Genomic DNA, 57,671 nt, shown 5'->3' on the forward strand with positions numbered 1-57,671 from the left:
CCCAGCGAAAATATGCCATTTTGAGATGTTTTTGGCACTGTTTCCAAGCGGCACCCCATAGACAACGCGCGTAAAAAACACGGGTAAACCAAATCGAAGGAATGGCTCTTTTTGTTCCGCGGTTACTATTTCTGGACAACGGTTGACAATAATGGCATGAGCACGATTGAGCCCATCAAGTGATTCACGCAAGCTACCCAAAGGCATAAGTGAATCCGCAAAAAATGGCTTTGAAAAAGTGGTACATACTAGATTCAAATCAGCCGTTAAGGCCCGGTGTTGAAATGCATCATCTAAAATAATAGCATCCAAATCGTTCATTTGTTCGATGCCTTTCAGGCGATTCTCACACACTGCAACAGGTAAATCTGCAAATTGTCGCTTATAGGCTAAGGGTTCATCACCAACCTCTGAAGCGGTTGAATCAGCATTAACCCAATGAAAACCCGTCGTTTTACGGCCATATCCCCTACTCAGAATCCCGAACGTACCCGAAAACTTCCAATGAGAAATTAAGTAATTAACCAAAGGACTTTTACCCGTACCGCCTACGGCCAGATTCCCTACGACCAGCGTAAATGGCTTTGTAAAATGGATAGATGAAAGAATACCTTGATCATACCATGTATTTCGGAAGCGCGTAATTGCGCCAAAAATTCCTGCCAATAATCGATATACCCACTTTTTCATAATCGGCCTAAAGCTAATAAATAATCTAGGGAGGGGCAAAAATGCCACAAAAATAATAAATTGCAACATGATTCAATTGCTCAGCCATCCCTTACAATTCCATTTCGAAGCAGGTACATCGCGTGGGGTACTGACACAAAAAACGAGCTATTTCATACAAATTGAACAAGATGGGAAATTTGGCCTAGGTGAAGCCGGACCCTTGCGTGGATTAAGTCCCGAATTTGAAGAGGATTGCTTACCTGCTTTTCAAAAAGCCATCGCGACAATCAAACACCTGCCAGAAAATCCTGAAGATATAGACGGCCTGGTGCAAACCATACCATTTGAACAGCCCTCCTTTCGGGCGGCACTCGAGATGGCCTTACTAGATTATTTTCATTCAAAAGATGGTGTATACTTTGATAATTCATTTTCACGAGGTGTATCGAGTCTACCGATCAATGGGTTGATTTGGATGGGTAGTCCCGAGTTTATGCGCCAACAAATCGCTGAGAAACTTGCAGAGGGTTATTCGTGTCTTAAATTAAAAATCGGCGCGATTGATTTTGAACAAGAAATGGAGATTATTTCAGAGATCAGAACTCATTTCTCAGCTAAAGAATTAACGATTCGCGTAGATGCCAACGGCGCCTTTTCGCCACAGGATGCCCCATCAAAACTGGAAAGACTCGCCCATTTGGACATTCATTCCATCGAACAACCGATTCAAGCAGGGCAATGGAAAGCGATGCGCGAATTATGCGCATTAAACATTTTACCGATTGCCCTAGATGAAGAATTAATTCAGGCTAAAGATCCTCAGGCCCTATTAGAATCTATACAAGCACCCTATATAATTTTAAAACCAAGTTTAGTAGGTGGTTTTGGAGCCAGTAATACCTGGATTCAGGCGGCCGAGACAGTAGGTACCCACTGGTGGATTACCTCCGCATTGGAATCTAATATTGGGCTGCAGGCAGTCGCGCAATTCACAGGCGAATACCGAAATCCACTCCCGCAAGGTTTAGGAACAGGGAAACTTTATACGAATAATTTTGATTGTGGGCTATCGATTCAAAATGGGCATATTTATTCCAATCCACATACCAAAAGAACAAATCCTTTTGCCTAAATTTACGGCATCATTTTAAACATTAAATTGAATGAATACGATTGACGAGGCGATGATTGCCATTTTAGAACAACGCTTGAAATTAAGCAAATTGAGTTATTCTGACGAAACCTATGATGACGTCGAAGAATTACTACACGATTTGGAAGATGATTTTAATGAAAAATATGGAGACGAACTCGAGGAAATCCTAGAGAAAGTACATATCAAACATTGCCCAGAATCTGATGTATTATTACCTACGGCGTACTTAGCAAAGAAATTTGTAGAAACTGCCGATGGTGAAATTGAAATAGGCAAAAAAGAAGGCGTTGAAGTTGAATGGATCGAAGATCCGGTAGCCGCAACCCGTTTAGTGTTATTACCCGCTCCTACCCGAATCCTTTTAATGACTCCAAAAAGTCTTGAGGTTGTGTGGGAAGCAGCCCAATAAAACAAAAAAGGTGAGCACGAAATGCTCACCTTTTTTTACACCCAATCAATTCCCTTTTTAAGCAAATCTAAGGTTTGCTGACCCTCCGGATACCCACTCACATCATGCATATATTCCCACGATGCCAATGGCGGCAAACTCATTAATATCGATTCCGTCCGGCCATTCGTCTCCAAACCGAATTTGGTACCCCGATCATGCACTAAGTTAAACTCCACATAACGTCCTCGGCGTAACAATTGAAAATCACGTTCTTGTTGGCTCACAGATTTACTCGCATTTACTTTCATTAAATGACTGTAAATGGGAACAAACGTTTCACCCACCGACTTCACAAAGTCAAACGTTTTTGCTTTATCTTCTTTTAAGTAATCAAAGAAAATTCCGCCGATTCCACGGGTTTCATTTCGGTGCGTATTATAAAAATAATCATCCGCCCACGTTTTGTAACGCGCATAAACATCTTCTCCAAACCCATCACATGCCGCTTTGACTTGTTGGTGAAACCACTTCGCCTGTTCCGGAATAATAATATGGGGGGTTAAATCGATTCCTCCGCCGAACCAATTTTGACCATTGCTAAGTTCAAAATAACGCACATTCATGTGAATAATGGGAACCCAAGCATTGAATGGGTGCATCACAATGGAAACACCCGTAGCGAAGAATTCAACTTCTTCCGTCACGTTTAAGCTGGTAACCATTTTAGGATGCAACGGGCCTGAAACCGCGGAAAAATTAACGCCCGCCTTTTCTAAAATTGAACCTCCTTCAATAAGCCGCGTTCTACCTCCGCCGCCTTCCGGTCGCAGCCAACTATCCTCTTTGAAAATTCCCGTACCATCCGCCTGAGCGATTCCATTGCAAATACGATCTTGCAAATCGCGAAAATACGCTTCTATTTGTTCTTTATGCATACTAATTAGGACTCTGACTACTTGAATCGGTTGGTTCTGTCGGATTTTCCATTAAGGCATTTAATGAATCTAACTCCGCATCTGACACTTGAAGTGAATCTGGCAACGTACTTACACCATTGCCGCAATCAAAATCTTTCTTGACAACACGCTTATCCAATCGATCAAATGGCGTAGGTTTATACATCGCTAAAGCAGGATCTTTGACCACCTTCAACATAAACCGTTTATAGATAGGCATGGCAGTTTTTGATCCCTCACCCAGTGCACCGGAACGGAAGTGTATCGATCGATCATCTCCGCCGACCCAGACACCTGAAATTAAATTTTGAGTCATACCGATAAACCAACCATCCGAATGATTCGAGGTGGTACCCGTTTTACCTGCAAAATTGTGTGCGTAGCGATTATTTCCTTCGGGCAATAAAGCTGCTCCATCGCCCCAAAGCAACGAACTGGCCGTTCCTCCTTCATGGATTACTCCTTCTAGCATGGAACGAACTAATTGAGCAGATTCTTTACGAATTACCCGAGTAGCCGTTGATTCAAATGTTGAAATAACCTTTCCATTTTGATCTTTAATCTCCGTGACGAGCATCGGCTCCACGTGAATTCCCTCATTCACAAAAGCAGAATATGCCCCAATCATTTCAAATAAAGACACATCAAATGATCCTAAACCAATCGACGCGACAGGCTTCAATGGACTCTTTATACCCATTTTTTGGGCATAATAGACCACCGTATCCGGACCCACAATGTCATTGGTGAGTCGGGCAGTGACGGTATTCACCGACTTCGCCAAGGCGCGCTTCAATGGCATCAAACTATAGGAAAACGTGCCATCTGCATTGTGTGGACTCCAAATTTTCTTCTCGCCCTTTTCCTCGATTTCCAACGAATAAGGCGCGTCTTCCACAGCAAAACAAGGTGATAAATCACGAGGTCCGTCTATCGCAGCCGTGTACACAAAAGGCTTAAAAGTTGACCCTGCTTGACGCTTACTTTGCTTTACGTGATCATATTTAAAATATTTAAAATCAAGTCCACCTACCCAAGCTTTAATATGGCCCGTATATGGATCGAGGGTCATCATACCCGCTTGCAAAAAGCGTTTATAGTATTGAATGGAATCGTAAGCACTCATCGTTTGCTGCTCCTCACCCAAGGTATTACGCGAATAAACCCACATTTTACGCTTCACGTTTTTCATTTGGTACAGCACTGAATCTGAATTATTCGGATATCGCTTGACTAATGCCTTATAATATTCTGTCCGTTTCGCCACCGAATCAATAAACCCTGGAATCTCCTTCCCTGACTCATCCACCCATGGATTTTGCCCAATCCAATGATTATCAAACGATTTTTGCGTTGAACGCATGCCCTCTTCGACCGCCTCTTCCGCATGAATTTGCAAACGGGAGTCAATCGTCGTCGTGATTTTCAAACCATCCCGATACAAATCAATCTCCATTTCATTGGCCTTCGCCCATTCTTGAATGTATTTTGCAACGGCAACCTTGAAATAATTACCCGTTCCATCATAGGGAGATTCCTCATTTTCATGGAGAACAATAGGTAATATAGCTAATGAATCATATGCCGCTTTTTTCAAATAACCCGATTTAACCATCTGTGCCAAAACGACATTTCTGCGCTTCCAAGCCTTATTTTCTGCTAATGGCTTGCCATCGTAACGCTTTGGATTATAGGTCGTTGTTGCCTTTTGAAGGCCAATCAAAATAGCGGCTTCTTGAATATTCAAACTATCCGCCGAGGTATTAAAATAGGTATTAGCTGCTACCTTAATCCCGTACGCATTATTCCCATAATCTACCGTATTTAAATACCAAAGAATGATTTCATCTTTCGTATAAAAACGCTCTAATTTGATAGCGGTAACCCATTCTTTGGTCTTATAGATCAATTTATTTAAACCAGGGATATAGCCCAACAAACCTGTTTTTGTGAAACTCTTTTTAGTTCGCGTTTTGAATAAATTCTTAGCTAGTTGTTGAGAAATCGTACTCCCACCCCCACGATCGCCACCTTTAGCTATTCCAATGGCAACACCCGCCCATGCTTGAAAATCAATACCCGTATGCTCATAGAAACGCGCATCTTCCGTAGCCACTAAAGCTTGTACCAAATAAGGAGAAATCAAATTATAATCCCGAATCGGTGTTCTGTTTTCTGCAAAAAACTTGCCTAAAAGCACGCCATCCGCTGAATAAATCTCGGAAGCTTGCGACAATTTTGGATTTTGAAGATCATCTACACTTGGCATTTGCCCTGTCAACCAAAAGATATTGGTCTCAATGATAAACAAATAAACCATCCCATATAAAAATGTCTTCCCTGTAATACGCCACATACGAACGATGGGCTTATAATAAGGTGAGTTTTTATCTACACGAGCATCGTAATAAGCTTGAATTGAATTTCGCTTTTCCTGGTAGAAGTCAGACGCCTGTTGACCCACCCCCTCAGCCTTCCCATACAATTTGGCACCGATTACCTTTTTAATTCCCGCCAACAATACATGTACAAGCTTCATGCAAGCTTGGACAATCAATGCGTTAACACGTGAAAAAAATTGCTTTATCTGCTCAAGCATAGATTATTCCGTTTCTAATTTTTCTAAGATAGTCATTAAATCCGTGAAATCACGGAAGCCTGGACGATCCTCCTCACCAGCTACTAAACCAATTCCCTGAATCGAACTTTGTTCTACCCATTCATCTAAATCATCTTCAGGAATGTCTAAACCTAATATAATCGGATATTGCGCAGCCCAAATTTCAATAGATGCTTCCATGCCAGTCAACGAACCAAGCGAATCACCTACTAGTAAAAAATGGCTTACATAAGGAGCAGATGCCGCAAAAATAGCTGGTAAATTATCTGTGTCAATATTAACACGAAGTATCTTGGGTATGTCAATCGACTGAATGGCCACCAACGACACGCTCGAATCAATCTCAATCACATCCGGTTGATAGGTTGCGACAATTTCACGAATCTGTTCAGCGGTCACCTTTGTAAATTCCCCTACGATTTGAACGCCTGCTAACCAATTGCGAATTTCAGTGAATCGCTCTAACGTTATCTCCTGCAAAGGAAACCCTAACCACTCAACGCCCATTCCTGCACAATACCGTGCGTCAGACAAATTAGCAATCGATGAAACTTTAACCTGGGTTTTTAACATGTTTGTCAAGGAAATAAACGAGCACAAAAGTACGTTTTCAATGGGTAAATACCAAGATAATTGGCCATTTGGCGAAATAAATCCTAACTTGCGGGAAATTTACAGCAGGCTTTGAACCTGTAAGGAAATATGGAATCAAAAGGACGCGTTTTAGTCGCCATGAGCGGCGGCATCGACAGCTCAGTCGCAGCTGTTTTATTACACGAACAAGGATATGAGGTCATAGGAATGACCATGAAAACCTGGGATTATGCCAGTTCAGGTGGAGATAAAAAGGAAACAGGCTGCTGTTCCCTAGATTCCATTAATGACGCGCGCCATATAGCAGTCTCGCTCGGTTTCCCACATTATATATTGGATATACGTGAAGAATTTGGTGATTCGGTCATCGATTACTTCACGCAAGAATACGTGGACGGACGTACCCCGAATCCATGTGTCATGTGTAATACGCACATAAAATGGGACGCACTACTTCGGCGTGCGGATCAATTAGGTTGTGAATTTATCGCGACCGGACACTATGCACAGATACGTGAGGAAAATGGCCGACACATCATTTCAAAAGGTGTAGATGCTTTAAAAGACCAGAGTTACGTGCTTTGGGGCGTTTCGCAATCCAGTCTCGCGCGCACCATTTTACCTTTGGGCGGATTGACTAAAGCGCACATCCGTGAGATGGCTACCGAGCGTGGCTTTGTGGATTTGGTTAATAAATCTGAAAGCTACGAGATCTGCTTTGTGCCCGATAATGATTACCGCGGGTTTTTGAAGCGTCGTCTTCCTGAATTAGAAGCCGAAGTAGCCGGCGGAAATTTTGTGGATACTTCAGGCAAGGTCATTGGCACACATGAGGGCTATCCTTTTTATACGGTGGGCCAACGGAAAGGTTTAGGAAAAGCATTTGGATTCCCAGCTTATGTGATTGAAATTCGCAAAGAGACCAATGAAGTTGTGATTGGTGAGATTGCTGATTTAAATCGGACCGGCATGTGGGTAGGCCAGCTTAATCTTCAGAAATACCCTGAAATTCCAGCTGAAGGCATAGAAACAGTTACAAAAGTTCGATACAAAGACGCAGGAACGGAAGCGGTCATTTACCAACACGGTGCTAAAATCAAAGTTGACTTTCATGCGGAAGTCAGTGGCATTGCACCAGGCCAAGCGGCCGTTTTTTACGAAGGAAATGATGTAATCGGTGGCGGTTGGATCTTAAAATCATTCCAAAAAGGAAGCGTATTTGAGCATGTGCAATCCTTTGAGGTGGCCAACTAAGGAATCAACTTTGCCTCTTCGGGTGTCAATTTTACTTTAATGCGTGGCATTTGGATGACCTCCATGTCATAAATCCTAGCTCCGTCTATCTTAAATCGCAACGCCGTTTGCTCCGGATGAAAACCATGTTGGCCCGCTGCCCCCGGATTCAAAAACAGCATGTTATTGCGTTTGGCATCCCGCTTAATTTGCAAGATATGCGAATGTCCACATACAAAAATCATGGGTAATCCTTTCGAAAATGCCTCTAGTGCATCTGGTTTATAATTGGAGGGGGCTCCTGCGATATGCGTCATGGCGACCGTCACATCTTCACAACGAAAGCGCCGAATTTTGGGATACATATTTCGAATGGTTCGGTCATCTATATTTCCATAAACGCCCGCAATAGGCTTTCCATAGGTAGCTAATTTATCAGCCAACTCCACCGAACCCCAATCTCCTGCGTGCCAAATTTGATCACATGCCTTCAGATGTTCATCCAAGCGCGGATCCAAATAACTATGCGTATCTGAGAGTAATAAAACCTTAACCATTTTACTTCGCTTTTACTGAAATAAGCGCACCACTTGAAATGAGTGCATTCTTCTTCCAAACAACACGCTCCTCTGCTAAGCGAGCATTCACCGCCGCATCTTGGTTTACCCAGGCAGGAGAACCCGCATCTTTCCAAGCCGAAAACCAAAAGGATGCGACACGTGAAGAAGCCAATAACATACGTTTTTGAACCGATACCCCTAATTTGGCTCCAAAGGCCTGAATAAAAGCTTTGGTATAGTAACGCTGCTTCCGACCGTATTTCTCCACCATTTCAAAGGACCCATCTTCACCTAATGCTGAGCGAACTTCTTTTTCAGCGCTAAACATCGTAGGCAACATGGCATGTGACTCTAACAAAATCTGGAAAATAAAATCCTGCGGCTTGGCAATATATTGAGCTCCCTCTACTTGACTCAAATTGTACGTCTGCAATTGATCTTCTGGAACCAAACTTTCCCATAACACATGCATCCCTTTTTGACCGGTCAACTGGCCATCGTGATTTTTTGTGGTGTGCAAAGGAACGTGTGCATCCGCAACATAATGACCTAAATCAGCCGCATAAAATAAGACTGAATCCCGCATTTCATGCTTGAATGCATGCACTAAGCGGCCATAAACACGGGTAACCTCCCAAGGCACCAATCCTTCTTTACGTAAACTATCTAGCGTATACTTTTTTACCGCTGCATTGAAATCATGTGGAATATCAGTTTTATAATTAGCACCGAACAACTCCGCATCCATATCCAAATAATGCTTGGGATCTTCTGATTTATCGTCTTTCCGACGCACATCCGGACGAATGGATTGTTGGACAATGTATTCCTGATTCGCATAAAAATAAGACGCTAGCCCATCAGGTAATTGATAAATAGAAACTTGCTGCAAGGTCTTGTGCGCTAAAAATCCCCAAGAGGAACAAAGCACGAGAATGAAAAGACTAATTTTCTTCATGAGTTGGTTTGATGAATGATTTTGGCGATTTGCCATATTGTTTTTTAAATGCTCTGGCGAAATAAGCCGGGTCATTAAAGCCCACTTGATACGCAATTTCGGCAATGTTAAACGTTGAATTTTCGACTAAAACTTTTGCTTGTTGCAATCGAATAGTCCGAATAAATTCATTTGCAGCTAGTGATGTCAACATCTTTAATTTCCGATATAACTGCATTTTACTCATATCTAGCCCTTTTTCAAGGTCCTCTACGTCAAAGTCGGCATTACTCAAATTCGCAATAATCAACTGCGTTGCCTTCACTAAGAAAGCATCCTCAAAGGTAGGCAATTTCCCTTCACTCAATTCCTGTTGGATCATCTGCTTTTGCCAATTTTTACGATTTCGCTCTTTGGACTCCAACAATTTATTCACACGTATTTCTAAGATGTCCGCATTAAAAGGTTTACTCACGAAGTCATCAGCTCCGGACTGCATACCTTCAATCTGACTTTCTTGGGAACTTTTGGAGGTCAATAAAACGAGTGGAATATGATTTGTTTTCGGATTTTGACGCAGTGCCCGACATAAATTTACACCACTCATACCCGGCATCATCCAGTCTGTAATCACCACATCTGGCAAATAAGTTAAAGCCATCTCCAAGGCATCTTCACCCCTTGAGGCTTCCATGACCTGAAATTTAGATTGAAAAATTTCGGCCACAAATTGACGCAATTCCATATGATCATCTACAATCAACAAAATTTGTTTTTCCTTTTCAATGACATCCGTTACAGGAGCCACTGGCTCAAGGGATTTGATGGTCATTAACTTTTCTTGAATCCAAGCAGGGTCAAAATCTATTTTGCGTACTGGAATTCGAAAGCTAAAGACACTTCCCTCTCCCAAGGTACTTTTAACTTCGATCTCCCCTAAATGTAACGTCACTAATTCCTTGCATAGAGAAAGACCGACGCCTGTTCCGACCACCGATACTGACTCAGGGATTTGATAAAAACGATCAAAGATATGCGGAAGATGCTCTGCTGAAATTCCTTTCCCTGTATCTAAAATGCGAATAAACACCTGATGCACTTCTGCCTCGCCGTCTACAAACACACAGTCAAGATCCAAGGAAACGCCAATTTTCCCATCTTCCGGAGTATGCTTGAAGGCATTGGACAACAAATTACTAACACATTTTTCTAAGATATCTGCATCATAATACACGTATAAAGAAGCCACAGGGGCTTTCCAAGTTAATTTGATTTGTTTCTGCAGTGCATAATTTTCAAAACCCTGAATAATTCCATTCATCTGTACGACCAAATCATGTTTAGCGATGATGGGATGCTGTTTACCCGATTCAATTTTTGACAAATCAAGTAGTTGATTAATTAAACGAAGTAATTTCTGCGCATTTTGATAAACGGAGGACATCCGCTTTTCTTGCATGCCGGAAAGTGCTGAATTTTGTAAAAAATACTTTTCAATCGGACTAATAATTAGCGTCAATGGTGTTCGTAACTCATGGGAAATATTCGTAAAAAAGTGAGTCTTAACCTGCTCCAATTCGCGAATTCGCTCTTTCTCGATTTCCTTCATCCGAATATCAGTCTTAAATGCCTCCCGAATTTTGACCTCGCGAATAAACAAATAGATTGCGGCGATCAAAATCAGCATATAGCCTGCATACGCCCACCAGGTACGATACCAAGGTGGTAAAACGGTAATCAACAACTCCATTGGAATTTCAGACCAAATCCCATCCGAGTTAGAAGCCTTTACTTTAAACGTATAATCTCCCGGTGAAAGATTCGTATACGTTGCGGATCGACTTGTTCCCACATAATTCCAATCTTTTTCAAATCCGGCTAAATAGTACGCATATCGATTGTTCTTGGGACGCTGATATTCCAAGGCAACAAAATCCAAGCTAAAAACCGATTGGCCTGGTTGGAGCGTAATTTGCTTCGTCCGACTAATATCAAATTGCAATGGACTCCCTTCTTGATTCGGTTCAACGACCTGATTAAATAATTTAAAACTAGTCACGTAGACATTGGGGACATCCAAGCGCATCCGCAAACTATCAGACTTAAGGTAATTTAGGCCATTAACACCACCAAAAAACAACCAATTTTGCTTATTTGAGGCAAAAGCTTTGGCCATAAATTCCTTCCCCTGCAAACCATCCGCTTCTTGAAAATTGATAAATCGAAGCGTTTGCCCATCCATTTTTGAAATGCCATTAGTCGTTGCAAACCACAAATCCCCTTTGCCATCCTCCACAACACCACGAACCGTGTTACTCGCTAATCCATCCTTGTCTGTAAAGACGCGAAAATTTTGTTTTTCAGCCTGATATAAATTAACTCCACCGCCATTGGTAAGTACCCAAACACGCTTTTGTTTGTCTTGATATGTTTTTGTTACGTGATTATAACTCAAACTTTTAGCGTCAGCTGTTTTTACCAAATGATTCAATTTTTTACTATTCAAATCATATACATAGAGGCCAGATCCTACAGTCGCAATCCAAAGCTGATTTCCATTAATCAGATTCAAATCAATGATTGCCCGATTTTGAAATGTTTTACTACCTAAGATCGAAAATGGAATTCCATAACGTTGCGTTTGTGGATTGAAAGAAACGACTCCTTGACCAACAGTACCCATCAACATTTGATTTTCAAATGGCATTATGCAATTGAAATTTGCTTCCCGACGCCCAGGCAAATAAGGATGATTGGTTAATTTCCGATCAGCAGATAAATGATTCAGGCCTTTTCCCCAAAAACCAATCCAAACATCACCAGAAGGCATAGCCTCCAAAAAATTCACATCTAAATCACCTGTGGCACTAAGTTTATTTGCCGACTCATTGTAAATAATATGATCTAATTTTCGCTTTTTGTAATCGAAATAAGATAGGCCAAAATTACTTCCAACCCACACACCTGAGGTATTTGAAGCCGCCAGAGCGGTCACTTTATTGCTTAATAAACCTTGAATTGTATTGGGTTTATAACGGAGAACTGAAAATCTGGGCTTTTGAAAGAAACTAATGTTTAATCCTGCTTCCCACGTACCTATCCACGTATTCAAATTCGAATCTGTAAATAAGCTCATGACGGAAAAAGAACTTATTCCCAATTCTGGATCCGGATTGGAAGGAATGTGCTTAAAACGCTTGAAATCGTCGCCATTAAGAACATAAACACCATCATCAGTGCCGATCCAAAGATTTTGTAAGGCATCACGTGTTAAACTTGTGACGATATTTTGCCGTGCTGACGGATTTGAAGCTTGATAAAATACTGATCGGAATTTTTGATTAGTCGGATTGAATTGAAATAATCCAGCACCGTTAGTGCCAACTAAAATATCACCGTTTTTGGCTTCATAAATTACCCGAATCCTAGATTTTACTTGATTTTGTCCAATAGAAAATGGCATAAAACTATGCTTACCGAGAACAGAGATCAATTGTCCTGTTCTAGTTCCAAACCATAACGAACCATTGCTATGTTTGAATAATCGAACCACATCTTTGACCAAAGGATTGTTGATTTCAGATTCTGCAGTAAGCAATTTCTTAGTTTGCGTATTAAAAACTAAAAAACCTACTCCAAGTGCGGCCACTCCAATCCGATGATTACCTAATTTAACAAATGATGGAATGTTTAAATTGCTAATATCTTGCCCATTGGGCCCACGCGTAAATCGAATGATTTTACCTGTATTTAAATCCAAATGATTCAATCCAGAAGACCGCGTTCCCACCCACAAATTCCCCTCATCATCTTCCAATATGGAAAAAATATCACTTCCACTTAAGGTCGTAGGATCACTCGGGTCATTACGAAATATTTTATAGTTATGCCCATCATATCGATTTAACCCGTCGGCTGTAGCAAACCAAAGAAACCCTTTCTTATCCTGAATGATCTTATATATCGTACTTTGAGACAAACCCGAGGAGGTTGTCAAACGCTCAAAACGATTGCCAACTTGCCCGAGAAGGGAAGTTGAAATCAGTAGCCATATCAAACACATAAAAGTCCGCAACATCTTAGAAAATTGAATGTGTAAATTAGAAAAATAAAGGCAAAAGTTACGCCGACCTACAGGTATATATTCAGGGAAAACTTTGAGTTAAAGTGTATACAAAGCTTGCAAATACGGCATATTGCAAGAATCGTCCACTAATTTGAAAGATTTGTCCAATCCAAATAAGAACACGTAGATTACATTTGTTTATGTAATTCATAAAAGAATAGCATACACAAACATGGTCAAGACATTCGTATCCTTTTCTGCCAAAAACTCGGATAACAAGCTTCCGAAATACCAGCAATTAATCAATTCGCTGTTGCAAGATATTGAGATGGGAGATTTAAAACCGGGTGAAAGATTACCGTCCATCAACGAAGCCTCCGAAGAATGCTATTTATCCCGCGATACGGTTGAACGTGCTTACACCGAATTACATAAAATGGGTGTCATCACGTCGATCTTTCGGAAAGGATACTTCATTTCTAACTCGTCTATTAAGACCAAAACCAAAGTACTTTTTTTGGTGGGAAAAATCACCAACACTAATAAAGAGATTTTTGATTCATTTTGCGAGTCATTAGGCAAAAACGTCATGGTGGATATTTATACTTACCAATACAAGACACGCCAATTTCAGGAAATCATGGCACAGCAGTTGGGCAACTACCACTACTACGTCATCATGCCGCATTTAATTGAAGAAGAAGAAGAGAACATCAAATGCTTGAGAAAGATTTCAGGAGACCGTTTGATTCTTTTAGACCAAAACTTCAATAGCATGTCCAATGCGCATGCAAGCATTACCTCACAGCCTAAAACGGCTATAAACTTTCACTTTTCAAACCAAATAAACCTGTTTAATAAATACCATTCGTTCAATTTAGTCGTTTCAGAGGAGGATTATTTCGATGCTGGATTGATTAATGGTTGCAGTGAATTCTGCGAAACGAATGGCTTGGAGTTCCAAGTATTGGATGGCCTAGATCCGGAGGATGTCCGTTCTGGTGAAATTTATTTCACTTTAGATGACAAAGACCTGGTGAAGGCTATCAAATACGGGGAGGCAAACGGTTTGTGTGTTGGTGAAAATCTAGGCTTAATCGCGTTTAACGATTGTCATTTCAAAGAAATAGTTGCTGGAGGCATTACGGTGTTATCTAACCAACCAAGCTTACTAGGTGAAATGGCTGCTCAATTAATTCAAGATAATGACAAAAGCAGCCATGAATTAGCATTACAATTTATTATTAGAAAATCACTTTAGGGTTTAATTTGCCGAAATGGGTCATGATTTTCGTGACCCATTTTTTTTGCATAAGCTATATTACGACGCAGTCCTTTCAATTTAGTTCGACTAATCGCTGAGAACTGAAATAGTTCCTTAAATAGATCTTCAGATAAATCCTCCCAATCTTGCTTCGTTAAATCTAAAAACTTTTCGTTAGGCTGAAACGCTATTTCAGTATGTGGTTTTGAATGACGATTCCATGGACAAACATCTTGACATATATCACATCCAAAAATCCAATCATGGAAGTTGGCCCGCAACTCAGCTGGCATTTGATCCTTCAGCTCAATCGTAAAATAACTGATGCATTTAGAGCCATCGACTACATAAGGTGTAATCGCATCGGTTGGGCACGCCTCGATACAGCGTGTACATGTCCCACAAAAATCCTTGATGGGGCCATCGGGCTCCGCTTTTAAATCCACCAACAGCTCCGCTAAGAAAAAGAAACTCCCCTGCTTCGGAATGATTAAGTTGGCATTCTTTCCAATCCACCCCAAACCTGACTTTTTAGCCCACGCTTTTTCTAATACAGGAGCTGAGTCCACAAACATCCGACCAGAAAAATCACCTAGTTCTCGTTGAAGATCATCCCACAAAAGCTTCATTTTATCTTTAATCACAAGATGATAATCTTTGCCAAATGCATATTTGGAGACATTAAAAGAGTCGGCTAGAACCTGAATGGAAGGATCTGGGAAGTAATTAAAAGCAAGCGAAATGACCGTTTGACAATCGTCCACTAGTTTGCGCGGATCCAGGCGTTTATCAAAATGATTCGCCATGTAGCTCATCTCGCCGTGCATTTGTTGATTTAACCAACGTTCCAAATGGGGAGCTTCTTCGGATAGAAATTCGGCTTTAGAAATCCCACAAAATTGAAAACCATGCTGGTGTGCTAGGCGTTTAATGGTTTGGGAAACGTGAGATGGTGACGAATTCATGTGCCATAAATTTACGAAGCTCACTGAATTTATGCCAAACTGTCAGAAAATAGTTTTTGGCCTATGATTTGACTAAAGGAAAAGCCTATTAATTTTGCCTTATGAAAAAGAAAGAGACTGAAAAGCCAATCGACGAAGAAATCGTACAAGAGACTGCTGAACAAGCACCGACCGAGGAAACACAAGCGCCAGATGAATTGGCAGAAATGAAAGAGAAATACTTACGCTTATATTCAGATTTTGAGAATTTCAGAAAAAGGACATCGAAAGAGAAAATAGATTTAATTCAAACAGCTTCTGCTGGCCTAATCGTAGATTTACTTCCTGTTATAGATGATTATGAGCGAGCAATCGCCAATGCGCCTGAAGGGGAAATCTCGGAGGGAATTCAACTAATTTTTACAAAAATTTCAGCGATACTTCAAGCTAAAGGACTGAAAGAATTACCTGCCAAAGGCGAAGTTTTTGATGCGGAATTGCATGATTGCATTACACAATTTCCTGCGCCAACTGACGAAGACAAAGGGAAGGTCATGGAGGTAGTTGAAAAAGGATATACATTAAACGAAAAAGTCATTCGCTTCGCAAAAGTGGTGGTTGGTAACTAATTTAAAATGGCGCAGAAAAGAGATTATTACGAGGTATTAGGCGTATCCAAATCATCATCAGAGGATGAAATCAAAAAGGCTTATCGTAAGCTAGCTGTAAAATATCACCCGGATAAAAATCCGGATGACAAAGCTTCGGAAGAAAAATTCAAGGAAGCGGCAGAAGCCTACGAAGTATTAAGTAATTCCCAAAAGAAAGCGCAATATGACCGATTTGGTCATGCAGGAATGGGTGGAGCGGCAGGTGGTGCTGGATTCGGAGGCCAAGGCATGAACATGGAAGATATATTCTCTCAATTTGGGGATATTTTCGGTGGCGGTGGCGACGATAGCCCATTTGGTAGCTTTTTCAATGGCGGTCGTGGAGGTGGTAGACGCCAACGGAAAGGAACAGACCTGCGCATTAAATTGAAATTAAACCTGGAGGAGATAGCTAACGGCGTTGAAAAGAAAATCAAGGTAAAACGCCATGTAGCTTGTAAATCTTGCTCAGGTAATGGATCTAAGAACGGCACCGACTTAAAAAGCTGTGGCACCTGCCAAGGTTCCGGTCAAGTAAAACGCGTTCAAAATACAATGTTGGGCCAAATGGTCACTTCATCTACCTGCCCCACGTGTAGTGGCGAAGGCAAAAGCATAGGTGCTAAATGTAATGCTTGTTTCGGTGAAGGCCGTGTATTAGAAGAAGAAATCATCCCAATCAAAATCCCGGCAGGTGTTTCGAATGACATGCAATTATCAATGTCGGGCAAAGGAAATGTTCCTCCGCGTGGTGGTGTAGCAGGAGATTTATTAATCGTAATTGAAGAAGAATCCCACGAATTGCTCCATCGCGATGGAAACAACGTAATTTTTGACCTTTATGTAAGCTTTGTTGATGCAGCCCTAGGAACCTCAGTCGAAGTACCTACGATCGGCGGAAAAGCTAAAATCACATTAGAAGCTGGAACACAAAGTGGAAAAATCTTGCGCTTAAAAGGGAAAGGGATCAAAGAACTAAATGGCTATTCCGTAGGAGACCAATTAGTCCATGTGAATATTTGGACGCCTAAAGAAGTTAATAAAGAAGAGCGCGAACTACTAGAAAAACTGCGTGACTCGGCCAACTTCGCCCCACAACCTGGGAAGTCGGAGAAAGGATTTTTTCACAAGGTGAGAGATATGTTTTCTTAGACGATAGACTCTGGACGCTGGACGTTAGACACTGGACCTTAGACGGTCATTACACTAAAAAAGCCCGAGCAAATTAGCTTGGGCTTTTTAAATTCTAGCGTCTGACGTCTATAGTCTAGCGTCTAATTATTATTGCACTCTCGCCAGCTGCTTCGTGAATTTGGATTCCAAGGATTTGTATTGAGCAGGAGCTACTTTAGATTCCTTGAACGACGAAACAATCACATTCATTTCATATAGAGCAATTTGAATGTCTCGCTCATGCGCACGAAGCCCACCAGCTAAATAATAATCTAATGCTTGATCATTGCGGTCAACCATAATTTTAGCCATTTTCAATGCCTTGGCTTGCTCACCCATAGAAAGGTATAAGCCAACCATACTCGCCGAAAATTGATCGTATGGAATAACTTTATTTGGCATAACACGCTCTAAATGATCCAAAACCTTTTTAGCTAAAGGGATATTGCCTTCCCGCACTAATTGATCCGCTAGTCGGTACGTACCTAAACGCAACGTCACACTTGGTATTCCCATGTAAAAATCACCATGATAATAAACCTTTTCATCATTCAATCCGCGCCAATACATCTTATTTAACATGTTATCCGCCATGATTTTCGAATTCACAAAACCATCTTGTGCACCTTGAATTTTAAATGGCATCAAACGATATGCATAACCCTCTAATTGCATGCTTTCCTTTAAACCTACATACTGGTCATTCGGTAACGTGGCAGCAAAATAGATTGGTCTAGTCCAGCCAGCTAACGCATTATTTGAAATAATTTCCAACTGAATTAATTCGCCTTTAAAGATATTTTTCGAAGGCAATTTCCAACTCAAACGATCCGATAAGAATGGCAAAAATTCCTTGGGAAACCAATTTGATTGGGCTATTTTCATCGCATTCACTGGTATCACAAGTGAATCAGATGGGAATGTATTGATTAATTCTCCACTCTGTGTTTGCGCCTGAATACGTGGATCATCCTTGTGCACTAAATCTAAATAATCCGGCAAAGACATCTCCTTAATATTCGGATTTTCGGAATACATGATTTGATCGTTAACTCCCTCCAAAAACTGATCCTTCTTCAATAAAATAGGCAAAGGACTTGATTGATATGTTTGACGCTTCATCTGATCGATATACCAGTCCGTCCCCAATAAAGACAAATTACAAACCCGAACATCCGTACGGAAACCTTCCACCTCCTGCACATACCACAATGGGAATGTATCATTATCACCCCCTGTAAATAAAATAGCATTGGGAGCACAAGAATTCAAAAGGTTTTTAGCGAAATCAATTTGATGGTAACGGCCACTACGATCATGATCGTCCCAGTTTTGCTGCGCTAAAATAATAGGTGCTGAGAAACTTAAAACGGTTAATAAAGCCCAACGAACCTGTGGTTTCTTTACAATTAACGCTAACCACTCTCCCAATTGCATCACACCTAAACCTGCCCAAATCGCTAAAAAATAAAACGACCCCACATAAATATAATCACGCTCACGAGGCTCAACAGGCGGAGAATTCAAATAAACAACCAAACCCACACCCGTTAAAACAAACATCATAATCGTAACCAAGAAATCCTTCTCATTTTTCCGATACAATAAATAAAACCCAAGCAAGACTAAAATTAAAGGCAAGTAATAATAGTTATTTCGTGCCTTGTTATTTTTCATCACATCAGGCAATTTAGACGTATCTTCAAAAGCATTAATCGCCCAAGCATCTTGCTGATCACTCTCACGGCCAACAAAATTCCACAACAAATAACGCATGTACATATGCCCCATTTGATGGCTAAACATAAATCGTAAGTTATCCCCAAAACCTGGTTTTTGACCTGCCGGAATTCCCAGCATATCTTGATACAAGGCAACATGTTGGCCGGAATTACTCCAAACACGCGGTAATAACATTTGTTGGTCCTTCTGATACACATACTCCGGCTTGTGCGTGTAGACCACGTACTTACCATCTTTCATCTTGTAAACTTCCTCCCCTTCCTTAAACTCCTCTATCTGAGCCGTATAAACAGGACCGTACAACAAAGAACGTGATCCATATTGTTCACGTTTCAAATACTTCAAGAAGTTCAAAATATTACTTGGATCATTCTCATTGATCGGCGGGTTGTAGCCCGACCGTACTAATGCTACCGTATACGTTGAATACCCAATCAAAAGAAATACCAATGAGAATAAGGCCACATTTAATACCTCTTTCCCTGCTTTGTATGAATAACGAATACCAAAAACGATAGCTGCTAGGAGCACCAATAAAAAGAAAATGGCACCCATGCCGTAACTCATTCCTAAGGTATTGACAAACTGCAATTCGAACCAAAAAGCAATCGAAGGTAAGCCCGGAATAATGGCCGAATTAATCACACCAAGTATAAATAATCCCACTAAAACCGCGACAAAACCACCTTTATACGTTGGCTTAGCCTCTTTCTTAAAGTACCACAACAATGCCAAGGCTGGCAAAGTAACTAAGTTCAGTAGGTGGACACCTATGGAAAGGCCAACTAAATACGCGATAAATAAAATCCAGCGATTGGCTTCTGCTTCGTTTTCAACCAACTCCCAACGAAAGGCTGCCCAAACCACAATCGCCGTAAAAAATGAAGACATCGCATAAACTTCCGCCTCAACAGCGGAGAACCAAAACGAATCTGAAAATGCGTATACTAATGAGCCAACAATCCCTGAAAGCAATAGAATAATACCCTCAGATTGCGTTAAATCGGCAAATGATTTGCGTACTACTTTACGTCCAATCATGACAATCGTCCAATGCATAAACAAGATCGTAAGTGCACTCGAAACCACTGACATCATATTTATCCAAAAGGCCACACGGGTGACATCCCCTAATGCGAGGAATGAAAACATTCGACCGAGCAATAAGAATAAGGGCGCTCCAGGAGGATGTGGAACTTGTAACTTGTACGCACAAGCTATGAATTCACCACAATCCCAAAAAGAGGCTGTTGGCTCCACAGTCAACGTATACGTTATCAGGGAAATGGCAAAAACAATCCAACCTGCGAGGTTATTATTGCGTTTAAATTGCTGCATAAGAATTAAAATAATGTCAAAAGTAAGTCAAACTCCGCACTCACGGACCTTAAAATTTGTTAATTGAATTGACGTAAAAAACGGACATCATTTTCCGTGAATAGACGTAAATCTTTGATTTGGTATTTTAACATAGTAATACGTTCAATACCCATACCAAAAGCAAAACCGGAATATTCCTTGGAATCAATACCCACATTTTCCAATACATTGGGATCAACCATACCCGCACCCGCAATTTCAACCCATCCCGCTTGCTTACAAACATTGCAACCATCTCCCTTGCATAAAAGACATGTAATATCCATCTCCGCACTTGGCTCAGTAAACGGAAAATAAGATGGGCGAAAACGAACTTTCGTATCCTTGCCAAACATCTCTTTCGCAAAATGATAGAGCGTATCTTTTAAATCTTTAAAACTTACATCCTTGTCGACATACAAGCCTTCTACTTGATGAAATAAACAATGGGCTCGCGCTGAAATTGCCTCATTACGAAAAACACGTCCAGGCATAATCGAACGAAAAGGTGGCTTTGCGTATTGCATTAGTCGAATTTGAATATTCGACGTATGCGTACGCAATAAGACATCATCTTGAATTTCGCCTTGTCCCTTTTCGATGAAGAACGTATCCTGCATTTCACGAGCTGGGTGATTCTCAGGGAAATTTAAAGCGGTAAAATTATAAAAATCGGTTTCAATTTCGGGTCCATCTGAAACAGAAAAGCCCATCCGATAAAAAATCTCCAAAATACGAGAACGAACTAATGTTAACGGGTGTAAAGAACCTTGAATCAAAGGGTCTGAAAGCGTTAAATCATCAGGCACTTGAACCGATTGGTCGACTCCTGCAAATTCTTCTTGAGCAACTGTAAACTTGGATTCAGCTAAATTTTTTAAACTGTTTAAAGCTTGGCCTACCTCACGCCGACTCTCCGCAGCGACATCTTTTAAACCATCAAACAAATCAGCTAAACGGCCTTTGCGACCCACAAACTGAATGCGAAATTGCTCTAATGCTGCGGCATCTGAAATAATAAATGCCTCAATTTCAGACTGTATAGCCTGTATTTTATCCTTCATATTAAAATAACTTAAAACCGACTGTCACATGTACCGACTGCGGTTTTTGAGAGAAATAAACACCTTCCGGTTTTAATAAATTAGCGGCTAAATCTGTTTGACCTAACTCATAGCGAAGATCTAAACTTAATCGGGAATAGGTAAAGCCTACACCCGCTTGGTACGAATACATAAACCGTGGAATTCCCAATTTACCATATCCATTAAAGTAATAATGCGTGAGCTCTTCCAAATTGTCATAGCGCGCATGACCGAGAGATCCTACTGGACCACCTACTACATACATATGCTTAAATGAATATCCCAGTAAAAAAGGCACATCTATTGTCATGTAATCCGAATCAACTTCCGAATATACGCCTGAAGTGGAGTTCAATGCAGTCATCTTGCCACCGCGCGTGGACAAGGTCATTTCAGGCTGAACAAAAAACTTTTTACCTACGCGTGCATACCCTCCAAAGGTGTAGCCTTGCTTGAATGCTGCGCTATTTCGAATTAAAACTGATTCACCTTTAAATCTAAAATCGGTCGAATAATTTTGAATATTTGCACCCCCCTTTAGGCCAATAGATAGCCAAGAAGGGATTTTTTGGGCAGATACCGAAAAAACCAATAGACTTACCAGAAACAATAGGCATGCTCTCATCTTATAATATTTTAATTCCCAAGGTAGCTTGAAATGAACTCGCTTTTTGAGAAAAATTAACACCTGAAGGCAACGGAATGGTTTTAGACAAATCTGTCAAATTACTCTCATATCGAACATCGAATGTGAACCCTAATAAATCAATGCCCGCTCCTGCCGTGTAGGAAAAGAAGGCATTGGTCACCGCATTTGAAATTGAATTGTTTGATGTCAAAAATTGATCAAATGTACTGTTGGGCGTCATATTGTACGAGGCAACAGGACCAGCCATTACATGTAAGGGCCCTAAACGATACCCCACCATCAAGGGAATATCTATACTACCGTAACCTATTTCGAATTTTTTATCTAATCCTAGCGCTGCGTTGAGCACGTTTATTTTGGCATATTTAATACCGGCCAACAACTCAGGCTGAACAAACACGCGCCGACCAAAACGGGCATAAACTCCAGCCACGTAGCCATTTTTAGCCGTCATGCTTTGAGCTACATAGTCTGAAACGCCATCCACCGTTAACCCCTCTAAGGTTAAATTGGTTAAACTCACTCCTCCTTTAATACCAAATCGAAAAAAATTACCCGTTGCTTTGCGCACGGGCATCAATAATTGTGCTCGCAAGGGAGCAACAAAAATGAATGAAATTAAAAGAAGGCCAACAACCCTACCCGATATCCTCATGAACAAAAACAGTTTTAGTCAATTAAGCTGTAAAATTATCCTTTTTCATGCAAAAAAAAAGGAAAAACCAACGAAAAGCGTAATTTTGAAACTAAATAAAATCATGCGTGGCAAAAGCTAAAACTTCCTTTTTCTGTCAATCTTGCGGACACAATGCACCCAAATGGTTAGGCAAATGTCCCTCATGCGGAGAATGGAATACGTTCGTGGAAGAATTAGTGGAAGTTAGCTCACACCCAGCCGAAGTTTGGAAAACAAAAAGCTCCGCTCGTACAAAGCCACAACCCAAATTACTCCAAGAAGTAGACTTCGAAAATATACCCAAAATACCTTGCTCAGATACAGAATTTAGTCGGGTATTAGGAGGCGGAATCGTACCAGGTAGCCTTGTATTAATCGGCGGTGAACCCGGTATAGGTAAATCAACACTCCTACTACAAGTCGCACTTTCCTTAAGTGGTACGAAAGTTTTATATGTGACAGGTGAAGAATCCGAGCAACAAATTAAACTTCGTGCAGGCCGCCTTGAAAAAAAATCAGATAGCTTATATATTCTTACGGAAACTAATACCCAAGCCATATTTAAACATTTGGTGGATCTTGAACCGGAATTAATCATCGTTGATTCCATTCAAACCCTATTTTCAGACCAAATAGAATCAGGACCTGGTTCCGTTTCTCAAATACGCGAATGTGCATTGGAATTGATGCGCTTCGCTAAAGAGTCCAATACCCCGATATTTTTAGTTGGCCATATCACCAAAGAAGGATCCATCGCAGGACCTAAAGTCCTTGAACACTTAGTGGACACGGTACTTCAGTTCGAGGGTGACCGACACATGATCTACCGAATTCTTCGTACCACGAAGAACCGCTTTGGCAGTACATCTGAATTGGGCATTTACGAAATGTTGGGCTCTGGCTTGCGTGCCGTCACAAATCCATCGGAGATATTATTGTCCCAACGGGACGAACCAGCTTCCGGTGTAGCGATCGGAACATTAATGGAAGGAAATAGGCCTCTATTGGTTGAAATACAATCTTTAGTCTCCACCACTTCCTATGGAACAGCGCAACGGACAGCCAATGGATATGATGGAAAACGTTTGAATATGCTTTTGGCAGTTATCGAGAAGCGCGGTGGATATAAATTAGGTACGCAGGACGTATTCTTGAATGTGACCGGAGGAATTCGCGTGGACGATCCAGCATTGGATTTGGCAACTTGCCTTTCCGTAGTTTCTTCTTATGAAGACAAGATCATCGACTCATCGAAATGTTTTGCGGCAGAGGTGGGATTAGGCGGCGAATTGCGTTCGGTAACGCGTATAGACCAACGAATCGCTGAAGCAGAAAAACTAGGTTTCAAAGAAATATGGATTTCGAAATACAATTTGAAAGGCTTGAACTACAAACCGAAAAGCATTCAGATTAAATCGGCAGCCAGCTTGATGGATGTTATTATGAGCATCTGGCGCCAAAACTAGCCTCCGGATAAGTTACTTTGACTAAGTGCAGCCCGTGTGCAGGCACTGCCCGACCGGCTTCTTGTCGGCTTTTCGATTCCAAAATTCGCTTGAAATCAGCTGACGTCCACTTCCCCATCCCAATTTCCAATAAAGTTCCCACAATCGACCGTACCATACCACGCAAAAAGCGATTGCCTTCAATCGTAAAAATTAAACAATCCGTTTGGGGCACCCAAGAAGCGCGCACGATTGTACAATCAAACGTGGTTACCTCCGTCTTTACTTTAGAAAAACACTGAAAATCGGTGTGAGACAAGAGTAATTTCGCTGCCTCATTCATCGCCTCCACATCCAAATCTGCTTCGTACCAATAGGCAAAATCACGCAAAAATGGATCTTTATGACGGGTAATGCGGTATTCATAGATTCGTGAAGTCGCATCGAAACGCGCATGAAAATCATCCGCTACCGTGAAAATTGCTTGAGCAGTTAATGCAGGTGAAAGCATGCGATTCATACGGTAAACTAGGTTGTCATCGATACCCAGAGACGTATCGAAATGAGCGATTTGATGCGCTGCATGAACACCGGTATCTGTCCGACCGCTTCCAGTGATCGCAACTGTTTCTCCCAATAAAAGACTTAATTTTTCCTCTAATTCTGCTTGAACGCTATGCGCGTTCGGCTGGATCTGATATCCATGAAATGAGCCGCCATCGTAAGCGAATTGCAGTGCATAGCGGCTCATCTTGTATTATTTTGTTAAGGCTGTTTCCAATGCCGTGAAGTAAGAACCAGAAGCTTTCGCTAATGAACTTACCACCTGGCCATCGACCACCATATCCGTACCTTTTACGGTACCCAATTGCGAAGACTTAACACCCAATCCTGTTAAATGAGCTTCAAAAGCAGCTTTCTTCGCTGGAGCAACCGATACAATCACACGCGATTGTGCTTCACCAAACCACATTGCATCTTGACGAATACCAGCATCTGATTTCACATCAAATCCTAATCCACGTGGAAAAGCAGATTCGGCTAGGGTTACTAAAACTCCACCATCAGACACATCATGCGCCGACTGGATTAATTTGGCTTCAATTAATTCTGAGATACCTTTTTGAACCAATTGCTCGGTGGGCATATCAAAATAAGGCGCAGGCGAAGCCTTCACCTTGCGGTAAGAATATAAAAACTCAGAAGAAGCGATGTCATTCACAGACTCCCCTACTAAGTATACTAAATCTCCTTCAGCCTTGAAATCCAAGGTCATCTTGTTTTCTGCTTTCTCTAAAATACCCAACATACCAATCGTTGGCGTTGGAAACACCGGACCTTCATCCGATGATTGATTATAGAAACTCACGTTACCACCCGTTACCGGAGTTTCAAACGCCTCACACGCTTTCTTCATTCCTTTAATCGCACCTACGAATTGCCAGTAAACTTCTGGAACATATGGATTACCAAAATTCAGGCAGTTGGTGATTGCCACCGGCAAACCTCCTGAACAAACAATGTTACGCGCTGCCTCCGCAACCGCCATCGCACAACCCTCTTCCGGATCCGCGTTTACATAGCGTGAGTTACAATCAACGGTAATGACAATTGACTTATTTGAACCATGAACTTTCACCACACCTGCATCTGAAGGTGCATTGGTATTGCGATTCGCCCGACCTATAGATGAATCGTATTGCTCCGCTACCCACTTCTTTGAAGCGATGTTAGGGTGATTCATTAGGAAATCGAATGCCTTTGGCAATTCTGAGGCTGGAATATCTTGTACGGATTGAATATCAAATTTCTTGAACTCTTGGAAGTAAGCAGGTTCCTTATATTCACGGTGATATACTGGTGCGCCTCCGCCCAATACCAAATCATCCGCAGGTACGTCCGCTACTAACACACCATCTTGGTAGAATTCCAAACGTTTGGTATCTGTAACCGTACCAATTTGCTCGCAATTCAAATCCCACTTATCAAAAATCTTCTTCGCCTCTCCTTCGCGTCCTTTTTCTACAACGATCAACATACGTTCTTGCGACTCGGATAAAAGAATTTCAAACGGCTTCATATTTGCCTGGCGTGTTGGAACTTTGGAAAGATCGATGATCATACCGTGCTCCCCTTTGGCAGACATTTCAGAAGTTGAACAGATAATTCCTGCCGCACCCATATCTTGAATACCAATCACACAACCCGCTTCAATGATTTCCAATGAAGCCTCTAATAATAATTTCTCTTGAAAAGGATCCCCTACTTGAACCGCAGGTAATTTTTCAGAAGATTTGGACGTAATATCCTCCGAAGCAAAACTTGCTCCACCAATTCCATCTTTACCTGTAGCAGATCCTACGATAAATACGCCATTACCTACCCCATATGAAATGGCTGAAGCTTGGGTACCCACCTTTAAAATACCTGCCGAAAAGGCATTTACGAGTGGATTAACATTATAACAATCATCAAATTGCACTTCGCCACCGACCGTTGGGATACCAAACGCATTCCCGTAATCACCAATTCCCTTCACCACACCTTTCACCAACCATTTCGTTTTTGCTAAATCAATGTTACCAAAACGCAAGGAATTTAACTGAGCGATCGGACGTGCACCCATCGTGAAAATATCCCGGTTGATACCACCTACCCCTGTCGCTGCACCTTGATAAGGTTCTAATGCCGAAGGGTGATTGTGCGATTCGATTTTGAAGGCACAGCCTAAACCGTCGCCTAGGTCAACAAGACCAGCGTTTTCTTCGCCGGCTTTCGCTAACATACGAGGAGAATCTTTCGGAAGTGTCTTTAACCAAACAATAGAGTTTTTATAGCTACAGTGTTCAGACCACATGACAGAGAAGATTGACAACTCAGTAAAGTTTGGCTTGCGACCTAAAATTTCCTGAATACGGTCGTATTCTTCTGGCAATAAACCTAATTTTTTGGCTGTTTCTAGGGTTGGTAGGCTTTCGGTAGATTCCACGCTTATATGTTAATTAAGAAATGTTGTTGCATCGACGCAAGAAGGCGCAAAGGTAATAAATTTCGAGGAGAGACCCGAAAAAATATTAGGTAAAAATAGTAAGATGTATGGCCGCGACACCTCGCGTCTAATGTCCTACGTCTAAAGTCTAACGTCTAATTTTCATATCCCCCAATACCTCCGATCCTCTGGAACATCCACATCCCGGAATTTATCTGAAAAATGAACGATTTCACAAAGCATAGGATTTTCTCGCCAAAATTTACCTAATCCTTGATCACCACTCCAGTGATTAAATAAAGGTCGTAAAGCTTGCGGAATTAATACAGGGGGAGAATTAACTCCTTGAAATGAGGCCACAATGGCTCGATCTGGATTTGCCAACGACGTTAAGTTCTTGAGATGAGAAGTTGTCAGAAAAGGCAAGTCACATAATAAAACCAATACATCGCGCGAAATATCCACTGCTTTGAGTCCGACTGAAAGCGACTCCCCCATTCCTTTTTCCCAATGTTCCACCTTAACAAAAGTCAAGTTAGGAAACTCCTTTTGTAAATTTTCTATAATTATAATAGATTGTTCAACTTCAGCCCCAAGGCAAACAGAAACCTCTTGGCATACCGAAAACGCGAGACGGATCGACCGCTCTAACAGGCTTTGGCCTTGATAAACTAACAATTGTTTCGCTTCCCCTAATCGAGAGGAGGCCCCTGCGGCCAGAATTAATCCTTCCATTTAAATTAAAATTAAAGATAAAGGTTCATTCACACCACACAAGCCCATGCCGCAACCGAACTTCGTTCCCATGTATCCTATTTCGTCACGAATGACCCATAATATTGGGGTATCTGATTCCACATCGACGCGATGCTTCTTGGAATTAATCGTTAGTTGGTAAGTAGGCATAGTCCATTTTTAAATACCCTTAAATTTACAATAAAATTTAAATTATCCATTTAGGCTCCTAATTTTGCCAAATGCTCCAACCGAACGAAATTGAGTTTATCGCGAATAACGGCCATAGGTCCCCGTCGGCCATCGCGTTAGATGCACGTAAATTCCCTGAGCTTGAAATCAAAAAATTAGCTCATCAAATTCAGGCGCGCCAGAAATTGGCAACTAAATTACCGAGCTGGGTGGCTGAAAAAAAGGTCTTTTTCCATGCGTCTATTTCACTCGAACAATCATCCTCAGAAAGCACGGCCAAATACAAGGCTTCTTTGGTTTCTGGTCGGCTAATTGATATCACAGGAGGTATGGGTGTAGATACTTGGGCATTTGCGCAAACATGCGCGCAGGTGACTTATGTAGAAATGCAGGAAGAGTTAGCAGCTATCACAAAATATAATCATGAGGTACTCGGTGTTAAAAACATAGCTCATTTAGCCAAAAATGGGTTAGAAGCATTAAATGAAGTTGAAATCGATTGGATTTATGTGGATCCTGCACGGAGAAATGCGCAGGGAGAAAAAGTTATATTGTTTAGAGATTGCCAACCGAACGTTTTGGATGTCATTGCGCAGCATCCTACCAAAAAGATACTCATTAAGACGAGTCCGGTTTTGGATATTAGTCGGGCCGTTCACGAATTAGGCGGAGTCAGCCAAGTTTATGTGGTCAGTACAAAGCAAGAAGTTAAGGAGCTCTTGTTTGTAAAAGCGGGAAATGAATCGCTGGACCCGAAGATTAGCATCATCGAAGAAGGTCAAACCATTTTTGAGGGCACGCAGATGGTAGAGCGAAACGCTGAGAATCTTATTGGAAGCCTAAAACGCTATGTTTACGAGGCACACCCCGGCGTGATGAAGGCAGGATTTTTTAAGTCGGTGCAGCGTAATGGCCTAGTTCAATTAGGCCAACATACCCATCTGTATTGTTCGGAAAGCTTACTGAAAGATTTTCCAGGCAAAATATATGAGGTAATTGAATCGGGGCCTGTTCAAGCAAACTGGCTATCGGTCAATCAAGCGAATATTAGTACCCGAAATTTTCCGATAAGCCCGGAGGCGTTGCGCAAAAAGTTAAAATTAAAAGACGGAGGTGCCTACACGCTCTTTGGGATACAAAATTCAAGTCAAAAAAATGAGTTGATTCTCACCAAAAAAATTACCTTTGCTGATTGAAATTAACACATCAACACATTACATCATGATGAAAAGCATATTATTCGGTCTATTATGCACCTTGGCAACAAGCACTATGTATGCGCAAGTTTTTTCGGGATTAGAGGAAATTGATAAAGCGAAAAAAGAAGGATTCTACACCTATATTAATTCGGAGGAGAAATATGTGATAGAAGCTTGGAAAAAATACTTAAAACAAGTGGGATCAGTAGAAAATGGCCGCAATGGCGGTACGCTGAACGTTTATTCAGCTAAAATTAAGGAAATATCAGATAAGCCAGTAAGCTTATTGTCGAAGGTATCTGAGGAGAAAAATAAGACCAAATTGTTTGTTTCAATCAGTACGGGCCCAGATGCCTATATTCAAACAGGGCATGAATCATTTAGAGAGGCGAGTAATTGGGTAGAAGAGTTTGTTCGACTCATCAATTTAGAGGAGGATGTGCGTTTGGAGGAGAAAAAATTAAATGAATTAATCACCAATAAATCAAAACAGCAGAAACTTGCGGATCGTTTTGTTCGCGAATTAGACTCAAATAAGCGTCAAAATGAACTCTTGACAAAGAAATTAGAGGAAGCGAAAGTAGAGAAGGAAAAGATTTTAGCTAACCAAGAACAAAACAGATTGGATTTGAAATCCAATGAAGATGCGATCTTATTGCAAGCACAAAAGCTGGAAACGGCTAAACAAAAAATCAAATGAGAGTAGTAAAAATTTGGCTTTTGGCCGGAATCTTTTGCCTATTCAACTGCAATTTTGGAATGGTTGAATATAGCGCCTTACATCCCCAAGTAGAGAAAACAGTGCAGGTAGACAGTACCCAAAAGCCGCTTGTTTATGCGCCAAACAAAGAAGTTTCAGTCGTAAGTGAAACGAATAAACCGACAGAGAAATCGGATATTTCTATTTCACTTGTCATTTGGTCAGGCATCAAATACTTGACAGCTATGTTGCTCAAAATAATTACTTCAGTTATATAATGCCTTCATTTCGAGTTCGAACACGGGTTAATGCCCCAATGCAAGACGTTTGGACTAAGTTCGATGCGGATTTATTAAAAAAGCTATCGCCTCCATTTCCGCAGGTTCGGATTGTACGCTTTGATGGGTGCCAGACAGGAGATGTCGTCACGCTGGAATTAAACCTAGTTTTAGCTAAGCCCTTGTGGACGTCAAAGATCACCGATTCAGTTCAAAATGAACTAGCAAGTTATTTTGTCGACGAAGGAGTCGAAATGCCTTTGGGACTTACAGCGTGGCGCCATGAGCATCGCATCGAAAAAAGAGATGAAAAATCCGCAGATATTGTAGACAAAATTTCCTTCAAAACGAAGAATTTGCTTTTAGACTATCTTTTACTTCCTTTGTTTTGGGGAATGATTGTGTACCGAATTCCTTTTTACAAGTTGTATTTAAATCAACCAACTAACCTATGAAATTATCTCTTACCCAAAAAATCATCTTAGGATTCGTCTTAGGTCTTGCACTAGGTGAATATTTTTATTTAAGTCTTAGCCCAGAAGTGGCTCATCAGTGGGCGGGATATGTTCAGGTCGTTTCCAAGATCTTTTTGCGGTTAATTAAGATGATTGTGGGGCCCTTAGTTTTTTGCACATTGGTTGTGGGCATTGCCAAACTTGGCGATTTCAAGGCTGTTGGCCGTATTGGAATTAAAACAATCGGATACTTTTATTTTGCAACAATTTTATCTTTGGTGACTGGATTGGTCGTCGTGAATATAACCAAACCAGGAAGTTTACAGAGTTGGCCCAAACCCGCAGCTGGTACTGAAACGGGTATTGATGCAAGTAAAACTAAATCCCTTGAAGACTTTATTTTACACATTTTCCCAGATAGTTTTTTCAAAGCATTGGCTGAAAATGAGATTCTTCAAATCGTTATTTTCTCCTTATTTTTTGGTGTGGCGTTAGGCTCTATTGGAGAAACTGGGAAAAAATTGATACATGTAATTGAGAACTTAGCTGAGGTTGTCTTTAAAATGGTGAATTACGTCATGGAGGTTGCTCCTTATGCCGTTTTTGCTGCGATGACGACGGTGGTTGCGAATAAAGGTTTGAGTATTTTGATTAGCTATGGTTACTTGATGATTTGTTTTATGGGCGGTTTGTTGTTTTTCACCGTAGTCATTTTGTGGATTATTGCGGCAGTTAATGGCATCAATTATTGGAAACTATTAAAAGAATTGAAAGAGGCGTTATTAATCTCATTTTCTACGGCCAGTTCGGAGGCTTCGTTTCCGCAAACGATTGCTGCCTTGGAGAGGTTTGGTTGTAGCCGAAGAATTGTAGGTTTTGTTTTACCGCTGGGATATAGCTTCAATTTAGATGGATCGATGTTGTATATGACATTTGCCACGGGATTTATTGCGCAGGCTTATGGGGTCCATTTAAGTTTGGAACAACAAATCACTATGTTATTGACCCTGATGATTACATCCAAAGGCATTGCGGGAGTTCCGCGTGCGTCCTTGGTTATCATCGCGGGAACTTTGACCATGTTTAATTTACCGGCGGAGGGAATTGCATTATTGCTTGGTGTAGATCCATTCTTGGATATGGGCCGCACGGTGACATCTGTGGCTGGAAATGGTGTAGCAACTTGTGTCGTATCGAAGTGGGAAGGGGAATTCAACCCAACTACTTAATTGACTTAAAAGTTAATTGGACAGCTTTGCGTGCAGGAAATAAGGCGGCTAATCCCGTAATTAGAATCACGACCAAAGCTGTCCAGAAAAAATCCCAGAATTCCATTTTAATTGGATAAGCGTCGATTAATGCATTTGGAATGCCTAACGAAATGATGCCGAATTGTTGTTGGATCGTCGCCATCACATATCCTAAAAGCATTCCAAACGCCGCTCCCGAAAAACTAATTAACGCGCCCACCCACAAAAACGCCCGAAAAACTTGTTGGCGAGAAACCCCCATTGCCATAAGCGTAAATAAATCTTTCCGCTTTTCAATGACCAAAAGTGAAAGCGCATAGAAAAGCGTAAATGAGGCGATTCCCATAACGAAAGCCATAATTAAAAAGACAAATAGCTTCTCAATCTTGATGGCTTTCAGGAGAATGGCATGTTGTTCATCGCGTGTTTGAATCGTAAATTTAGGCCCAAGAATTGCTTGAATCTGATTTTTAATAACCTGGTCGTCTGTAGTGGGGGCAAGCATAATTTCATAGGCAGAGCGGTTGCCAGGTTGGCCCACTAATTCTTCCATCCAATCTAGGGGCACGATAACGGTTTGGTTATCGAAATTTTGCTCTACTTCGAGTACGCCAGAGGGAAAAAAGAAATTCCGACGAATGGCATTTTCACTTAATGCCGCGCGTTTTAATTGCGTATGATTCGGATACCACGCTTCGATGGGGTCGAATACATTCTCAAAACTCATCCCCATAGCCAAGAAAACTCCGATGCCCACGAGGGCAAATGGGTGTTCGCCCGATTCAACAAAATAATCACCCTCTACCACCTGTTTCTTCAGTCGGCCTGCTGCCAGATACGAGGCATCCACCCCTTTCATCCGAACGACTAATTGCTTTTGGTCGTAACGAATTAGACCTTGATCTTCTAAAATGGGATTGACAAATTTAATGCCGGATATTTTTTTTAACGCGGCCACTTGACTAGCAGAAAGCTGAAACCGATCGCCTTGTTTATGGACAATTTTAAGATCTGAATCAAAAGAATTAAATAATCCCTTTTGGAAATCTTCGAGGCCATTAAACACAGAAAGAATTAAAACGAGCGCCATGACTTCCACGCTTACGCTAATCATGGCAATACGTGAAATTAAGGAAATAAAGCTCGCCTTACTTTTTGAAAAAAAATACCTTTTTGCAATGAATAAGGAAAAATTCACGGGTCAACACATTAAAGTTCTTCGGAAGGAATTCCGTCAGAAGGAGGAATAACAAGACCTTCAAATAAGGCTTCAATTTTTGCTGCATAGGCAGCGGTGTCATCTAAATAAAAAGCTAAATGAGGGATAATTCGTGCCTGTTTCCGAATTCGGATCGCTAATGCGTTTCGAATCGCTTTGTTACGCACATCCAATTCATCCATGATTTGGTCCACATCATCAGCCAATAGAAAACTTAAATAACAACGGGCGGCAGAAAGATCTGGACTCATTTTGACATCTGTGATGGTAACCATCGCTTTGCCAAAAATTTCTTTGAATTCCTTTTGAAAAATATCACTTAAATCCTTCTGGATTTGTCTTCCAAACTTTTGCTGACGCTTACTTTCCATAATTGCTCCGATTCGTTTTCTACTCAAAAATCCAACAAATTTCAGAATAATAATTGGAATCACCGTAATTTAGCAAATTCAAAATGCGATAATGTTCCAATTTCTCAAATCAAACGCTTCGATTACCCTGTTCCTACTGGTGGGCTTTTGGGCTGTTGCTACCTTTGCGTTTGTACAAGCCGGTATTTCACCCCTTGTTTGGGAATTAAAATATTACCTGTTAGGCCAGAAATTAAATGAAGGCTTTCGGATGTACCAAGACATTCGTGATAATTCTGGGCCATTCACAGCTGGATTTTTTCAATTGATTGAATTTTTAAAGTTCCCAATTTCTTGGAATGCGTATTGGGCAACAGGCATCATACTATTTCAAGCGATTGTATTCCAGCGTACGATTAATCGCTATGAATTAATGGCCCCACTCGGGAATATGCCATTTTTCATGTACATGTTATTTTTACATATTTCGCTCGATTTTTGGGTACCTAGTGCTGCACTGCTCGGATTAACATTTTTAATTCTTGCTTGGCGTGAGATCATCCGTCAACAAAGCACACTACATGTAGAGGATCGCGTATTTTTAATTGGTTTATTTATTGGGGCTGCCGGGTTATGCTATCCAACTTACTATTTGTTTATATTCTGGGGCTTCCTTAGTTTGTTATTTTATTCGGGAATTAACCCTCGCCAAATGCTCTTGGTGCTAGTCGGTTTTCTTATTGTCAATGGCATCACAGCACTTTTGTATACGTATAACGGCAACTTAAGTTACCTGGTAGATGTATTCCAAAAATCGGCTTTGGTGTTTCATACACCAGCGTGGGCGGACATAAAACACATTGCTTCTACCTATGTACCAGCATTGATTTTGGGATTTTATGGTTTATGGACGGTGATCCAACGGCCAAAAATAAAGTCGAATGGGCAAAAGGCCCAGCAAACCAATTTCATTTGGATTCTCATTAGTTTTTTCGCGGTATTTACCTTGCCTGCGAATAACAGCCATAATTTCTTATTTATCTTGCCGCCATTGGCCTATTTTACGCTTAATTTATTCTTTCTACTCAAACGTTATTGGATTCAAGAACTGATTTTAATTGGCTTTGTGGCAAGTGTATGGTTCAGCTGGCAATCTGAATGGAAAAATAGTTCCTATAACCGGATACAAGCAGGTAAGCTTCCGATCAAAAATGAACGCTTGATGGTCTTGGGAGGGCAAATTGATGAATATCAAACGAATCAAATGTCAGGTCCATTTGTTAATTGGGAACTTTCAAAAGATTTATTTCTGGAGATGAATACCTACCAAACAGTCGTTAAATTGCAGCGTTATTTGGAGATGGATTCGCCGACGTATATTTACGATCCAGCAGGGAATTTTCCACGCATGCGCTTTTACCTACCCTATTTAAAGGATAAATACGTTGAAGTACAAAAGCATTTGTATAAACGAAAGAATTAAATGCAGCCGATTTTATTGACACGACCTGCGTGACGCCCTCCTTCAAATTCGGTATCGATAAATGTTTGAAGACAAGCTTTCGCCTCATCTAAACTGATAAATCGAACAGGTAAACAGATCACATTGGCGTCATTGTGCTGACGAACCAATTTCGCCACTTCCGTATTCCATGCTAATCCCGCACGAATCCCCTGATGTTTATTGGCCGTTATCGCCACCCCATTTGCACTTCCGCACAACAATAATCCCCAAGAAACTTCGCCTGACTCAACGGCATTTGCTACAGGATGCGCAAAATCAGGGTAATCCACAGAATCCGCAGAATAAGTACCGCAATCTTTAATCGCAAAACCCTGGTCTTTTAAAAAATCAATTAATTGATCTTTATAGTCAAAACCAGCATGATCACCGCCTACAGCAAAGGATTTAGATAAAGTCATAAAATGAATGGGTATAAATTTTTACAAAGGTCGGGGATATCAATTACATTTGCACTTAACAAACCGATTAAATTATGACTGACAATTGGCAAGAGGAAGAAGATCAAATAAAAAAGGTGTTTGGAGACAAGACCTGGTCTGAAATTAAATCAGAAGAGTCCTGGCGAATCTTTAAAATCATGAGTGAATTTGTGCAAGGAATTGATCATTTATCAAAAATCGGTCCTTGCGTTTCCATATTCGGTTCCGCGAGAACCTCCCCCGAAGACAAATATTACCAATTGGCCGAGCAAATTGCCGCCAAACTTGTCCGTCACGGCTATGGTGTCATTACAGGTGGTGGCCCAGGAATCATGGAAGCGGGGAACAAAGGTGCAACCAGCGAAAATGGTCGATCAGTAGGCTTAAACATTGAATTACCATTTGAGCAGACGCCTAATCCTTATATTGATGCGGATAAAAATATGAATTTCGATTTCTTCTTTGTCCGCAAAGTGATGTTTGTCAAATACTCCCAAGGTTTCATTATCATGCCAGGGGGATTTGGTACACTCGATGAAATGTTCGAATCACTAACTCTAATTCAAACGCACAAAATAGGCCGTTTCCCTGTAGTGCTCGTGGGCTCTGACTATTGGACCGGGCTATTGGACTGGATGAAAAAAACGATGGTTGGCTACGGTAACATCCATGCCGAAGACCTCGAACTTTTTGCGGTGGTAGACACCCCTGCTGAAGCCGTCAAAATCATTGATGATTTCTATGCCAAATACCTATTAAAACCAAACTTCTAGGCCTTTGAGAAGAATTTCATAATGTCGGCAAGTGGTAACGCATTCAGAGTTAGGCTTTTTAACAATCCCCCTTTGCGCCCTACGCGAACACCATATTCCATATCTTTCAGTCCATCAATTTTATGCGCATCTGGATTAATGGAAACAAAGACTCCTTTGTCCATCGCGGCATAGATATAACGCCAGTCTAAATCCAATCGATAGGGGCTTGCATTCAATTCAATGCTTACACCATTAGCTTTGCAGGCATCCAGAATTTTCATGGTATCGATGGGATAACCGGCACGGGTTAGTAATAACCTGCCGGTCGGATGACCCAAAATCGAGGTGTAAGGATTTTCAATCGCTTTCAATAAACGATCCATCGAACGATCTTGATCCATAACCAATTGCGCATGTACCGAGGCAACCACATAATCGAAACTCGCCAAAATACGCGGGTTATAATCCAAACTACCATCTGGTAAAATATCTGCCTCAATCCCTTTTAAAATTTTAAAATCGGCCCATTGCGAATTCAACGCATCTATTTCGGCATGTTGGCGCTGTACATCCTCCTCCTTCAACCCACCCGCATATGCCGCATATTGCGAATGATCCGCGATACCGAAGTAATGTAATCCCATAGCCCGACAAGCTTCAGCCATCTCTAAAAGGCTATTTTTTCCGTCCGAGTACGTAGAATGATTATGCACACATCCCTTCAAATCACTCATTTCAATAAGATCATTCGGGGAAAACTTTTCGCTCCAAGCAAATTCTTGCAAGCCCTCCCGCATGGAAGGAAGAATGAATGGTAAGTTTTGGCTGCTGTATACTTCTTCAGCTGATGCCACATTTTTCAATTTGAAAAAATTAACTTGACCGAGGTGTTCGGGGTGTGCCGACCACTGATAGACCATCATGTCAAATTGCGATGCATCCGTAAAATGAATTTCGATGGGGATTAAATGGCCGGCAAAATGGCCACGCCAGGTAAACGGAGAGGACTGTTGGTGATCCGTCTGAAATCCTTCGATCGATTCAATCAAAAACTGACTTCCAAAAATATCGTCTGTTTGGGCAACAAAAACTAATGCGTTGACAACTTCACAGTCACGAGCTAATTCACCAGAAATAGCAATCTTACTAAATTTAGGTGCAAGTAAACCCATTAAATCTTCGCTGAGCTTTTCCGCTTTATTGATCCGCAATTTCTTGCGATTCTCCTGTAGAAAAAGAATGTAGGTGCGGATATTTTCGGTCACCGACTTCCCAAAACCTTTTACTTGCTCGAGTTGGCCTGATTCACAGGCGGCTAATAAATCGTCTAATTCGGTGATTCCGAGTTCTTTCCAAACGAGGCCAACTTTCTTTGGCCCCATACCTTTGACTTTCAGGAGATCTAAAATTCCGGGAGGGCTTTGTTCGATCATTGCCTCTAAATCAGGGCATGTCCCCGTTTGTGCTATATCACTAACTAGTTGACTGACCACCTTCCCAACGCCCGGAATCGCAACTAATTCGTCTTCTGAGAGATTGGCTATTCGACCTGGAAATTTATCTAGCCCACGTGCTGCAAAACTCAAGTTTTTACGCTTGAATTCATTTAGTCCATGGACATCCCATAATTTGACGAGAAGTTCTAGTGCGTCAATAATCTGTTCATTCTCCATCAGCAAACAAAGTCATTTGTTGGTTTACCCCCTCAAAACCCTCATGAGTTAACAACCATTCTTTTCGCCACAACTCCCCGGCATAACCCACCATGGAACCATCGGAACCGATGACCCGGTGACACGGAATACGCAACAAGAGTGGATTTTGGCTATTTGCTCTTCCAACTGCCTGAGCGGCGTTCGGTTGGCCTATTAACTGTGCAATTTCTTGATAGCTTCGCGCCTCTCCTGCCGGAATCATGCGCAAGGCTAACCATACTTTTTCTTGAAACTCTGTCCCTAAATACCTAGCAATCGGGCTTTCCCACCGGTGCTCCGGATTTTGAAAATAGGATTGTAAGTCGGCCTGAATCATTTCTTCCATCCCTGCATCATCCGTATGATTATCCCCTTTCGTACTCACAAAGCGTACACTATGCAGACCAGATTCAGCATATTCAACACGTATGATGCCAATCGGACTCTCGAAATAAAGGAAATTCAATAAAACCATGTGGCAAAAATACAATCAAAATCTGTCGAAAATGGTAAATTTCTACTATTAAAAAGTATATTTTAGGAAAAGTTTTAAAAAATCAGAAATTCGATTCCGATAATCAAAAATTAAGTTTTAAATTATTTCATTATCAAGCATTTGCACGATTTTTAGCCTATGAATTTTTCATTTAACAACTACGATGCGGAAGGATTTTTTGATGAAATGTTCACTCCTGAAGGTCAAGTCCGCGAAGGATATACCCATTTCAAAGATCGCGTAGAGCAATTAACCCAAGAGGAATTTACAAGACGACAGCAATCTGCTGAACGAGCGCTCATGGCGATGGGGATCACGTTCAATGTTTACTCAGAAAACGAGGGAACGGAGCGAATTATGCCGGTAGATATTATACCGCGGATCGTGGAAGCTAAGGAATGGGAAAAGATTGAAAAGGGGCTTATTCAACGTATTACGGCATTAAATTTGTTCTTAAATGATATTTATTCGGATCAAAAAATCATCAAGGATGGAATAATTCCTGCGGAGGTGATCGAGTCATCTAAAGACTTTTTAAGACCTTGTATAGGTATTAAACCGGCTAAAAATATTTACATACATATTACAGGAACCGATTTAATCCGTGGTGCAGATGGGGAATACATGATTTTGGAAGATAATTTGCGTTGTCCATCAGGTGTATCTTACATGATGGAAAATCGCGAATTACTCAAGCAAACTTTCCCCGAGGTCGTTGCCAAAACACAGATTAGACCGATATCGGATTATCCGCATAAATTACTTGAGATGCTGCGGTTTATCAGCGATCGACCAGAACCAACGGTGGTGGTTTTGACGCCTGGAATTTACAATTCGGCTTATTTTGAGCATTCGTATTTGGCCCAACAAATGGGTGTTGAGTTAGTGGATGCGCGCGATTTAGTTGTTCATGAGGGCTATGTCAAAATGCGGACAACGAAAGGATTTAAGATTGTGGACGTGATATACCGTCGGATCGATGATACATTTTTAGATCCTTTGGCATTTAATCCAGATTCAATGATCGGAATTCCAGGAATTTTTGAGGTCTATAAAAATGGGAAAGTAGCGATTGCCAATGCCCCAGGAACGGGTGTAGCTGATGATAAGGTGATTTACGCCTACGTACCGCGGATCATCAAATACTATTTAAACGAGGAGCCCATCATTAAAAATGTCAAAACCTACATTTGCTCAGAAGAGGATGACCGTAACTATGTGTTGGCCAATATTGAAAAACTGGTTGTCAAAGAAGCCAATGAAGCAGGTGGCTATGGTATGTTGATTGGACCTAAATCTACGAGAGAAGAACAAGAAAAATTCAAAGCCTTGATTTTGAGCAACCCACGAAATTACATTGCCCAACCGACCATCTCCTTATCCCGCGTACCTTGTTTGATCGATGATCATGCCGAAGGGCGGCACGTAGACTTGCGGCCTTACATCCTTTATGGTGATGGGGTAAAGGTAATGCCGGGTGGATTGACGCGTGTGGCCTTACGAAAGGATTCGCTGGTGGTTAACTCTTCACAGGGTGGTGGGTCGAAAGATACGTGGGTGCTTTATTAGACGCTGGACGTTAGACGTTAGACCCTTTGGCAAACCTTTAGGGATTGCCAAAGTTTGAGGCGTTTTTCACGCCGATTGTTATTTAAAGACGGTGGAAGTTAGACGTTAGACCCTTTGGCAAACCTTCGGGGATTGCCAAAGTTTGAGGAGTTTTTCACGCCGATTGTTATTTAAAGACGGTGGAAGTTAGACGTTAGTCACTTGGATAAAAAGTCTAAAGTCTGACGTCTAGGGTCTAGCGTCTGACTTCTATTTTACATTTCTTGACTACGCAACAAATCCGCTAAGGTCTCACGCTTGCGTACAAGACGAGCAACTCCGCCATCCACTAAGACCTCTGCAGGCAGAAAACGTGCATTGTAATGCGAAGCCATCGTAAAACCATATGCACCGGCATTAGCCATGGCGATGATATCCCCCTCTTTCACCTCATTCAATAAGCGCTCATCTTGCTTACCCTTGATATCAAATGAAAAGGTATCCGTTTCACAAATATAACCTGTTACCCTATATGATTCTTGTTTCGACGTATCTTGGTTTGATGCATTAAAAATATAGTGATACGAACCGTACATCATCGGACGAATCAAGTGATTCAAACCGGAGTTTATTCCAATAAACGTTTTCACTGGGTCGCGTTTCACCACATTCGTTTCCGTCAAAAAAGTTCCTGACTCACTCACTAAAAACTTCCCTGGCTCTACCCAAAGGCGTAATTGCCGACCGTATTTTTGGCAAAAAGTGCGAAAGGCATTGCTCATGATGAGACCAACTTCCTTCATGTTCACTCCTGGATCTTCCGGTGAATACGGAACTTTGAATCCACCACCCAAATCAATTATTTGCAAATCCTTGAAGTCATACGCAAAATCAAAAAGCGCTGATGCAGCCTGCTCGAACGTTTTTCCATCCTTAATATCCGATCCGGTATGTTGGTGCAACCCAATCACCTCCATCTTATACTTCGCAACAATCGCTAAAATCTCAGCCTTTTGATGAATTGAAATTCCAAATTTTGATTCCGGATGCGCCGTCATAATCTTTTCATTTCCTCCACCAAAAACGTGTGGCTTAATGCGAATTAAACAAGGTTGAGACGAACCATACATCGCACCAAACTTTTCTAAAACCGACAAATTATCCAAATTGACAATAGCTCCCTTTGAAACCGCATATTCAATCTCTGAAAAATGAACCCCAGATGGCGTAAATGTAATCGAAGAACCCGCATAACCCGCAATCAATCCCATCTCCAATTCTTGTGGTGAAACCACATCCATATCAACACCATTTTCACGCATCAAGCGTAAAATAGACAAATTCGTGTTCGCCTTAACAGCGTATTTTATCGTCAAGTCAATTCCCTCAAAAGCGGCTCTTAAAACCGAGATTTTTTCCCTAATTTTGTCGGCATCGTAGACGTACAATGGCGTACCAAATTCTTTGGCCAAATCTGTTAACGGTATGTTCTGAATTGAATAATAAGCCATAGGGAAAATTTAAGCCACAAAGATACTAATCTAACAAATATGAAAAGCATATTTATTGCCTTATTACTGTTTGCGCCTTTATTCCTTTCCGCTCAGAGAAAAAGTGGCCCTATGCACGGGGGCGCTAACTTGAAAGAGGTGCTTATTTGGTTGCAAACCAAACAAGCTGCGACCGTACATATTCAATACCATGAAATAGGCGATCAAATAATCCATAAAACGGATCCCATTCGTTCCTAAAAAGCAATAAAATTCACTGAATAAAATAACATGGAAGTACTATTAAACCGATTAGATCAAGATTTTCACTTTGAGGCCACAGGCTCCTCGCCCATTTCGGTACACATCGATGCAGCGGAGGGAATTGGCGGGCATAACGCAGGTGCGCGTCCCATGGAACTTATATTGATGGGACTAGGTGGTTGCACCGCTATCGATGTCATTCTGATCTTAAAAAAGCAACGTCAGGTGGTCGATGATTTCCAAATTCGCGTACAAGGTGATCGTGAGAAAATCGAAGGAACAGAGATGATGCCATTTAGAAAAATCAATATCCAATTTGAATTGCAGGGTGACATAGATGGTAATAAAGCTGAAAGAGCAATTCAAATGTCCATGGATAAATACTGCTCCGCAACAGCGCAGTTGGCACCAAGCGCTACCATCACCCATTCATTACTTTTAAACGGACTTAAATTCGAAGCCTAATGCAAATATATTTAGATTTATTAACCCATATCAAACAAAACGGAACCTTCAAATCCGACCGAACAGGAACGGGGACAACCAGTGTTTTTGGTTACCAAATGCGCTTTAATTTGGCTGAAGGCTTCCCACTCGTCACCACAAAAAAAACACATTTAAAATCTATCATTCACGAATTACTTTGGTTCTTAAAAGGAGAAACAAATATTGCTTACCTAAAAGAACACAGCGTTCGTATTTGGGATGAATGGGCAGACGAGAATGGTGATTTAGGCCCAGTCTACGGAAAGCAATGGCGCTCTTGGGAAGGCGCTGATGGCCAAGTAATTGACCAAATAAAAGAAGTGATTCACACGCTAAAAACGAATCCGGATTCACGCCGCATTATCGTAAGTGCGTGGAATGTGGCCGAATTACCTAAAATGGCGCTGATGCCGTGCCATGCTTTTTTTCAGTTTTATGTGGCTGATGGCAAACTTTCGTGTCAGTTATACCAGCGATCAGCAGATGTATTCTTAGGTGTTCCCTTCAACATTGCCTCATATGCATTATTGACGATGATGGTTGCTCAGGTATGTGAGTTGGGGCTAGGCGATTTCGTTTGGACCGGTGGCGACACACATCTATACAGCAATCACATGGAACAAGTGGAAATACAATTGAGCCGAAGCCCTCGCCCTTTGCCGACTATGCACCTTAACCCAGCCAAAAAAGATATTTTTGATTTCGTATTTGAAGACTTCTCACTGGAGGGTTACGATCCACATCCGGGGATTAAAGCGCCAGTAGCTGTTTAAATGAGGTGAGAGGTAAGAGGTAAGTGATTTACATTTATTACCTCTCACTTCTAACCTCTTACCTCTCTATAACGCTCCCCTCCAGCACCTTACAATCCTTGTACTCGTCATCGATGAAAATAAAGACATCATCTTTGGCTTTAACAAACCACTTTTCAATGACATCATTCTTCTTTTGCGTTAACGCAATGCCAGAAATTTTTTGATAATCATCCGTTAAGTTGGCAAAATGCGGCGGATATTTCGCCTTGAAATACAAAATACGCATAGCACTTCGGCCATCTTCTGTTCGATAAGGAATTGGCTTAGAAATAGTGCCCACCGACATTGAATCAATTGAGAAATACAAACCCGGTTCCATCGTTCCATCAAAAGGCATGCGCGTCGAACGAGAAGCCATGTCAATTAAAAGTCCGCCAGCGTCTTGTGTCAACTTATCTTCGGATACACTACGAGCCGCTTTATCAAACGAAATAGAATCACGCTGAATCAGAATGCGCAAACTATCTAGAAAACGAGTTGGCTCCGTCACATCTAATTTTTGATAATCAGGACGCAATAAAATATGACGCGCTTGATATTCCTGTCCACGAATAGCTAATAATTGAATCAAGTGAAAACCAAATTCACTTTCTACTACATCCGACATTTGATTTGGTTTCAACTTCAAGGCTGCCGCCTCAAAAGGAGCTACCATCTGACCACGTTTTGAAAACCCTAAATCACCCCCTCGCTTACCACTTCCTAAGTCTTCCGAATATAATTTGGCCAATTCCTCGAAGGCCTCCCCTTTCTCCACGCGCTTTTTGTAATCCAATAATTTACCCACCAACTCATCCTTTTGAAATTTATTTGGCTGCGCTAATCGAACAATATGACCAATCTCTACCTCTGAAGGCAAATAAGGCAACGAATCCGAAGGAATACGCTTAAAAAACTTCTCTACCTCTTTCGGCGTAATCCGAACATCATCCGTGATCTTTTCTTGCATTTTACGACCTGTCAATTGCTCCTTTAAGGAGATGCGTAAATCTTCCTTCAAGGTTACAATTGGCTTACCAAAAGCCTCAACAATATTTTTTGCCGAACCATATTGTTGCTCCATTTGCTCCATTCGCGTGTTCATCTCTATCTCAATTCGCTTATCATCCACGATCACAGAGTCAATTTCAGCTTTGGCCAACATTAATTTATTGACAACCAAACCTTCTAAAATTTGACAACGATTGGGGGTATTCGCCTGGCCACTCGTTTGATATTGCACATACTGCTGTTCTACCTCCGAACGCAAAATGTAGTAGTTGTCTACTTTGCCAATGATTTTATCCAAAACCGGGCCCCGTTCCGTAACCTCCTGCGCAAAAGAAATTTGCGTTAAAGCCAATAAACCCAAACAACATACTAAATTTCTCAATTTCATATCTTTTATTTTTACTTAATTCATCAAACGATTCAACTCCTCCAAATCTAGCTGAACAGGGAATTTTTGCTTCAAAGCCGCCAACCAATCACGCTCTAACTGCGCTTGTAGCCCACGAATCACCGAACTCCGCGACTCGTCAAAACGCTTCAAACGTTCCGGTTCTATCCGACTAATTTCAATATAAACCTGACGTCCTTCTACCTCCAACGTTTTTTTACTCACCTCCCACGGCATCGAATCCAATAATGGCTGTTGGCCCCTCACATACATCCCCTCCTCGGCCACCAATGTCATAGGTTTTACAGCATTAAACCGCTTCACGACATCTTCCATTGATTGCGAAAAAAACCGAAACGAAACGCGCGCATTTTTAACCCTATCCGTTTTTGATAAAGGCTTTAAACTACCCTCCATTTTCTCAATAATCCGAGTCGAAGCAATACCCTTTTTCATCAAGTATTTAACCAAAACATTTACGCGCGCATCCGATAACGAATCTGACTCACTCGCATCCTGATGCCCCGAAATCTCGACAATATAATCCCTATTCTTCGCCAACAATAAAAACAACTCCTGCTGAATCTTATTCATGCCATCCGAAATCTCTACTTTTCCGAGCCCAAAAGTAACATCTGGCAATCGTTTATTCATCAAATAAGGCGCCTGTTTAACTAAATCTAAAGCATCCGCTAAAGTCTTTGGAGTATCTGCACTAACTATTTTAGCCTGCGCGCGTACAGGCAAGGTATATTCTGGAGCATGCACCATAAAGTATTTTTGCTGATTCAACGAATCTAAAGATGGCTCGTAAATCTCGCGCTCCACAATTTTACTAAACATAGAACCCTCATAAAATTCCTTCATTTGCTCCTGAAATGCTGGATATTTTGTCTCCAAATGTTGCTCCTCAACCGTCATGGTGTGATTATCCACAAATTCTTCTAAATACACAAGCTCAGGTACAGATGGCAAATAACCCAAAGCCTTCAACTTTCTTTTTTGTTGAGCTATGATAAATGTGTAAAAATCTTGAACGGTCCAACTGTTTTGCCCAATCTGCACCAAAGGCATTTTTAAATAATATTCATCCCCTACCCGGTCCTGTGCAAAACGCTCCAAAGCTATCTTTTTCGCTGCCTCTACAATGACCACCTGGTTTTCCGTCCGCAGACGCGCCATAAAGGACCGACGAATCATCGCAATACGCTCCGGATCTGTCATGACTTTCTGACGAATATATTCCGCCATTTCCTCATAACTCAATAAAGGCTTTTTGTCTAATAATTTGAAAATTTGCCAACCTAAATTTGTTCGAATTGGAATCGTAACATCACCTAGACGCTGGATCGAAAACAATTGATTTTGCAATTCCTCACTCAAGTCCGACGAATAATACCACCGGCGCAACTCGCCACCTCGACCCTTGGAATATGGATCCTCCGAATAATTCTTACAAATTAACTCGAACGAATCATCCCCCTTTTCTAAATATTTCTGAACCTGCTCAATCCGATTCTTTGCTTCAACTTGCAAATTTGTAGCCGCATTGACAGGAATAGAAACTAAGATATGTGCCAACCGGATTTTTCCCTGATTCGGGCGAATCGCAATTACTTTGACAAGATGATATCCCGTTTCCGTACGAACAATAGGCGATACACCGTCTACCTCCAACCCATAAACCGCATTTTCTAAGGCATACTGTAATTGTAAACTCGTCACAAAACCAAGTGATCCACCCTTGACAGCCGACAAATCATCTTCCGAAAATTTCTTTGCTAACGCATCAAAAGCTTCGCCAGCCAATAGCTTCGTACGAATATTGTTAATTTTCTGATAAGCCAATAACGTGTCTGCAGCAGATGGATTAGAAGGAACTTTGACCAGAATATGCGCAATCTGTTTTTCGAATTTCAAACGATTATAGGCCTCGCGAACTAACGTTTCCGTCTTCTCATTATCGATCAAATATGGACTCGCTAATTCTTTTCGAAAACTTTGATACTCATCTTGAAAACCAGGTGTATTGGCAATTTTTGCTTCCTCGGCGGCCACCAACTTAAGTTGATAATCAATGTAGTCCGACAAAAACTTCTGTTTATTATCCGCTTTGATGCTATCACTTTCAAGCAACTTTCGGTAATCATTCACAAACGATTTCGATGAAATCTTCTTCGAACCCAAGGTAATGGGGAATTCGACCTGACCAACCGCAGTTAAGGAAACCAATAAAAAAAAGATAATACCTCGAATCATATTTATTATTACACGTCTTGACAAACTAATTTTCAAGGCAACAAAATTACGCATATTTAACCAATAAATAGAGCTAACGGAGCGAATCATTCACACGAATCTCATACGCAAATCCATATTGATACGCCCCAAAACCACGCTTACCGCCTTTCCAAGTGCCACGTTTGAAACGTACCGAGTTCCCTTTTATCATAGTTGAATAATCCCATTGCACCTCCGAAACACCTAACAAATCCTTTACATCTCGTTTTGCCCACCAATCTAATCCCACGGATCCAAGACGGGCACCCCAAATAAACCAACTCAAGGGATTGGAAAAACTACTCCATTCCAGTAAGGTAATTGGAATTTGAACCAAACCACTAACTTGATTTAATTGGTGAACAAACGCCTGATCTTTTGAATAATCATCTAATTCCCAGAGGGAAACTTGAACACCCACGCGCTCACCCGGACGAATTACGACTGATTTTAATTGGACAGTATCCAAAGATATTTGTTGGCCCTGAGCCACAGAACCCACGTAAACCAATTTTGAACTTTCAGGAAATACCGTTTCTCCCACAATTCTGACTATTGCTATTTGCACCATTAACTCATCACGCAAGGTGATATTTTCTTGTAAATCATGCGCCGTAATTGATTTTAAGTTAAGTTTAACTTCCTTTGCGAGAGGCTGAATTGGTACATCAACTGCTTGGTTTACAGGTAATTGACTTACGCTTTTGGCGCAAGACCAAAGAAATAGGACCGAAAAAAATACACGAATTAAACGCATGCGTTCGCTTGAGGTTCTTGCTGAGTTAAGCAATGAAAACTACCCTGCCCCCAAATAATATGTTTAGCCGAAAGACCAATAACGGTACGATCTGGAAATAATTGTGTCAATGTCTCCAAGGCAAAAGTATCTTGCCGACAATCAAACGTAGGTACAATCACCCCCGCATTACAAATGTAGAAATTGGCATATGAACCTGGCGCCCGAAAATCATCAATCACCACCGGATCTGGCATCGGTATTTCAACAATATTTAAAGGCTTGCCATTTAATAACCGCATTTCCTTTAATTCAGCTAGGTTTTGAGCCAAAACAGCATGGTTTTCGTCGTCCACCCGTGGTTCCACCATCGCAATCACCGTGTTCGCATTCACAAATCGAACTGTATCATCAATGTGCCCATCTGTATCATCCCCTACAATTCCATCCGAAACCCATAAGACTTGTTGGACCCCATAAAAATCACAAAGATATTTTTCAATTTCCGCTTGACTTACATGCGGATTTCGGTTTGGATTCAGTAAACATGAACGAGAAGTCAATACGGTTCCGGCCCCATTAAAATCAACAGAACCACCCTCCATCACAATACCAGGACTTACGGAACGTAATCCTGTAGTTTGCGCAATGGCTTTGGGCGAGGCATTATCATCCCCGTAAGGAGGATATTTTCCACCCCACGCATTGTATTCCCAATCAATAATCATGCGAGCATCGCTTGAATGATGAACCAAAAATGCTGGTCCATGATCTCGGCACCACGCATCATTCGTCGGACGAATATGTAATCGAATCTGTTGAGGATCAATCCCATAAACAGGCAATTGACTTTGAATAAATGAAGCTAAAGTCGAATCATTCACCTGAATATTCACCAACTCACCCGTTGAAATCACGCGGATTAAATCAAAATACTCAGGATACATTTGGCCTAATTTATCCCCTTGCCAAGAATGATCATTGTGTGGAAATGTGATCCAAGTAGCTACATGTGGATGCCATTCAGCTGGAAAATAAAATCCCTCTTCGCGTGGTGTAGACATATTATTGCTGAGCGACAATGCGCAAACCTTCTAAGGTGATCAATTTATTTACTTCGTCGAAATAATTCTCCAACGGAGTTAAAATAGAAGATAAACCACCCGTAGCAATGACCTTTAACCCCGAACCTCGCTCAGCTTTTACGCGTGAAATCATTTCCTTAACCATACCTACATACCCCCATAAAATACCTGATTGAATCGCAGAAACGGTATCATGACCTAAGGCTGAATTGGGCATTTCTAAAGGTACTTCAGGCAATTGCGCTGTCTCAGAAAACAAGGATTTAACGGCTGTTTTCAATCCAGGGGCAATGGAAACCCCTTGCATTTTTCCTAGTGCATCCACTAAGGTAAACGTCAAGGCCGTTCCAAAATCAACAATTAAAACATCGGAAGAATAATTTGCGTGCGCATAGACTGAATTCGCTACTAAATCAGCGCCTATCTCATCTGGGCTAATCACTTCAATAGGCAATGTGGCATATAATTTAGGCCCCATCACCTTCACGGGATAGTTTACCCAATGCTCTAGGCCTTTTTGGATTTGCGTCAACACCGACGGCACCACCGAACTAATCAAAATCGATGCTACCTTGACCTCCGGAAAACCTTTGTCAGTGAGCTCCTTCTGAATCCAATGCTCCATCCGAATCGCACTCCAAGGCTGATGCGTAGAGGTACGTAAAATCACTTTCCACTCCGTTTCAGTGTAAAATCCACAGACGATGTCTGTATTTCCTATGTCAACTACTAAATGCATGCAGGTAAATCTTTTTCAAGTCCAGCCGATAAAATCGGGAAACGCAACCATGATTTTGGATCAAGGCTGTAATCATCCACATGGAAACCTGGGGCGTAACGCTCCCTTTTCCATTGATTTCGTGCCCATAAACGAAAGAATCGATGGGCAAATTCATCTAATTTGGTCGCATCAAACTGAGCACCGTATACTTGATTTAATTTTGAAACACATTCAGCAGGCGACAAACGCTCATAAAACGACCAGCGTTCTAAAGCATTTAGGATCGGATATGGCATCAAATCTTCTTCATCTACTTGCTTCGAATCCAATGGCCGCAATTCCGCACTCGGCTCTAAGGCATTCACACCAGATAAACCTGGAATCTTCCAAGTGCCTGCCAAACCAATTTCTTGCATCCATTTCAACCAAATTCGAATGAATGATTTATCAATTCCGGCAATTGGCGAGATGGAACCCGACGTATCGCCGTCCATGGTGGCATAACCCACACTTGCTTCAGAACGATTTGATGTGGCTAAAAGGAGGGCATTATTTATATTGGCCAACATCCACGCGCTCGGGGCTCGAACACGTGATTGCACATTTTGTAAGGTAATGTCATCCGTTTCCCAGCTCAATTCACGCCCAATCGCCCCTTCGATCAGTTGGCGATACTCCGCCACCAAACCATCTATCTGAATTTCGGAATGATCCGAACCAATGCAATTAGCCAACGTTTGAGCTGAGGCACGCGTTTCACTGGAAGAATTGACCGTCCCTTGATATAAGGTACGAATGAAACGTTTGACAAATGCTTTTGAATTTGGCATTGAATCCATCCATGGGATATATGCCAAACGCTTTTTCATCCCTTCCCAACCAAGCTGCTGCTCAGCTAAATGAGATGCTAAATAACATAATGAAGCAATTGCAGATGAATCCGCACCTCCTGAAAGTGAAATCACAAAACCAAACGAATTTGATTTACGTACATAATCCCACAAACCCAACGAAACTGTCCGCGCAAATTCTTCTTCCTTTATGTACTCCGAAGACTCCCAGTTGGCCGCTATAAAACGCTGCGAAACAACCTGAGTCTCTCCTATAGCAGGCAATGAAATAATATCGTCACCAGCATCATTGACCGATTTTAATTCCACAGAGGCGTAAATCAGTTGATGATCGTTCAGGGAAAAACGTTTGGTTTGACAGATGATTTCGCCTTGCTTTGCCACATAGGCATCGCCATCAAAAATCACACGACCTGATTCATTTCCCAATAAATTGGCAAAAACATAGACCCCATCAATAATTCGGGATCCTTCACGAGTTAGGGCTTGACGAACTTTCGATTTTCCAAATGAAAAATGTGAAGCCGTCGGATTAACTACCAATGAAACACCGCGTTTAGCTAGCGCATGTGCGGGTCGTTTATCACCTTCCCATGCATCCTGACATATTTCGACACCCATCGTCCACGTGCCCAACCGAACGCGGTAATCTCCAAAAGGGATACCATGCCACTGGGAGCGTTTTCCTGCGGGCCAGGGGGTAAACCAACGTGGCTCATAATGAACACCATCGTCGGCCAAATGCTGTTTGGGAATCAAAGCGACTACTTTTCCAGCGGTTATCCCCGCGGCCACATTGAATAAATGACCTTCGTGACGCATCGGTAAACCGACCCAAATGAACATGGAGGTAGTTTCAGAGGCTAATTTATGGAGGTATTCAATCGCTTTGGTTTCTGTAAAGGGGGCTAAAAATTGATCCTCGCAGCCATATCCCGTTAAACACATTTCAGGAAAACAAAGTACCTGCACGCCGGCCGATTCCGCTTCCGATAAAGCTGATTTAATTCGAAGGTAATTTCCTTCCCAGTCTAAAGGAGTCTGATTTAAAACGGCAGCCCCTACATTGACGTGCGACATATTAACGTTGCTTAGCAGCTACTGGAGCTGGCTTTTTTCGTGCTAAAATTTTATACCAAGGTTTTCTGGTCACAATCTCTTTCTGGCCATTAGCACCCACCCTGACGTGCTTGTAACGCGGCGTCCACATCCACGACATAGCCTCGCGTGGACGGTAATACCCTTCTCCATGCCGGTGTTCAACGCGCACCCGACAAGTTTGGCGGGGACAGCGGGCGGACCAACAAGCACTCAGCATCATAGCCGTAAAGACTACGAAAAGAACATTCCAATAAGGACGTGTACGAGATGCTTTTGACATGAAAAAGGTTAAAAAGAATTCTAAGCTAACGCTTGAACGAATCCTGATTAGTTAAATTACAAATCAACCCGTATTTTTACTGGGAATTTAAGGTCAATATGCAATCCAAAGTCAAAGATATAAAAACAGGCGCAAAATTAGATGTTTTTGAATACCCTGTCATGGAATCTTTTTATACGATTCAAGGCGAAGGAAAATATCAAGGGCATACCGCCTATTTTATTCGTTTGGGTGGCTGTGATGTCGGTTGTCACTGGTGCGATGTCAAAGAATCTTGGCCAGTAGACACACATCCCCGCAAATCAGTTGGCGAATTAGTCAATGAAGCATTGGCATTTCCAGGCCGACTCGTCGTAATTACGGGCGGAGAGCCATTGATGCACGATTTAGGACCCTTAACTGAAGCACTTAAAGAAGCAGGCTTTCAGACCAATATCGAAACTTCAGGAGTCTGTAAGGAAGTAACAGGCACTTGGGATTGGATTTGTTTTTCGCCCAAAAAATTCAAGGAACCCAATCCTGCCATTCTTGATTTAGTACATGAATTAAAAGTGGTGATTTTTCATCCATCAGATATGGCTTGGGCAGCAGCTTGGGCAGATAAGATTCCATCAGAGGCGGTCTTATATTTACAACCCGAGTGGTCTAAACAAGAAATAATCAATCCATTGATTGTCGATTTTGTCAAATCAAATCCCCAATGGCGCATATCGGTTCAAACCCATAAGTTCCTACAAATCCCATAAGGTATGTTGGCCTGGCTCATCCCCTTTGTCGCTTTTTGCATGCCGATGGACAGCCTCCCCTCGCCTATTACGGAACTAAATTTACAGCGCACCCAATACTTTCCGCATTTTAATGTAGCCAGTCAAAACCTCTACATGACCATTCGCAAAGCGGCTAAATCAGATGAAGAGCTATTTGTAGCCCACTGGAATGGGCAGCATTTTGAAGCCCCAGTACCTCTCAGCAGTATTAATCGAGAGAATAATGAGGGAACACCGAGTGTTAGTCGGGATGGCAAATCACTTTATTTTTCAGCCTGCGAATACCCCAATAGTTTTGGTGGTTGTGATTTGTATGAAAGTCAATGGAGTGGAGAAGCCTGGTCAAAGCCAAAAAACCTGGGTTTTTTAATCAACTCGCATGAATGGGAAGGGCAGCCACATATAAGTCCAGATGGAACAAAACTTTATTTTTCATCAGATAGAGTGGGTGGATTCGGGAAGCGGGATATTTGGGTAAGTGAAAAAGATGACCAAGGACGCTGGAATACCCCAAAAAATATAGGTAATCTCATAAACTCAAACGAAGATGAACAAGGCCCCTATATTTTGGCCGATCAATCTGTCTTCCTATTTTCAAGTAGTAAATCAGGTGGGAAAGGTGGTCTTGATTATTACCAAACGAGATATCCACTCCGTTCAGACGAACACCCCGAAGCTCTTCACGTGTTAAATACATCGAGTCATGATGCAGGAATAAGTATAGGTCCCGAAGTAGATTCCTATTTCATTTCGCGTAAGTCATCAGTAACGGAACGTGAATTAGATATTGCACGCGTGTGGATTAAGCCTGAAACTTGGCTCAAAGCAAAAGTTAAACGGATTGAATTTGACTCGCTTAATTTTGAGGTTATTCAGTTTGCGAATAACGCTTGGAATTTAACCGAACCCATTCCTGATTGTTTAGCCAAATTAGCGACCTACCTACAGGAAAATCCAATGCAATCTATTGAGATACAAGGCCATACGGATGACATTGGAAATGCATCAAGTAATCAAATTTTATCTGAAAAACGGGCCTTAGCTGTCAAAATGCATTTGATGAAATTGGGTATCGCATCTGATCGAATTCAAACCCAAGGAATGGGGAATACGGCTCCGAAGGAAAAACTAAACCGACAAATGAACCGCCGAATTGAAATACGGCTACGTTTGAATTAACGACGTACTTTTTTCTTTTTGCGCTTTTTACGCGAAGATTTCTTCTTTTTGGGAGCGATTGGATGTTCCGCTCGGCCAACTGAATCACGTTGGGCCCAAACAAATTTCAATGAATCCGTTATTTCTTCGGGGGCCAAAAGTCTCAATTCAACTTTAGAAATACCGAGAGGTACCAAACCCAAATCTTGAGCAGCACATTTAGACACATCGATCACACCACCACGTATAAATGGACCGCGGTCATTCACGCGTACAACTACTTTTTTTCCTGTTTTAATTAAAGTTACTTCTACCCAAGATCCCATTGGATAGGATTTATGTGCAGCTGAATAAACGTAAGGATGATATTTTTCTCCTGAGTACGTGCGTCCTCCCCAATGTCTGATGTGGTAAAAAGTACCTAAGCCTTTTTGGATTTGTGCGTTGCCCATGAAGGAGGCCAACAAGCATAATGTACTGAAAATGAACCTATTTTTTTGAATCATAGGGTGTAAAAATACTGGGAATTGGGGGATAAAACAAAAAGGCCCCTACAAGCAGGGGCCTTTTTAACGTTATTTAAGAACGAATTAGCGTTGTGACATTGGGACAAATGCACGTGGAGTTGCTCCTACATAAATTTGTCTTGGTCGGCCAATCGGCTCTTTATTTGTTATCATTTCTGTATGCTGTGTTATCCAACCCGGTAAACGTCCAATCGCAAAAATGATCGTAAACATATTAGTAGGTATGTGCAAAGCACGATAAATTATCCCTGAGTAAAAGTCTACATTGGGATACAACTTTCGAGATACAAAATAATCATCATCGAGAGCAGCAGACTCTAATTCTTTCGCAATTTTCAAAACAGGATCTTTAACGCCTAAAGCAGTCAAAACATCATCGGCCGCGACCTTAATTATACGCGCACGAGGATCAAAATTTTTGTACACGCGATGACCAAAACCCATTAAACGAAATCCTGAATTTTTGTCTTTTGCTTTTTCAACAAAATGTTGTGTATCGCCACCGGCTTGCTTAATTTCTTCCAACATTTCGATTACCGCTTGATTAGCCCCGCCGTGCAACGGTCCATATAAAGCTTGAATACCTCCTGAAATGGAAGAAAATACACTGGCATGCGAAGAACCAATCATGCGAACAGTAGATGTGGAGCAATTTTGCTCATGATCTGCATGTAAAATCAATAACTTATTGAGAGCTTTTGAAACAATGGGGTCAACTTGATACGCTTCACCTTTTTTTCCAAACATCATTTTCAAGAAATTTGAACAATAGTCTAACGATTGATCTGGATCAACAATCGCTTCTCCAATTGATTTCTTGTAATTCCAAGCGGCAAAAATAGGCAATGCAGCTAATAGACGAAGTATATTTTCCTCTTCTACATCAGTACCAAACTGTCCTTCCATTAAACCAACTAAAGCGGATAATTCACTCATAGGGTGGGTTGATAAAGGTATCGCCTCCGCAATTTTCAATAATGATTCATTGCAAACTGAATATTTCTTGATTGATTGCTCAAATGCATCTAATTGTAATTGTGTGGGTAATTCCCCGTATAACAATAAATAAGAAACCTCAAGGAAACTTGCTTGATCTGCTAATTCCTCAATGCTATACCCACAATGTCTAAGAATTCCTTCTTCGCCGTCTAAAAATGTAATAGCGCTCTTGGTTACACCCGTGTTTTTGTAGCCTGGGTCGTAAGTTACATAACCGGTCAAATCCCGTAATTTAGCAATATCGATAGCTTTTTCGTGTTCAGTTCCTTCCAAAATAGGAAATTCAAAACTTTTACCATCCAACTGGATTACTGCATTTTGTGACATAATCATAAAAATAAGGACGAAAATAATACAACCAAAGTAACAACTTAGGTTCAACTTAAAAAATCAAAGTACTAATATAATACGTTAATTTGAAAGGTTGATTACCTTTATTTATCCAATTTAATTTAATTCTTTAAACACAATTTATTCTTCTAATATTTCAAAAAAATGAATCATATGATTAATATATCCGATTTATTTAAAAAATATACTTTCACATCGACCGAACGATTTCTTCGCTATGTACAAATTGATACGCAATCAGATCCGCGCTCTCCTCATAGCCCTTCGACCGAAAAACAGAAGAATTTAGGAGCGATTTTAGTGGATGAACTTAAGGAATTAGGACTGGCAAATACTGAACTTGACCAATACGGATATGTCTACACGTTTTTACCTGGCAATGTCTCGCATGAAACACCAACAATTTGTTTTTGTGCGCACATGGATACCTCGCCAGATTGTTCGGGGGCAGATGTGAAACCGATTGTGCACGCCAACTACCAAGGACAGGATCTCGTGTTACCCGATGACATCAGCGTTATTATTCGGGCTTCCGAGCATCCCGATTTAATGGAACAATATGGAAATGATATCATTACAGCAAGCGGTAACACACTTTTGGGAGCAGATAATAAAGCAGGAGTAGCTGAAATTATGGATGCCATTACTTTTTGGGTAGCCCACCCAGAAGTTCCCCACGGACCCATTTCAATCGTATTTACCCCCGATGAGGAGGTAGGCCGCGGCACAGACTACATCGACCTGTCCAAAATCAATGCCACCTACGGGTATACTTTAGACGGGGAAAAGCGTGGTCACTTGGAAAATGAGACTTTTTCAGCCGATGGATTTAGCGTCTACATTAAAGGCATCTCACAACATCCTGGTTTTGCCAAAGGCCGCATGGAAAGTGCCTTGAAAATTGCCGCAGAAATTATCACTGCTTTACCGAAAGACACATTGAGTCCAGAGACGACAGAAGGCAAACAAGGATTTATTCACCCGACGGATATAAAAGGATCTGTGGAAGAAGCGCGGATTGATTTTATTTTACGGGATTTTAACACAGCTAAATTGGCCGAATATGGGGAATTGATTCAATCTATCAGCCAAAAGGTCTTAGCAAACTACCCAAATTCATCAGCTACTTTCGAGCAAAAAGAACAATACCGCAATATGTATGAAATCTTAAAAGATCATCCGCAGTGCATGGAATATGCGATGGAAGCGATGAAATTAGCGGGATTGAAACCTGAAACCTGTTCCATCCGCGGAGGTACTGATGGTTCGCGTTTGACATTTATGGGACTCCCCTGCCCGAATATCTTTGCCGGCGAACATGCCTTCCACAGTAAGCAGGAATGGGTTTCCGTGCAGGATATGCAAAAAGCGACGGAGACGGTCATCTATTTGGCTAGCATATATACTAGACGTTAGACGCTAGACGTTAGACTTTAGACGCTGGACTTTAGACGCTGGACGCTGGACGTTAGAAGAAGGACATTAAAAATCAGTGAAATAAAAAAGACGCGATTTCGCGTCTCAATTAATTATTCCTAGGTCTGACGTCCAGCGTCTAACGTCCAACGTCTATTTTATCTTACTCCCACTCAATGGTCGCTGGTGGTTTCGAAGAAATATCATACACCACGCGATTTACACCTTTAACCTTATTGATAATTTCATTGGAAATACGTCCTAAGAACTCATAAGGCAGATGACACCAGTCGGCAGTCATCCCATCCACACTACTCACCGCACGAAGGGCAACTACCTGCTCATACGTACGCTCATCACCCATAACACCGACCGATTGAATAGGCAAAAGAATCGCTCCTGCCTGCCAAACCTGATCATATAAACCATCTTCCTTCAAGCCATTTATAAAGATGGAATCCACTTTTTGCAAGATCTCCACTTTCTCTGGCGTGATATCACCCAATATACGAATACCCAAACCCGGACCCGGGAATGGATGACGTCCTAAGATATCTTTAGGGACACCCAAAGTCTTACCGACCAAACGCACCTCATCTTTAAACAAGGCTTCTAATGGCTCCACCACCTTCAATTTCATGAAGTCTGGCAAGCCGCCTACGTTATGGTGCGATTTGATGGTCGCACTTGGGCCTTTTAATGACACCGACTCAATTTTATCGGGGTAAATCGTACCCTGACCTAACCAAGCCACACCCTCAATTAAATGCGCCTCGTGATCAAAAACCTCAATAAATGTTTTACCAATCGCCTTCCGCTTATCTTCCGGATCCTTCAATCCCTTCAACGCATCGTAAAATAATTGCTTGCTATTGACGCCTTTGACATTTAAACCTAGCTCCGTATATGATTCTAATACTTGCTCAAATTCATCCTTGCGCAATAATCCATTGTCCACGAAAATGCAATATAAATTCGTGCCAATCGCC

At 41.4% G+C, this 57,671-nt stretch carries 53 protein-coding genes (1 of these 53 running past the window's edge); 21 read left to right on the plus strand and 32 right to left on the minus strand.

The features are described from left to right. A partial coding sequence (gene lpxK, locus AC1W6K_RS04790; RefSeq protein ID WP_481946642.1) for a tetraacyldisaccharide 4'-kinase occupies window positions 1-690 on the minus strand: 690 nt, incomplete at its 3' end. Window positions 691-757: 67 nt separating this feature from the next. Here lpxK and AC1W6K_RS04795 point away from each other — a divergent pair. Both AC1W6K_RS04795 and AC1W6K_RS04800 read left to right on the plus strand, forming a co-directional pair. Then, on the plus strand, window positions 758-1,804 hold the full coding sequence (locus AC1W6K_RS04795) for an o-succinylbenzoate synthase (RefSeq protein ID WP_481946643.1): 1,047 nt from the start codon (window positions 758-760) through the stop codon (window positions 1,802-1,804). A gap of 31 nt (window positions 1,805-1,835) precedes the next feature. Next, window positions 1,836-2,237, plus strand: coding sequence for a hypothetical protein (locus tag AC1W6K_RS04800; protein ID WP_481946644.1), 402 nt, complete (start codon window positions 1,836-1,838; stop codon window positions 2,235-2,237). Between the two features lie 35 nt (window positions 2,238-2,272). On the opposite strand, the gene hemF is transcribed toward AC1W6K_RS04800, so the two are convergent. From hemF to AC1W6K_RS04815, 3 genes are read right to left on the minus strand one after another with little or no spacing between them, the layout of a single operon-like run. Next, complete coding sequence (hemF, locus tag AC1W6K_RS04805) at window positions 2,273-3,154, minus strand: oxygen-dependent coproporphyrinogen oxidase (protein WP_481946645.1); 882 nt, start codon at window positions 3,152-3,154, stop codon at window positions 2,273-2,275. 1 nt (window position 3,155) lies between these two features. After that, the gene (locus AC1W6K_RS04810; RefSeq protein ID WP_481946646.1) at window positions 3,156-5,774 is read right to left on the minus strand and encodes a transglycosylase domain-containing protein; all 2,619 of its coding nucleotides are present in this window, start codon (window positions 5,772-5,774) and stop codon (window positions 3,156-3,158) included. Window positions 5,775-5,777: 3 nt separating this feature from the next. Then, window positions 5,778-6,368: a beta/alpha barrel domain-containing protein gene (locus tag AC1W6K_RS04815; RefSeq protein ID WP_481721926.1), complete on the minus strand. Its 591-nt coding sequence runs from the start codon at window positions 6,366-6,368 to the stop codon at window positions 5,778-5,780. A 129-nt stretch (window positions 6,369-6,497) separates the two neighbouring features. Between AC1W6K_RS04815 and mnmA the strand changes: the two genes are divergently transcribed. Further along, window positions 6,498-7,643, plus strand: coding sequence for a tRNA 2-thiouridine(34) synthase MnmA (gene mnmA, locus AC1W6K_RS04820; RefSeq protein WP_481946647.1), 1,146 nt, complete (start codon window positions 6,498-6,500; stop codon window positions 7,641-7,643). Here the strand turns inward: mnmA and AC1W6K_RS04825 are convergent. Genes AC1W6K_RS04825 through AC1W6K_RS04835 form a run of 3 tightly spaced genes read right to left on the minus strand, consistent with a single transcriptional unit; the run spans window position 7,640 to window position 13,197 of the window. Next, window positions 7,640-8,179 carry a metallophosphoesterase family protein gene (locus AC1W6K_RS04825; protein WP_481946648.1) on the minus strand — a complete coding sequence of 180 codons (540 nt, stop codon included), beginning with the start codon at window positions 8,177-8,179 and terminating at the stop codon, window positions 7,640-7,642. The two genes, mnmA and AC1W6K_RS04825, sit on opposite strands and share 4 nt — an antisense overlap. 1 nt (window position 8,180) lies before the next feature. Further along, complete coding sequence (locus AC1W6K_RS04830; RefSeq protein ID WP_481721920.1) at window positions 8,181-9,140, minus strand: zinc dependent phospholipase C family protein; 960 nt, start codon at window positions 9,138-9,140, stop codon at window positions 8,181-8,183. After that, on the minus strand, window positions 9,127-13,197 hold the full coding sequence (locus AC1W6K_RS04835) for a hybrid sensor histidine kinase/response regulator transcription factor (protein ID WP_481946649.1): 4,071 nt from the start codon (window positions 13,195-13,197) through the stop codon (window positions 9,127-9,129). Before AC1W6K_RS04835 ends, AC1W6K_RS04830 begins: the two co-directional genes overlap by 14 nt. Window positions 13,198-13,417: 220 nt before the next feature. Between AC1W6K_RS04835 and AC1W6K_RS04840 the strand changes: the two genes are divergently transcribed. Then, window positions 13,418-14,446: a GntR family transcriptional regulator gene (locus tag AC1W6K_RS04840; protein WP_481946650.1), complete on the plus strand. Its 1,029-nt coding sequence runs from the start codon at window positions 13,418-13,420 to the stop codon at window positions 14,444-14,446. On the opposite strand, the gene queG is transcribed toward AC1W6K_RS04840, so the two are convergent. After that, window positions 14,443-15,414, minus strand: coding sequence for a tRNA epoxyqueuosine(34) reductase QueG (gene queG / locus AC1W6K_RS04845; protein WP_481946651.1), 972 nt, complete (start codon window positions 15,412-15,414; stop codon window positions 14,443-14,445). The two genes, AC1W6K_RS04840 and queG, sit on opposite strands and share 4 nt — an antisense overlap. 101 nt (window positions 15,415-15,515) lie before the next feature. On the opposite strand from queG, the gene AC1W6K_RS04850 reads away from it, so the two are divergent. Both AC1W6K_RS04850 and dnaJ read left to right on the plus strand, forming a co-directional pair. Beyond that, complete coding sequence (locus tag AC1W6K_RS04850) at window positions 15,516-16,022, plus strand: nucleotide exchange factor GrpE (RefSeq protein WP_481719624.1); 507 nt, start codon at window positions 15,516-15,518, stop codon at window positions 16,020-16,022. Between the two features lie 6 nt (window positions 16,023-16,028). Next, complete coding sequence (gene dnaJ, locus AC1W6K_RS04855; protein ID WP_481946652.1) at window positions 16,029-17,195, plus strand: molecular chaperone DnaJ; 1,167 nt, start codon at window positions 16,029-16,031, stop codon at window positions 17,193-17,195. 129 nt (window positions 17,196-17,324) lie between these two features. Here dnaJ and AC1W6K_RS04860 read toward each other — a convergent pair whose 3' ends face one another. The 4 genes from AC1W6K_RS04860 to AC1W6K_RS04875 are packed head-to-tail and all read right to left on the minus strand — an operon-like array spanning window position 17,325 to window position 22,707. Next, a complete protein-coding gene (locus tag AC1W6K_RS04860) occupies window positions 17,325-20,297 on the minus strand; it encodes a glycosyltransferase family 117 protein (protein ID WP_481946653.1) in 2,973 nt (990 codons plus the stop codon). 59 nt (window positions 20,298-20,356) lie between these two features. Further along, a complete protein-coding gene (gene pheS, locus AC1W6K_RS04865) occupies window positions 20,357-21,382 on the minus strand; it encodes a phenylalanine--tRNA ligase subunit alpha (RefSeq protein WP_481946654.1) in 1,026 nt (341 codons plus the stop codon). Window position 21,383: 1 nt separating this feature from the next. Continuing rightward, window positions 21,384-22,028: a porin family protein gene (locus AC1W6K_RS04870; protein WP_481719628.1), complete on the minus strand. Its 645-nt coding sequence runs from the start codon at window positions 22,026-22,028 to the stop codon at window positions 21,384-21,386. A gap of 1 nt (window position 22,029) precedes the next feature. After that, window positions 22,030-22,707, minus strand: coding sequence for a porin family protein (locus AC1W6K_RS04875; protein WP_481719629.1), 678 nt, complete (start codon window positions 22,705-22,707; stop codon window positions 22,030-22,032). A 107-nt stretch (window positions 22,708-22,814) separates the two neighbouring features. Here AC1W6K_RS04875 and radA point away from each other — a divergent pair, with 107 nt between their 5' ends. After that, entirely contained in the window at window positions 22,815-24,194 is a 1,380-nt protein-coding gene (gene radA / locus AC1W6K_RS04880) for a DNA repair protein RadA (protein WP_481946655.1), read from the plus strand. Here the strand turns inward: radA and truA are convergent. From truA to AC1W6K_RS04900, 4 genes are all read right to left on the minus strand, one after another. Then, window positions 24,169-24,924: a tRNA pseudouridine(38-40) synthase TruA gene (truA, locus tag AC1W6K_RS04885; protein ID WP_481946656.1), complete on the minus strand. Its 756-nt coding sequence runs from the start codon at window positions 24,922-24,924 to the stop codon at window positions 24,169-24,171. The two genes, radA and truA, sit on opposite strands and share 26 nt — an antisense overlap. A 6-nt stretch (window positions 24,925-24,930) precedes the next feature. Next, a complete protein-coding gene (gene purL, locus AC1W6K_RS04890; RefSeq protein ID WP_481946657.1) occupies window positions 24,931-27,162 on the minus strand; it encodes a phosphoribosylformylglycinamidine synthase subunit PurL in 2,232 nt (743 codons plus the stop codon). 162 nt (window positions 27,163-27,324) lie between these two features. Next, window positions 27,325-27,897 (minus strand): nucleotidyltransferase family protein, encoded by a 573-nt coding sequence (locus AC1W6K_RS04895; protein WP_481946658.1) that lies wholly within the window; start codon window positions 27,895-27,897, stop codon window positions 27,325-27,327. Then, entirely contained in the window at window positions 27,898-28,068 is a 171-nt protein-coding gene (locus tag AC1W6K_RS04900) for a 2Fe-2S iron-sulfur cluster-binding protein (protein ID WP_481946659.1), read from the minus strand. Between the two features lie 71 nt (window positions 28,069-28,139). Here AC1W6K_RS04900 and AC1W6K_RS04905 point away from each other — a divergent pair, with 71 nt between their 5' ends. Genes AC1W6K_RS04905 through AC1W6K_RS04925 form a run of 5 tightly spaced genes read left to right on the plus strand, consistent with a single transcriptional unit; the run spans window position 28,140 to window position 31,950 of the window. Next, window positions 28,140-29,285 (plus strand): THUMP-like domain-containing protein, encoded by a 1,146-nt coding sequence (locus tag AC1W6K_RS04905; protein WP_481946660.1) that lies wholly within the window; start codon window positions 28,140-28,142, stop codon window positions 29,283-29,285. Between the two features lie 25 nt (window positions 29,286-29,310). After that, complete coding sequence (locus AC1W6K_RS04910; protein WP_481946661.1) at window positions 29,311-29,988, plus strand: hypothetical protein; 678 nt, start codon at window positions 29,311-29,313, stop codon at window positions 29,986-29,988. Continuing rightward, window positions 29,985-30,266, plus strand: coding sequence for a hypothetical protein (locus tag AC1W6K_RS04915; protein WP_481719637.1), 282 nt, complete (start codon window positions 29,985-29,987; stop codon window positions 30,264-30,266). The genes AC1W6K_RS04910 and AC1W6K_RS04915 overlap by 4 nt, the downstream gene beginning before the upstream one ends. After that, on the plus strand, window positions 30,266-30,721 hold the full coding sequence (locus tag AC1W6K_RS04920; RefSeq protein ID WP_481946662.1) for an SRPBCC family protein: 456 nt from the start codon (window positions 30,266-30,268) through the stop codon (window positions 30,719-30,721). The genes AC1W6K_RS04915 and AC1W6K_RS04920 overlap by 1 nt, the downstream gene beginning before the upstream one ends. Beyond that, window positions 30,718-31,950, plus strand: a complete 1,233-nt coding sequence (locus AC1W6K_RS04925; RefSeq protein WP_481719639.1) for a dicarboxylate/amino acid:cation symporter — start codon at window positions 30,718-30,720, stop codon at window positions 31,948-31,950. The genes AC1W6K_RS04920 and AC1W6K_RS04925 overlap by 4 nt, the downstream gene beginning before the upstream one ends. Here AC1W6K_RS04925 and AC1W6K_RS04930 read toward each other — a convergent pair. After that, on the minus strand, window positions 31,943-33,085 hold the full coding sequence (locus AC1W6K_RS04930) for an ABC transporter permease (protein ID WP_481946663.1): 1,143 nt from the start codon (window positions 33,083-33,085) through the stop codon (window positions 31,943-31,945). The two genes, AC1W6K_RS04925 and AC1W6K_RS04930, sit on opposite strands and share 8 nt — an antisense overlap. Window positions 33,086-33,180: 95 nt before the next feature. Continuing rightward, the gene (rbfA, locus tag AC1W6K_RS04935) at window positions 33,181-33,561 is read right to left on the minus strand and encodes a 30S ribosome-binding factor RbfA (protein ID WP_481719641.1); all 381 of its coding nucleotides are present in this window, start codon (window positions 33,559-33,561) and stop codon (window positions 33,181-33,183) included. Window positions 33,562-33,652: 91 nt separating this feature from the next. On the opposite strand from rbfA, the gene AC1W6K_RS04940 reads away from it, so the two are divergent. Beyond that, on the plus strand, window positions 33,653-35,023 hold the full coding sequence (locus AC1W6K_RS04940; RefSeq protein ID WP_481946664.1) for a DUF6427 family protein: 1,371 nt from the start codon (window positions 33,653-33,655) through the stop codon (window positions 35,021-35,023). Here AC1W6K_RS04940 and rpiB read toward each other — a convergent pair. Further along, window positions 35,020-35,463: a ribose 5-phosphate isomerase B gene (gene rpiB, locus AC1W6K_RS04945; protein ID WP_481946665.1), complete on the minus strand. Its 444-nt coding sequence runs from the start codon at window positions 35,461-35,463 to the stop codon at window positions 35,020-35,022. The two genes, AC1W6K_RS04940 and rpiB, sit on opposite strands and share 4 nt — an antisense overlap. Before the next feature lie 74 nt (window positions 35,464-35,537). Between rpiB and AC1W6K_RS04950 the strand changes: the two genes are divergently transcribed. Further along, on the plus strand, window positions 35,538-36,257 hold the full coding sequence (locus AC1W6K_RS04950; RefSeq protein WP_481946666.1) for an LOG family protein: 720 nt from the start codon (window positions 35,538-35,540) through the stop codon (window positions 36,255-36,257). Here the strand turns inward: AC1W6K_RS04950 and AC1W6K_RS04955 are convergent. Further along, window positions 36,254-37,912, minus strand: coding sequence for a helix-hairpin-helix domain-containing protein (locus tag AC1W6K_RS04955; protein ID WP_481946667.1), 1,659 nt, complete (start codon window positions 37,910-37,912; stop codon window positions 36,254-36,256). The two genes, AC1W6K_RS04950 and AC1W6K_RS04955, sit on opposite strands and share 4 nt — an antisense overlap. Then, window positions 37,902-38,408, minus strand: coding sequence for a methylated-DNA--[protein]-cysteine S-methyltransferase (locus tag AC1W6K_RS04960; protein ID WP_481946668.1), 507 nt, complete (start codon window positions 38,406-38,408; stop codon window positions 37,902-37,904). Before AC1W6K_RS04960 ends, AC1W6K_RS04955 begins: the two co-directional genes overlap by 11 nt. Before the next feature lie 159 nt (window positions 38,409-38,567). On the opposite strand from AC1W6K_RS04960, the gene AC1W6K_RS04965 reads away from it, so the two are divergent. Then, complete coding sequence (locus AC1W6K_RS04965) at window positions 38,568-39,998, plus strand: circularly permuted type 2 ATP-grasp protein (RefSeq protein WP_481946669.1); 1,431 nt, start codon at window positions 38,568-38,570, stop codon at window positions 39,996-39,998. Between the two features lie 254 nt (window positions 39,999-40,252). On the opposite strand, the gene lysA is transcribed toward AC1W6K_RS04965, so the two are convergent. After that, window positions 40,253-41,488, minus strand: a complete 1,236-nt coding sequence (gene lysA, locus AC1W6K_RS04970) for a diaminopimelate decarboxylase (protein WP_481946670.1) — start codon at window positions 41,486-41,488, stop codon at window positions 40,253-40,255. 39 nt (window positions 41,489-41,527) lie between these two features. Here lysA and AC1W6K_RS04975 point away from each other — a divergent pair, with 39 nt between their 5' ends. Genes AC1W6K_RS04975 through AC1W6K_RS04985 form a run of 3 tightly spaced genes read left to right on the plus strand, consistent with a single transcriptional unit; the run spans window position 41,528 to window position 42,990 of the window. After that, window positions 41,528-41,728: a hypothetical protein gene (locus AC1W6K_RS04975; protein ID WP_481719649.1), complete on the plus strand. Its 201-nt coding sequence runs from the start codon at window positions 41,528-41,530 to the stop codon at window positions 41,726-41,728. Window positions 41,729-41,758: 30 nt separating this feature from the next. Continuing rightward, window positions 41,759-42,196, plus strand: a complete 438-nt coding sequence (locus AC1W6K_RS04980; protein WP_481719650.1) for an OsmC family protein — start codon at window positions 41,759-41,761, stop codon at window positions 42,194-42,196. Beyond that, complete coding sequence (locus AC1W6K_RS04985; protein ID WP_481946671.1) at window positions 42,196-42,990, plus strand: thymidylate synthase; 795 nt, start codon at window positions 42,196-42,198, stop codon at window positions 42,988-42,990. The genes AC1W6K_RS04980 and AC1W6K_RS04985 overlap by 1 nt, the downstream gene beginning before the upstream one ends. Window positions 42,991-43,048: 58 nt before the next feature. Here the strand turns inward: AC1W6K_RS04985 and AC1W6K_RS04990 are convergent, their stop codons facing one another. The 7 genes from AC1W6K_RS04990 to AC1W6K_RS05020 are packed head-to-tail and all read right to left on the minus strand — an operon-like array spanning window position 43,049 to window position 51,464. Then, a complete protein-coding gene (locus AC1W6K_RS04990) occupies window positions 43,049-44,410 on the minus strand; it encodes a peptidylprolyl isomerase (protein WP_481719652.1) in 1,362 nt (453 codons plus the stop codon). 15 nt (window positions 44,411-44,425) lie between these two features. Next, on the minus strand, window positions 44,426-46,723 hold the full coding sequence (locus tag AC1W6K_RS04995) for a peptidylprolyl isomerase (RefSeq protein ID WP_481946672.1): 2,298 nt from the start codon (window positions 46,721-46,723) through the stop codon (window positions 44,426-44,428). A gap of 19 nt (window positions 46,724-46,742) precedes the next feature. Further along, the gene (locus AC1W6K_RS05000; protein WP_481946673.1) at window positions 46,743-47,447 is read right to left on the minus strand and encodes a hypothetical protein; all 705 of its coding nucleotides are present in this window, start codon (window positions 47,445-47,447) and stop codon (window positions 46,743-46,745) included. Beyond that, the gene (locus tag AC1W6K_RS05005) at window positions 47,438-48,490 is read right to left on the minus strand and encodes an agmatine deiminase family protein (RefSeq protein WP_481719657.1); all 1,053 of its coding nucleotides are present in this window, start codon (window positions 48,488-48,490) and stop codon (window positions 47,438-47,440) included. The genes AC1W6K_RS05000 and AC1W6K_RS05005 overlap by 10 nt, the downstream gene beginning before the upstream one ends. 1 nt (window position 48,491) lies before the next feature. Then, on the minus strand, window positions 48,492-49,250 hold the full coding sequence (locus AC1W6K_RS05010; RefSeq protein WP_481946674.1) for a type III pantothenate kinase: 759 nt from the start codon (window positions 49,248-49,250) through the stop codon (window positions 48,492-48,494). Further along, entirely contained in the window at window positions 49,241-51,163 is a 1,923-nt protein-coding gene (locus AC1W6K_RS05015) for a nitrilase-related carbon-nitrogen hydrolase (RefSeq protein ID WP_481946675.1), read from the minus strand. The genes AC1W6K_RS05010 and AC1W6K_RS05015 overlap by 10 nt, the downstream gene beginning before the upstream one ends. 1 nt (window position 51,164) lies before the next feature. Next, a complete protein-coding gene (locus tag AC1W6K_RS05020; protein WP_481719663.1) occupies window positions 51,165-51,464 on the minus strand; it encodes a hypothetical protein in 300 nt (99 codons plus the stop codon). 98 nt (window positions 51,465-51,562) lie between these two features. Between AC1W6K_RS05020 and AC1W6K_RS05025 the strand changes: the two genes are divergently transcribed. Both AC1W6K_RS05025 and AC1W6K_RS05030 read left to right on the plus strand, forming a co-directional pair. Continuing rightward, complete coding sequence (locus AC1W6K_RS05025) at window positions 51,563-52,210, plus strand: 7-carboxy-7-deazaguanine synthase QueE (protein ID WP_481946676.1); 648 nt, start codon at window positions 51,563-51,565, stop codon at window positions 52,208-52,210. A gap of 3 nt (window positions 52,211-52,213) precedes the next feature. Continuing rightward, window positions 52,214-53,410, plus strand: a complete 1,197-nt coding sequence (locus tag AC1W6K_RS05030; RefSeq protein ID WP_481946677.1) for an OmpA family protein — start codon at window positions 52,214-52,216, stop codon at window positions 53,408-53,410. Here AC1W6K_RS05030 and AC1W6K_RS05035 read toward each other — a convergent pair. Together AC1W6K_RS05035 and AC1W6K_RS05040 are read right to left on the minus strand one after the other, a co-directional pair. Beyond that, the gene (locus AC1W6K_RS05035) at window positions 53,407-53,895 is read right to left on the minus strand and encodes a septal ring lytic transglycosylase RlpA family protein (RefSeq protein ID WP_481946678.1); all 489 of its coding nucleotides are present in this window, start codon (window positions 53,893-53,895) and stop codon (window positions 53,407-53,409) included. The two genes, AC1W6K_RS05030 and AC1W6K_RS05035, sit on opposite strands and share 4 nt — an antisense overlap. Before the next feature lie 84 nt (window positions 53,896-53,979). Beyond that, complete coding sequence (locus tag AC1W6K_RS05040) at window positions 53,980-55,242, minus strand: citrate synthase (protein ID WP_481946679.1); 1,263 nt, start codon at window positions 55,240-55,242, stop codon at window positions 53,980-53,982. A gap of 177 nt (window positions 55,243-55,419) precedes the next feature. On the opposite strand from AC1W6K_RS05040, the gene pepT reads away from it, so the two are divergent. Beyond that, the gene (pepT, locus tag AC1W6K_RS05045; protein WP_481946680.1) at window positions 55,420-56,682 is read left to right on the plus strand and encodes a peptidase T; all 1,263 of its coding nucleotides are present in this window, start codon (window positions 55,420-55,422) and stop codon (window positions 56,680-56,682) included. Between the two features lie 163 nt (window positions 56,683-56,845). Here the strand turns inward: pepT and guaA are convergent, their stop codons facing one another. Beyond that, window positions 56,846-57,671: the 3' portion of a glutamine-hydrolyzing GMP synthase gene (gene guaA / locus AC1W6K_RS05050; protein ID WP_481946681.1), read on the minus strand. It continues 698 nt past the right edge of the window; 826 of the gene's 1,524 nt are visible here — the last part of the coding sequence; its start codon lies off the right edge, out of view; its stop codon occupies window positions 56,846-56,848.

The sequence above is a fragment of the Aquirufa sp. genome (assembly GCF_964796385.1).

What these genes read in the sequence shown, in the direction of transcription:
- AC1W6K_RS05035 (WP_481946678.1), bottom strand. Translation starts at nt 53,895, where the DNA reads ATGATTCAAAAAAATAGGTTCATTTTCAGTACATTATGCTTGTTGGCC.
- rbfA (WP_481719641.1), bottom strand. Translation starts at nt 33,561, where the DNA reads ATGGAAAGTAAGCGTCAGCAAAAGTTTGGAAGACAAATCCAGAAGGAT.
- AC1W6K_RS05015 (WP_481946675.1), bottom strand. Translation starts at nt 51,163, where the DNA reads ATGTCGCACGTCAATGTAGGGGCTGCCGTTTTAAATCAGACTCCTTTA.
- AC1W6K_RS04985 (WP_481946671.1), top strand. Translation starts at nt 42,196, where the DNA reads ATGCAAATATATTTAGATTTATTAACCCATATCAAACAAAACGGAACC.
- AC1W6K_RS04840 (WP_481946650.1), top strand. Translation starts at nt 13,418, where the DNA reads ATGGTCAAGACATTCGTATCCTTTTCTGCCAAAAACTCGGATAACAAG.
- AC1W6K_RS04800 (WP_481946644.1), top strand. Translation starts at nt 1,836, where the DNA reads ATGAATACGATTGACGAGGCGATGATTGCCATTTTAGAACAACGCTTG.
- AC1W6K_RS04965 (WP_481946669.1), top strand. Translation starts at nt 38,568, where the DNA reads ATGAATTTTTCATTTAACAACTACGATGCGGAAGGATTTTTTGATGAA.
- queG (WP_481946651.1), bottom strand. Translation starts at nt 15,414, where the DNA reads ATGAATTCGTCACCATCTCACGTTTCCCAAACCATTAAACGCCTAGCA.
- hemF (WP_481946645.1), bottom strand. Translation starts at nt 3,154, where the DNA reads ATGCATAAAGAACAAATAGAAGCGTATTTTCGCGATTTGCAAGATCGT.
- AC1W6K_RS04905 (WP_481946660.1), top strand. Translation starts at nt 28,140, where the DNA reads ATGCTCCAACCGAACGAAATTGAGTTTATCGCGAATAACGGCCATAGG.
- AC1W6K_RS04815 (WP_481721926.1), bottom strand. Translation starts at nt 6,368, where the DNA reads ATGTTAAAAACCCAGGTTAAAGTTTCATCGATTGCTAATTTGTCTGAC.
- AC1W6K_RS05010 (WP_481946674.1), bottom strand. Translation starts at nt 49,250, where the DNA reads ATGCATTTAGTAGTTGACATAGGAAATACAGACATCGTCTGTGGATTT.
- AC1W6K_RS04930 (WP_481946663.1), bottom strand. Translation starts at nt 33,085, where the DNA reads ATGATTAGCGTAAGCGTGGAAGTCATGGCGCTCGTTTTAATTCTTTCT.
- AC1W6K_RS05025 (WP_481946676.1), top strand. Translation starts at nt 51,563, where the DNA reads ATGCAATCCAAAGTCAAAGATATAAAAACAGGCGCAAAATTAGATGTT.
- AC1W6K_RS04895 (WP_481946658.1), bottom strand. Translation starts at nt 27,897, where the DNA reads ATGGAAGGATTAATTCTGGCCGCAGGGGCCTCCTCTCGATTAGGGGAA.
- AC1W6K_RS04940 (WP_481946664.1), top strand. Translation starts at nt 33,653, where the DNA reads ATGTTCCAATTTCTCAAATCAAACGCTTCGATTACCCTGTTCCTACTG.
- mnmA (WP_481946647.1), top strand. Translation starts at nt 6,498, where the DNA reads ATGGAATCAAAAGGACGCGTTTTAGTCGCCATGAGCGGCGGCATCGAC.
- AC1W6K_RS04860 (WP_481946653.1), bottom strand. Translation starts at nt 20,297, where the DNA reads ATGCAGCAATTTAAACGCAATAATAACCTCGCAGGTTGGATTGTTTTT.
- AC1W6K_RS04825 (WP_481946648.1), bottom strand. Translation starts at nt 8,179, where the DNA reads ATGGTTAAGGTTTTATTACTCTCAGATACGCATAGTTATTTGGATCCG.
- AC1W6K_RS04915 (WP_481719637.1), top strand. Translation starts at nt 29,985, where the DNA reads ATGAGAGTAGTAAAAATTTGGCTTTTGGCCGGAATCTTTTGCCTATTC.
- AC1W6K_RS04995 (WP_481946672.1), bottom strand. Translation starts at nt 46,723, where the DNA reads ATGCGTAATTTTGTTGCCTTGAAAATTAGTTTGTCAAGACGTGTAATA.
- AC1W6K_RS04925 (WP_481719639.1), top strand. Translation starts at nt 30,718, where the DNA reads ATGAAATTATCTCTTACCCAAAAAATCATCTTAGGATTCGTCTTAGGT.
- AC1W6K_RS05020 (WP_481719663.1), bottom strand. Translation starts at nt 51,464, where the DNA reads ATGTCAAAAGCATCTCGTACACGTCCTTATTGGAATGTTCTTTTCGTA.
- AC1W6K_RS04900 (WP_481946659.1), bottom strand. Translation starts at nt 28,068, where the DNA reads ATGCCTACTTACCAACTAACGATTAATTCCAAGAAGCATCGCGTCGAT.
- AC1W6K_RS05005 (WP_481719657.1), bottom strand. Translation starts at nt 48,490, where the DNA reads ATGTCTACACCACGCGAAGAGGGATTTTATTTTCCAGCTGAATGGCAT.
- AC1W6K_RS04835 (WP_481946649.1), bottom strand. Translation starts at nt 13,197, where the DNA reads ATGTTGCGGACTTTTATGTGTTTGATATGGCTACTGATTTCAACTTCC.
- AC1W6K_RS04950 (WP_481946666.1), top strand. Translation starts at nt 35,538, where the DNA reads ATGACTGACAATTGGCAAGAGGAAGAAGATCAAATAAAAAAGGTGTTT.
- AC1W6K_RS04960 (WP_481946668.1), bottom strand. Translation starts at nt 38,408, where the DNA reads ATGGTTTTATTGAATTTCCTTTATTTCGAGAGTCCGATTGGCATCATA.
- AC1W6K_RS04870 (WP_481719628.1), bottom strand. Translation starts at nt 22,028, where the DNA reads ATGAGAGCATGCCTATTGTTTCTGGTAAGTCTATTGGTTTTTTCGGTA.
- AC1W6K_RS04850 (WP_481719624.1), top strand. Translation starts at nt 15,516, where the DNA reads ATGAAAAAGAAAGAGACTGAAAAGCCAATCGACGAAGAAATCGTACAA.
- AC1W6K_RS04910 (WP_481946661.1), top strand. Translation starts at nt 29,311, where the DNA reads ATGATGAAAAGCATATTATTCGGTCTATTATGCACCTTGGCAACAAGC.
- AC1W6K_RS04990 (WP_481719652.1), bottom strand. Translation starts at nt 44,410, where the DNA reads ATGAAATTGAGAAATTTAGTATGTTGTTTGGGTTTATTGGCTTTAACG.
- AC1W6K_RS04920 (WP_481946662.1), top strand. Translation starts at nt 30,266, where the DNA reads ATGCCTTCATTTCGAGTTCGAACACGGGTTAATGCCCCAATGCAAGAC.
- AC1W6K_RS04875 (WP_481719629.1), bottom strand. Translation starts at nt 22,707, where the DNA reads ATGAGGATATCGGGTAGGGTTGTTGGCCTTCTTTTAATTTCATTCATT.
- dnaJ (WP_481946652.1), top strand. Translation starts at nt 16,029, where the DNA reads ATGGCGCAGAAAAGAGATTATTACGAGGTATTAGGCGTATCCAAATCA.
- AC1W6K_RS04980 (WP_481719650.1), top strand. Translation starts at nt 41,759, where the DNA reads ATGGAAGTACTATTAAACCGATTAGATCAAGATTTTCACTTTGAGGCC.
- AC1W6K_RS04955 (WP_481946667.1), bottom strand. Translation starts at nt 37,912, where the DNA reads ATGGAGAATGAACAGATTATTGACGCACTAGAACTTCTCGTCAAATTA.
- AC1W6K_RS04830 (WP_481721920.1), bottom strand. Translation starts at nt 9,140, where the DNA reads ATGAAGAAAATTAGTCTTTTCATTCTCGTGCTTTGTTCCTCTTGGGGA.
- AC1W6K_RS05040 (WP_481946679.1), bottom strand. Translation starts at nt 55,242, where the DNA reads ATGTCACAAAATGCAGTAATCCAGTTGGATGGTAAAAGTTTTGAATTT.
- AC1W6K_RS04810 (WP_481946646.1), bottom strand. Translation starts at nt 5,774, where the DNA reads ATGCTTGAGCAGATAAAGCAATTTTTTTCACGTGTTAACGCATTGATT.
- lysA (WP_481946670.1), bottom strand. Translation starts at nt 41,488, where the DNA reads ATGGCTTATTATTCAATTCAGAACATACCGTTAACAGATTTGGCCAAA.
- AC1W6K_RS04795 (WP_481946643.1), top strand. Translation starts at nt 758, where the DNA reads ATGATTCAATTGCTCAGCCATCCCTTACAATTCCATTTCGAAGCAGGT.
- rpiB (WP_481946665.1), bottom strand. Translation starts at nt 35,463, where the DNA reads ATGACTTTATCTAAATCCTTTGCTGTAGGCGGTGATCATGCTGGTTTT.
- AC1W6K_RS05030 (WP_481946677.1), top strand. Translation starts at nt 52,214, where the DNA reads ATGTTGGCCTGGCTCATCCCCTTTGTCGCTTTTTGCATGCCGATGGAC.
- AC1W6K_RS05000 (WP_481946673.1), bottom strand. Translation starts at nt 47,447, where the DNA reads ATGCGTTTAATTCGTGTATTTTTTTCGGTCCTATTTCTTTGGTCTTGC.
- truA (WP_481946656.1), bottom strand. Translation starts at nt 24,924, where the DNA reads ATGAGCCGCTATGCACTGCAATTCGCTTACGATGGCGGCTCATTTCAT.
- AC1W6K_RS04975 (WP_481719649.1), top strand. Translation starts at nt 41,528, where the DNA reads ATGAAAAGCATATTTATTGCCTTATTACTGTTTGCGCCTTTATTCCTT.
- pepT (WP_481946680.1), top strand. Translation starts at nt 55,420, where the DNA reads ATGATTAATATATCCGATTTATTTAAAAAATATACTTTCACATCGACC.
- pheS (WP_481946654.1), bottom strand. Translation starts at nt 21,382, where the DNA reads ATGAAGGATAAAATACAGGCTATACAGTCTGAAATTGAGGCATTTATT.